Source organism: Natronoarchaeum philippinense, assembly GCF_900215575.1.
GTDB classification, from domain to species: Archaea; Halobacteriota; Halobacteria; order Halobacteriales; family Natronoarchaeaceae; genus Natronoarchaeum; species Natronoarchaeum philippinense.
This window is the reverse complement of the sequence record NZ_OBEJ01000008.1, coordinates 1-54992: the sequence shown is the minus strand read 5'-3', so window position 1 is coordinate 54992 and position 54992 is coordinate 1. Positions and strand designations below refer to the sequence as shown.

Here is a 54992-nt window from a genome sequence, read left to right as displayed (position 1 = left end):
CTCGACGACGTGGTTTGCCTCGCGGGCGACTTCGAGTTTCTCCTCGGTGACGGGTCCGATGATCCGCACCGCGAGACCGGGACCGGGGAACGGCATCCGCTCGGCGATGATCTCTTCGAGGTCGAGTTCGCGGGCGACCTCGCGGACCTCGTCCTTGTAGAGGTCGCGCATCGGCTCGACGATGCCGTCGAAGTCGATCCGCTCGGGCAGGCCGCCGACGTTGTGGTGGGATTTGATCGTCCCCTCCGACTCGATCCGGTCGGGGTAGATCGTCCCCTGCACGAGGTAGTCGGCGTCGACCTCCCGAGCGACCTCCTCGAACTCCCGGATGAACTGCTCGCCGATGATGTGGCGCTTCTCCTCGGGGTCGGTGACGCCCTCCAGTTCGTCGAGGAACCGGTCTTTGGCGTCGACGATCCGCAGGCTCTCCATGTAGTCGAACGTCTCGCGGATCTCGGCGGTCTCGCCCTTGCGCATCAGGCCGGTGTCGACGTACACCGCGGTCAGCTGGGTGCCGATGGCCTCGTAGGCCAGCGCGGCGGCCGTCGAGGAGTCGACGCCACCCGAAAGGCCGATGACTGCGTTGGCGTCCCCGACTTCCTCGGCGATCTCGTCGATCTTCTCGTCGATGAAGGAATCAACGTCGACCATCAGGCCTCCACCTCCTGGTGATCCTCGGCGGCGCCATCGACATCAGTCAGATCGAGCACCGCGTCGAGGAAGCCGACGAACGGCGGGCTCGCGCGGGTTGGCCGCGATCGGAACTCGGGGTGGAACTGCGTCCCGAAGAAGTAGGGGTGATCGTCGAGTTCGACGATCTCCATCCGGTTGTTGGACTTGCCAGAGAAGACGAGGCCGGCGTCTTCGAGTTCGTCGATGTACTCGGGGTTGACCTCGTAGCGGTGGCGATGGCGTTCCGTACAGGACGTGTCGTCGTATACGTCGTGAGCCAGCGTTCCGGGTTCGATGTCGGTCTCGTGAGCGCCCAGTCGCATCGTGCCGCCCATGTCCTCGACCTCGTACTGCTCGGGCAGGATGTCGATGACGGGGTGGGGCGTCGACTCGTCGATCTCGGCCGAATGAGCGCCCTCGAGACCGAGCACGTTCCGGGCGTACTCGACGACGGCCATCTGGAAGCCGAGACAGAGGCCGAGATAGGGCACGTCGTTCTCGCGGGCGTACCGGACGGCCTCGATCTTACCCTCAGTGCCACGCGAACCGAACCCGCCGGGGACGACGATACCGTCGACGTCGTCGAGTTGCTCGTCGTGGCCGCCGGCCAGTTCTTCGGAGTGGATCCACGTCGTCTCGACGTCGACGCCGGCTTCGAGCCCGGCGTGCTTGAGCGACTCGTGGATCGACATGTAGGCGTCTTCGAGGCCGTACTTGCCGACCAGCGCGATCTCGACTTCGCCGGTGCGGTCTTTAGTGACCAGCTCGCGCCAGTCGTTGTCGCGCTCGCTTTTCGGCAGCGCGTCGTCGGCGAGCTCGAGGCGTTCCATCACGTACTCGTCGAGGCCTTCCTCCTCGACGACCAGCGGGACGTGGTACACGTCCTCGACGTCGGGGTTCGAGAAGACGGCGTCGGTCGGTACGTCACAGAAGAGCGCGATCTTCTCTTTGACCTCGGGGTCGAGGCGGTCGTCACAGCGCCCGACGAGAATGTCGGGCTGGAGCCCGATCGAACGCAGCTCCTTCACGCTGTGCTGGGTGGGTTTCGTCTTCTGTTCGCCGTTTTTCGAGTAGGGGACGAGCGTGACGTGAGTAAAGAGAATGTCCTCTTCGTCCTCCTCGTGGGCGAACTGGCGGAGCGCTTCGAGGTAGGGCATCCCCTCGATGTCGCCGACGGTGCCCCCGACTTCGATGAGACACACGTCGGTGCCTTCGGCGGCCTCGCGGATGCGCCGCTTGATGTCGTTGGTGATGTGGGGGATGATCTGGACGGTCTTGCCCAGATAGTCGCCGGCGCGCTCTTTCTCGATGACGTGCTGGTAGGTCTTGCCCGTCGTGATGTTGTGGTCGAAGGTCATGTCCTCGTCGAGGAACCGCTCGTAGTTCCCCAAGTCGAGGTCGACCTCGCCGCCGTCTTTCAGGACGTACACTTCCCCGTGCTGGTAGGGGTTCATCGTCCCGGCGTCGACGTTCAGATACGGGTCGATCTTGACTGCGGTCACGTCGAACCCGGCGTTTTTCAGGAGTCGGCCGGTGCTGGCGGCCGTGATCCCCTTGCCGAGTCCTGACATTACGCCCCCGGTGACGAAAATGAACTTGTTCCCGAGGGTCGGGTCGTAATCGGTGTCCGATTCGGTCGGCATACCGACTTTCCGCGAGCGGCCGCCAAAACGATTTCGGAGAGTACGCGGCGCGTGAAAGGGTGACAATCGAACGTCGGGGGCGCCCGAACATTTACTACGGATAGCTATCTGTAGTCGTGTAGTAACGAACCAATGGTACGCGTCCGAGCGGCCGTCGAGGGGAGAACGGAGGACAAAACACGGGGGGAGGCGGTTCGATGACGCCTCGTCGCGGGGCCCCGGGCGATCAGCACGGCGAGGATCGGCCGCTCTCGGACGCACTAGCGTCGACCGTCGCCGCGATGCCGGGGACGGTGTACCGGCGGGACGCCGACGGCGACCAGCCGATCGCGGCAGCGACTGACGGCATCGAGTCGCTGACGGGCTACGGCGCCGACGCGCTCGATGGCGACGAGCGGGGGTGGCTCGATCTCGTTCACCCTGACGACCGGGCGGGGCTTCGCGCGACCATCGAGGACGCGACTCCGGGCGAAGAGGCCGAGGCGACCTACCGGATCCAATGTGAGGGCGGCGAGGAGCGCTGGGTAACCGATCGGCTGACGATCGCCGACGACGGGGCGACGATCGACGGAATCGTCCTCGACGCGACCGAGGGCATCGCCCACGACCGAGCCGACGCCGAGCTGCTGGCAGACATCCTCGAGGCGGTCCCCGTCCACATCTACGTCAAAGATACGGCGGGACGCCACCGGAAAGTCAGCGACTTTCTCGAGCGCTCGGACGAACTGATCGGCAAGCGCGACGCCGACCTCGAGTTCGTGGACGACGAGCACGGACGGCGGGCGACCGAGACCGATATGCAGGTGATCGAGACCGGCGAGCCGGTCATCGACGAAGAGGAGTATCTCCCGAAGATCGACCACTGGAATCTCACCTCGAAGGTGCCGATTCGAGACGCCGATGGCGAGGTGACGGGACTGATCGGCGTCACGCGACGGATTACCGAACGCAAGCGCGCTCAACAGGAGCTACACCGAAAGACCGAGCGGCTGGAGGAGTTTGCCGACATCGTGAGCCACGACATCCAGAACCCGCTCTCGGTCGCCATGGGGTACGCCGAACTCGCGCGCGACGCCGACGATCGCGAGGAGTATCTCATCGAGGTGGCCGACGCACTCGGACGCGCCGACGACATCGTCGACGACGTGCTCGCACTCTCCCGACGAGAGTTGGCGCTCGATCTCGAACCAGTCTCGATGTGCGGCGTCGCACAGAGCGCTTGGCGAAGCGTGGCGACGGGGACAGCGACACTGTCGCTACCGGACGAGGATCGCGAAATACTTGCCGACCGATCGCAGCTCTCGCGGCTGCTGGAGAACCTGTTCAAGAACGCCGTCGAGCACGGGACAGCGTCGAGCTCACAACCTCCTGCCCGAAAATCGGCACCGGCCCGCGACGACGGACCGTTGATCGCAGTCGAGTTGCTGCCGACGGGAGTCGCCGTCGTCGACGACGGCCCGGGCATCCCGGCCGAGAAACGCGAGCAGATCTTCGAGACCGCGTACACGACCAGCGAGTCGGGCGCCGGACTCGGGCTCGGCATCGTCGAGGAAGTGGTCGACGCTCACGGCTGGTCGATCTCGGTCGGCGGCGGCCAGCCCGGCGACGGCAGCGAGGAGTACGGGGGCGCCCGGTTCGAGATTACCGGCGTCGAAGAACCAAACACAGATACCACTGACCAAACCGCAACGGAGGAGCGAGAATGACCGACGCCCCCGTCGAGACGGTGCTCGACTCGGTCGTCGAGTCGACCGACGGCATCACCTACCGACGACAGCGGGCGGGCGAGCAGACGCTTCTCGATGCCAGCGACGAGGTCGAGGCGCTGACAGGCTGTGCGGCCGACACGCTGGCCGACCGGGGCTGGCTCGACGCGGTCGCTCCCGACGACAGGGCCGCGCTTCGGGACGCCGTCGCGGGGGCAGCGCCCGGCGAATGCGTCGAGGAGACCTACCGAATCCGCCGGACGGACGGCACGTCCCGGCGCGTCCGCGACCGAATGACCGTGAGCCGAGACGACTCGTCGGTGCTGGAGGGGTTCGTCGTCGACGTGACCGACCGGCGGATCGACGCCGAGGACGGGACGGCGTCGACGACCGCCGCGACGGACTCAGTGGCACAGGCCCAGCGCGACGCCGCACTGCTCGACGCTATCTTCGAACGTATCCCGGTCCACCTGTACGTCAAAGACGGCGACGCCGTCCACCAGCGGGTGAGCGAACATCTCGACCGGAGCGAGGCCTACGTCGGCAAGACGGATCTGGAGATCGACGAAGTGGCCGATAAACACGCCAGACAAGCCTACGAAGACGACCTGCAGGTGATACAAAACGGCGCGTCGGTGCTGGACAAAGAGGAGCACTTGCCGTTGCTGGAACAGTGGAATCTCACCTCGAAGGTACCACTCCGTGACGGCGGCGAGGTGACGGGACTGGTCGGCGTCACGCGGGAGATCACAGAGCGCAAACGCACCCAGCGAGAGTTGCGCCGAAAGACCGAACGGTTAGAGGAGTTTGCCGATGTCGTGACGCACGATATCCGAACGCCGCTGACGGCCGCACGCGATCACCTGCGCTCGCTGGAGCAAGCGGAGGACCCGGACGGCGCGGCCGTCGACGAGCATCTCTCGGCGATCACGGACGCGATCGAGAGAGCGAGCGACATCGTCGACGACGTACTCGCGCTCTCCAGATACGGGCGGGGTGAGATCGACCCCGAGTCGGTGTCGCTGGCCGCGCTCGCCGAGCAGGCGTGGGAAGTCGTCGGGACGCCCGAAGCCACGCTCGAACGGCCGGACGGCGACGCCGTCATCCGAGCTGACAGGGCACAGCTTCGACAGCTACTGGAGAGCCTGCTCTCGAACGCAGTGGAACACGGCGGCGACGGCACCGCAGTCGCGGTCGAGATACTCGATGGGCAAGCCGCGGGCAGCGATCGTCAGGCGAATTCGGCGGGCGGATTCGCAGTGGTCGACGACGGCCCCGGAATCCCGTGCGGGGAGCGCGAGCACGTCTTCGAGCCGGCCTACACCACACGCGAGGACGGCACCGGGTTCGGGCTGGCGATCGTCGAGGAGATCGCCGACGCTCACGGGTGGTCAGTCTCGGTCGGAGAGGGTGATGCTGGGGGGACACGCATCGAGGTGACCGGGATCGAGCACGCGGCCGAAGACCATCCCGACGCAGACGCCTGACTCAGGCGTCGAGCCGCGGCGCCAGAAACGCCGCGACGCGGCGGGCGATCTCGTCGTACCGGCCGACGAAGAAGTGATCGGCGGCCCGGCGGTCGACCGCGTGACCCAGTTCGGCCGCACGCGCAGCGACCGGCGCCCAGTCGACGGTGTCGTCGCGCTCGCCGGCGACGATCTGGACCGGACACTCGATGCGGTCGAGCGCCGCGACGGCGTCGAGATCGTCGCCGAGTGAAGCCGGCGGGGCGAGCGCCGAGAGCGCGTCGACGCCGTCGTGAGGCGGGGCGTCGGCAGGGGCGGAACTCGGGGCTGCGGCCGTCGCCAGCGCGATGGCGGCGCCGAAGCTGTAGCCGAACAGGCCGACGGCGTCGTAGCGGTCGGCGGCCCAGTCGACGGCGGCGCTGGCGTCGGTGCGCTCGCCGACGCCCTCGTCCCACGGGCCGTAGTCGAAGCGCAAGCAGTCGATGCCGCGCTCGACGAGGGCGTCCGAGACGGCTCGAAGCCGCGGATCGGCGCGGCTGCCGCCGTGTTGTGGATGGGGCGGACACGCGACCACGGCGGCGTCGCCGCCGGCCTCGTCGAGTCGACCCCGTGCGTCTCGCGTCCCGGGGAGGAGCACTGGTCGTGACATCGTGCAGATCGTGACAACGGCCAATATTGTCGGTGGTGTTTTTACTCGCCGGGTCTTCAACTGTTTGTATGGGAGTACTCTCGCGCGCCTCGTACGTCATCCGATCGAAGATCAACGCAGTTCTCAACAGGGCCGAAGACCCCTCTGAGACGCTCGATTACTCCTACGAGCAGTTGCGCGACGAGCTGCAGGACGTGAAAAAGGGGATCGCAGACCTGACGACCCAGAAAAAGCGTCTGGAGATGCAAAAGCGCCGGCTCGAAGAAAACGTCGAGAAACACAACGAGCAGGCCCGGCAGGCCGTCTCGCAGGATCGGGAGGATCTGGCCCGGCAGGCGCTGGAGAAAAAGAAGACGAAGATGACCCAGATCGAGGAGTTGGAGGGTCAGATCGCCGAACTCCAGCAGACCCAAGACCAGTTGGCGGAGCAAAAGGAGACGCTCCAGCAGCGCATCGAGGAGTTCCGGACGAAAAAGGAGACGATCAAGGCGCGCCACGAGGCCGCCGAGGCCAGCGCGCGCGTCTCCGAGGCCGTGACGGGCGCCGGCGACCAGTTCCAAGACGTCAATCGCGCAATCGAGCGCGCAGAGGAAAACACCGAGGAACTGGAGGCCCGCTCGGCCGCACTCGACGAACTGCAGGAGGAAGGCGTCCTCGAAGACCAGCTTTCGGATAAGAGCGACCTCGAACGCGAACTCGAAGACGTCACCACGCAGGGGCAGGTCGACGCCGAACTGGAGACGCTGAAAGCCGACATGGACAAGGAGTCCGAATCCAGCACCGATGGCGGTCCCGAGGTCGAGGACGCACCGACCGATCTAGAGGCCGAACTGTCCGAAAGCGAGGGCGGCGCCGACATCTCCGACGAGGAGATCGAATCCGAGCTGAGTGACCTCAAGGACCGCGACCAGAGCTCCTGAGTTCCACTAGCCCGAGCCCGGAAAGCCGCCGCTCCGTGCGATTTTTTGCCGTCCGACGAGAGGACCAGCTATGCGATTGCTCGCCGTCCACGCCGATCGCGTCGCCTACGAGGCCGTCCAGCCGGCCGGCCCCGGGAACGCCGAAAACCCGGCCGGCCTCGGGGACGCCGAGAGCCCGGCCACAGCGCCGACGGCGGGCGAACTGGGTGAGTGCGTCGTCGCCTTCGTCGGCGTCGAGCGGGAAGATCGGGCCGACATCGACGCCGCCGCGAAGGCGGCCGCCACGGAGATTGATGCTATTGCCGACAAACTGGGCACAGACGCCATCGCGGTGCTCCCGAAAGAGGGACTACTCGACGACCCCGCGCCGGCAGCGGTCGCCGCGGCGGCGCTGGCGGCCGTCGAAAGCGCGCTCGACGGCGACCGAGAGCTGCTTCGGGCGCCCGTCGGCTGGCGGCTTGCAATCGAGTGCAAGCGCAAGGGCCATCCCTTCGCCGAGCAATCTCGGCGCGTAGTGCCCCAGCGGGGAGATGGCCGGGGCCGCCACGGCGACGCCGAGACGGTCGACGCGCTCTCGACGCTCGGGCTGGCGACAGCCGATCCCGCGACCAACGAACGAGTCGTTCGCTGGCATCCCAGAGGACAGTTCCTCCGAACGGCGATCGAACGGCACGCCGCCAAAGTGCTCGCAGATGCCGGCGCCGCCACTGTGTCGACGCCCGACATCGGCGTCCACGCGGCCGCCGACCGGCGGGGTGACGTTTCGGCTGCTGATCGACAAGACGACGCCGCCGTGACCGATGCGATCGTCGGCCCGGCAGACGACGACCAACTGCTCCGGCCGGGCCTCCACGGCGGCGTCCTGTCGTCCCTCGCGGATGCCGACGGTGGGCCATCCGAGTTTTCCGAGACCGTCCGCTGGTCACCGGCGGTGGCTGCCAACGTCGGACCGGAGCCGTTCGGCCAACGAGTTCGCCCGGAGTACCACGGCCGGTTCCCGGACGAGGCGGGAGCGATCGAGTCGTTCCAGACGCTCGCGGGCGTCGCCGCAGACGCGACGGCTGCGCTCGATTCGACCGCTTCGGGGGAGCTACAGCTTACCGAGTCGTTCGAGCGCGAGCACCCCCAGTTCGCCGACCAACTCGACGCCGGTCTCGACGGCGAGGTGCGCGTCGAGACGGTTCCCGACGACGCCCGGTACTGGGCGGCGCGGCTGTCGTTCGTCGCCGCGCGCGAGGACGGCCGTGATCGGCAGTTCGGAAGCGTCGAACTCGACACCGCGACGCCGACGCGCTTTGGCATCGAAGCGGAGGTGAATGAGGAGCCACCGGTGCTGGTCCACGCCGCGCCGGTCGGTGACGTGGAGGGGACGATCGCCGCGCTCGCGGTCCGCGCGACGGCGTCCGAACGCGTCGGACTGCCGGTCTGGTTGGCACCGACACAGGTTCGGCTGGTGCCGATCGACGACCGCCACGTCGGCGTCTGCGAGGACGCCGCCGACGAGTTGCGATCGGCGGACGTGCGAGCTGACATCGACGCCCGGGAGGCGACCGTCGGCGAACGTCTCGACCGCGCGGATCGGGAGCGGGTGCCCTATGTCGCTGTCGCCGGGGACCGCGAAGCAGGTGGGGAGACGCTCCCGGTCAGGGTGCTCGAAACCGGGCGCGAGGAACGAGTGTCGGTCGGCGCGCTCGCCGAGCGAGTGCTGGCGGACAGCGGCGGCCGGCGGGCATCGGCACGCCCGGTGCCCGAACGCGTCGACCGGCGCTAGCAAGGGAGAAATTACGGACGACTCACCAGCGCTGGTGGACGTGCTCGCGGACGTGGGCGTCGTAGATGTCGCGGACCGCGCCGTGAGTTTCGTGCGACAGGGAGTCGAAGCCGGCGGCCGCGACGTTCTGAGCGACGTGTTCGGGATCGGTCGAGCCGGGGATCACAGTCGAGACGGCGTCGTGATCGAGAATCCAGCGGAGCGTGAACTGGGCCATCGTCATCTCCTCGGGCACGAGCGGGCGGAGTTTCTCGACGGCGTCGAGGCCGACATCGTAGGGGACGCCCGCGAACGTCTCGCCGACGTCGAAGGCGTCGCCGTCGCGGTTGTAGTTGCGGTGGTCGTCCTCGGCGAACTCGGTGTCACGGTCGAGTTTGCCCGTCAGCAGGCCCGAGGCGAGCGGGACGCGCACGATGACGCCGATGTCGCGGCGTTTGGCCTCCTCGAAGAACAGTTCCGCGGGGCGCTGGCGGAACGGGTTGAAGATGATCTGGATCGTCTCGACGCCCGGATACTCGATGGCCTTGAGCGCCTCCTCGACGCGCTCGACGCTGACGCCGTACTGGTCGATCTTGCCGGCGTCGGCGAGGTCGGCCAGCGCGTCGAACGTCTCGGGCTGGTAGTAGGCGTCGGTCGGCGGGCAGTGCAGTTGCAGCAGATCCAGCGTCTCGACGCCGAGGTTCTCGCGGCTCCGGTCGACGAACTGCTCGATGTGCTCGCGGTCGTAGTCCGCCGCGACGTGGGGATCGAGGCGGCGTCCGGCCTTCGTTGCGACCGTCGGCTCGGCGTCGTGCTCGGCCAGCACCTCGCGGATGAGCCGTTCGCTGCGGCCGTCGCCGTACACGTCGGCCGTGTCGACGAAGTCGACGCCCTCGTCGAGCGCCGCGCGGATCGCGGCGCGGCCTTCCTCCTCGGACACGTCGCCCCAGTCCGAGCCGACGTTCCACGTTCCGAGTCCGATCTCCGTCACGTTCCAGCCGGTGTCGCCGAGTCGTCGCCGTTGCATACGCGGGTTCGACGGGCGGGACCGCCGTTACGGTTTGGGTAGCGACAGCCGCGGCCGGGGCTGAGGGCTGGCTGATCCGCGGCAGCTCATCGCTCGCGGACGCCGGTGCCGGGACTGTCGAGAGCCGCGAGGTCGATCTCGCCGTCGGGCATCGGGACGCCGTCGAAGGGGTCATCGTCAAGGAGCAGCGAGCCGTCGAGATCGGCGTACGTCGCCAGCGGGGCGAGGTGGGCCATCGCAGCGATCGAGGGGTTGGCCTCGACCATACAGCCCAGCATGGCGTCGAGCCCGTTGGCCTCGGCGGCGTGGATCATCCGCCGTGCCTCGCGCAGGCTCGCGCACTTCGAGAGCTTGATGACGATCACGTCGGCGCGGTCGGCGACGGCGGGCACGTCCGGCAGTCGAATACAGCTCTCGTCGGCCGCGATCGGGAGCGGCGAGGCCTCGTAGACCCGGCGCAGGGCGTCGGGCTCGTCGGCCGGGACGGGCTGTTCGAGCAGTTCGACGCCGAAGTCCGCCAGAAACTCGGCCATCCGAACGGCCTCGGCGCGGGACCACGCCTCGTTGGCGTCGACCCGCAGGGCGGCGTCGGGCGCGGCCGAGCGGATCGTTCGGACGATCTCGCGGTCCCGGTCGGTTCCGAGTTTGACTTTCAGCGTCGAGAAGCCCCGATCGACCGCCTCGCGGGCGTGGTTGGCCATCGTCTCCACGTCGTCGAGGCCGACGGTGTAGGAGGTCTCGGGCGCCCGGTCGGGGTCGAGTCCCCACAGCCGGTACAACGGGAGCCCGGCGCGCTTGGCCGCGAGATCGTGGAGCGCGACGCTGACGGCGCCGCGGGCGGCGGGGTTCCGCTGGACGACCTCGGCGAGCCTGCGCTCGATCCGGGCGAGCGCGTGGGGATCGCCGACTTCCGCGACGGCGTCGAGCAGATCGGGGAGGACGGCCGCCACCGTCTCGGCGGTCTCGCCGTAGTGGCGGGCCGGCGCCGCGCCGCCGATCCCCTCGTTGCCCTCGCCGTCGCTGATCCTGACGAGCGGGTACTCGACGGTTTCGGTCGTCCCGCGGGCGATCGTGAATGGACGTTCCGTGTCGAGCGAGAGCGTCTCGAAGTCGGCGTCGAGCGTCACAGCAGGACCTCCAGTAAGTCGTCGACGCCCTGTCGGATCGGGTCGGCGGCGGGCGCGTCGATGGCGTCGGCAAACTCGTCGACGGCGTCGAGCGCCGCCGGCTCGTCGTACGCCGAGGTGTTGAGCGCGCCGGCGGCGACTTCGGTTTCGTGGACGGGCGCGGCGAGATTCTCGTACCGGTCGACGTAGGTCTCGATCGGCGGCAGGGGAAAGTCCTCGTAGCCGTGGATCGCCTCGCGGCCGGCCTCGTGACAGAGCACCAGTCTGTCGGCCATCGCGCCGTGGAGGATGCCACAGGTCACCGCCGAGTAGGCCGGGTGGACGATGCTACCCTGCCCCTCGACGAAGAGGTAGTCGTGGTCGTCGCCGGCTTCGAGGATCATTCGCTCGACGGCGCCGGCGGTGAAATCCGAGATCGTCCGGTCGATCGGGACGCCCCACCCCTCGATCATGATGCCGGTCTGGCCCGTCGGCACGACGGCGGCGTCGTGGCCGGCTTCGGCGGCGGCGCGGGCCAGTTCCATCGTCGTCGTCATCTTGCCGGTGTTGCAGTCGGTGCCGACGGTGAGGATCACTTCGGCGTCGACCTCGCCGGCCCGGCCCTCGCTGACCGTGAGATCCTCAGGCGGTTTGCGCACGTCCCGGAGTTCGCAGTCGTTCTCGTCGGCCAGTCGGGCGAACTCCTCGTCCTCGGCGAGGAAGTAGTGCAGGCCGGCGATTACGTCACAGCCGCGTTCGAGAGCGCCGACTACGTCGGGACGCCACGACGGTTCGAAGCCGCCGCCGATCGGGGCGACGCCGACGATCAGCGCGTCGATCGGCGCGTCGACGGCGTCGATATCCGAGACGATCGGTGCGTCCTGCACGTCTGGAACGTGCTCGTTGACCCGCGTCCCGGCGGTATCTCGATCCAGCACCGCGGCCACGTCGTGCTCGGCGTACCGGAGGATGCCGAGCGCGGTCTTGGCGTCGTCGGGGAATCGCTCGTGCGCCAGAAGTGCGACTCGCATGGCGTGGGGTACGTGGCCGGGGACAAAGTTGCTTGGTCCATAGGAGCGAGGCGAGCGCCCGCCGACGGTGGTCGGGGCACTCTGCCGCCGTGCCCCGCGACGGCATGGGGTTTATGCCACGGGCTGACAAACCATACGGGGCGAGACGATGTACGACGACATTCTGGTGCCGACCGACGGGAGCGACGGGACCGAACAGACGCTGGACCACGCCATCGAGATCGCCGACAATCACGACGCCCGGCTGCACGCGCTCTCGGTGATCGACCGACGGGTCTACCTCGCCGCCGAGGACGAGGAGCGCGACGACGTGATGGCCACGCTACGCGGGCAAGCCGAGGACGCCATCGAGCGCGTCGAGGAGCGACTGGACGACGCCGGCGTCGAGTTCACGACGGCGATCGCCGACGGGACGCCCCACAAGGAGATCCTGTCCTACGCCGAGGAGAACGATGCCGATCTGATCGCCATCGGCACCCACGGCCGGACCGGGCGGGACCGGTTAGAGAACCTCGGCAGCGTCACCGAGCGCGTCGTCGAGGACGCCGAACGGACGGTGCTGGTGGTCTCGATCGGGGAGTAGGAAGAAGACAGTGGGGAGGGCACAGCGGGGAGCGTGTCGGTCGACAGGGCGTCCTCGGTGGCGCTCAACTCGACAGGGCGTCCTCGTCGGCGCCCTCGGTGTCGGTGGTGCGTAGCGCGGACTGGAGTCCCATCTCGGCGACGTTGGCGCCGTACTCGGCGGTCCGCCGAACGCTGTCGAGCACCGTCGCCAGCAGGTGCGCCTCCTCGACATCGCCGTCGTAGAGGCGCCGGTCGATCCCCGAGGCGTCGTCGAGGACGGCGTCCCGGCGCGCGTCGGCGTCCTGCAGGCCCGACAGCGAGGGGTCGTCGAGTTGTTCGTCCAGCGCCGTCCGGACGATCTCGCGGGCGCGCTCGCCGAGGTCGGTCAGTTCGTCGCCCAGATCCGCCGGGGGCGCCTCCGACCGGCGCTCGGCGACGCCAGCGATCTTCTCGGCGTGGTCGGCGATGCGCTCTAGCTGGCGGGCGATACGGTAGTACGCGAAGGCGTCGAGCCGATCGACGTCGAACGCGACCGCGGCCCGGAAGTCGGCCAGCCCGCGGTGGAACTGGCGGCTCACCAGTCCGAACAGCCGATCCACGTCGTCGTCTTGGTCGATCACGCGCCGGGCGAGATCGGCGTCGCCCTCGACGACTGCGCGGACGGCGTCCTCGTGCATCGTCAGGGCGGTCAGGCGCATCTGGACGACCGTCTGGCGCAGCGACACCTCGGCGCCGTCGAGCAGGCTCCGGATCTCGATACGAGTCGGCGTCTGGGACTGGATCTCGACGCCGACGAGGCGGGTCACCGCAGCGCGGACGGCACGCCGACGCTCGGCGTCGAACTCGATCGGGCTGGTGAGAACGATCTCGTCGTAGCCCGCGACATAGGCCGTCAACACCGTATCGCCCAGCGCGTCGGGCGTACAGTCGCCCGCGTCGATCTCGACGGTACGGCCCTCCGCACCGGACTTTCGCGCGGCGACGATCCGGTCGTCGGCCGCGTAGATGTCCAGCGGTGTCCCGGTTTCGACGCCGTTGTCGGTCGCCCACTCCTTCGGCAAGGAGATAGTGTACGTCGAACCGCCGGTGAGCTGGACCTTTCGCTCGATCGGCTCGTTGGTTCCGTTCGTCGTCATGGCGTAGTAGCTGTCATCTGTCGGAGTTCAGTAGATCAGTTCGTCGTCGTTTTCGACTGCGTACAGCGTTCGTGCAGCGACGTTGACGGCGTGGTCGCCGACGCGTTCGAGATCACGGATCGTCAGCAAGAACGCCGAGACATCGCCGAGCAGATCGTCGGTGTCGCCGGCGTCGAACTCGCGTTCGAGGAGATCCCGGACGATGCGCTGGCTAGCGCGCTCACAGCGCGCGTCGACCTCGTCGTCTCGCTCCGCGATCGCCCGGCACGCCTCGACATCGTCGTCGGCGTAGGCTGCCATGGCGTCCTCGACCATCTCGACTGTCAGCGCGCCGACGCGCTGGAGATCAACGTCGGGGTACGTCTCGCGGTCGAGATCGAGCGCGTAGCCGGCGAGATTGGCGGCGAGGTCGGCGATCCGTTCGAGATCGGTGAGGATCTTGAACGACGCCGCGATAAAGCGCAGGTCGCCCGCGACGGGTTGTTGGAGCGCCAGCAGGTCGATGCAGTCGCGTTCGAGGTCGAGATATCGCCGGTTGATTTCGGCGTCGCCCTCGACGACCTCGCGGGCGAGATCGCCGTCGCCGCCGTCGAGCGCGGTCAGGGCCTGACGGAGTCGGTCGAGCACGAGCGCGCTCAGGTCACAGACGTTCTCCCGCAACGCGTCGAGTTGCTGACGGTACTCCTCGCGTGGCATCGTCAGGGAGACACCTCCGTCCCGAGATCGGCGGCGCCCGAGTGAAACCGTGACATCACCCGGAGGGAGACGGCAATGCAGTAAGTAGCCTGCTATGAGACGTATGCGAGGTGTTGTCCCGGTACGTGCAGCTCTATAGTAGTATAGAGATTCGTGCAAAAACGCGACGCGACAGCGACTACGTACCCGAACGTACCCATCAGTAGACGACATGCGTGCAAAATATAATATTGTAGACAGTTTTAAGCGGGATGGGCGACGACTAGCCGGCGTCGTGGAATCCGAACGCCACACCCAACCACTCGAAGCGGCCGAAGCGTCCGTCCGCCGCGAGCGGCGATGGCTCGTCGACGAACAGCAGGCGTTCGAGCAGTTCGCCAAGCGGGTGCGCAACCTCGACGCCGACCGCCCGCAGTCGGGCGTCGACCGAACCCTGACGCGCCGGGACGCCAGCGGTCTGCGAGTCGTCCGGGACGCCTACGAGGAGACGGTGATGAGCGTCCCCCACTACAGAGAGGAGTACGACCAGCCCTACGCCGCCAGCGTCGCCGGAGAGTTGAGCGAGGAACTCGCCGCGGCGCTCACGAACTGCGCGCAGTTCCATCCGCATCTCAAACAGAAACTGCTCGAAGCGACCCAACAGGCGATCGACAGCCGCGAACAACTGATCGGGATCGTCGACGCCGAGCGAGCAGCGATCGAAACGGTCAGCGACACCATCGACGATCTGAGCGCCGACATCGACGCGCTCGTCGGACAGCCATTGGACGAGCTGGAGTTCAACGCCCTTCGGCTCACCAGAGAGCGGCTTCGATCCGTTCGGGACCGCTGTGACGAGATCGCAGCGGACCGGCAGGCGACGCTGCAGGACCAGCGACGCTCGTTGCCGGCCGGGATCGACGACCTCGGGGAGTATCTCTACGCCGACTGCGAGACGACGTATCCGGTGCTCTCTGCGCTGGCCGAACTGCGGCGGCACGTCGATGGACTGCTCACCGGGACCGACCGTCGACTGGCCCGAGCGGCCTGAACGCGCCGGACTCTCGGGAACCCGACAACTGCCAAGAGTTACTTTTCGTGCAGCGGTAGCAGTTCACATGCACGACTCCAGAACCTACGCGTTCGAGAGCGACCGCCCCGACGTGGCCGAGAGCGCACGCGTGAGCCGCGAGGCGACGCTCGTGGGCGACGTGACCGTCGCGGCCGACGCCAGCATCTGGCCGGGCGTCGTCCTGCGCGGGGACGTGGGACCGGTTCGGATCGGCCGGCAGGCCCACGTCGGCGACACCGCCGTCCTCCACGCCTCGTCGGTCGGCGAGGACGTGATGGTCGGCCACGGCGCCGTCTGCAACGACGCCGTCGTCGACGACGGCGCGCTGATCGGGTTCAACGCGACGCTGAACTCCGAGGTCAGCGTCGGCACGGGGTCGATCGTCGCCTCGGGCACCGTCGTCCCGCAGGGGTACTCGATCCCGGCCGACTCGTTCGCTCGCGGCGTCCCGGCGCAGGTGACGCCGCTGTCGGAGACGACCATCGACGTCGATCGCATCCACGAGGAGTTCGCGTCGGGCGCGTACACCGATCTGGCCGGACGCCACGAGGAACTGTTCGCGGCCGACCCCGACGAGTAGCGACGTGCCGACGGCAGACGAGACCGGGGACGGACGGTTTTTTGCGGCGTCGGTCCCCACCTTCGGACGATGGACAACGCGAGCGACGCGGCGATCGCCGTCGTCGGCGGAGGCGTCTCGGGCACCGGCGTCGCAGCCACGCTGCGAGACACGGCCGTCGAGGTGACGCTGTTCGAGCGCGCCGGTCGGGTCGGCGGCCGTACCGCCACACGGACCCGAAACGGCGCCGTCTACGACTACGGCGCGAACTACGTCAAGAACGACGACGAGCGCGTCGCGGACTTGCTCACGAGCGAGGTCTCCGAAGGGCTCGTCGACATCGACGAACCGGTCTGGACGTTCGATGCCGACGGCGAGATTTCGGAAGGGCGTGACGCCGACGACGCCAAGTGGACATTTGAAAGCGGCATCGAGACGCTGGCCGGGCGTCTGGCCGACCGGAGCGACGCCGCCGTCGAGACTGGGGCGGAGGTCGTGGGGCTGGCGCGCGAAACCGACGAGTGGCACGTGGCGACCGCGGACGGCCGCGAGTTCGGCCCGTTCGACGGCGTCGTCTTGACGCCGCCGGCGCCCCAGACCGGCGACCTGCTCGCGGCGGCCGACTGGGATCACGAGCAAAGCGGCGCGCTCGTCGAGGCGCTCCGGGACGTTCCCTACCGGACGATCTGGTCGCTCGCGCTCTCCTATACCTTCGACCTCGACGTGCCGTACTACGCGCTGGTCAACACGGACGGCGACCACGAGATCGGCTGGCTCTCCAGAGAGGCGTGCAAGCCGGGCCACGTTCCCGACGGCGACCTGCTGATCGTCCAGATGGCGCCCGACTGGTCGGCCGAGCGCTACGACGCCGACGGCGAGGCCGTGATCGAGGAAGCCCTCCCGCTGGTGGCCGACCTGCTCGACGACCGACTCGCCGATCCCGAATGGGCGGATCACCAGCGCTGGGGGCTGGCGCTGCCCGACGACGGCGTCGATACGGACCTGCTGGACGCCGTCGCCGAGGACGGGCTGTGGTTCGCGGGCGACTGGGTCGCCGGCGAAGCCCGAGCCCACGCCGCGCTCGGCACGGGACTGGCAGCCGGCGACCGGATTCGGGAGCGGTTCGAGTAGCACGGTACGAGAGGGCGGACACCCATCCCGACTCTCCGGCCCACAATCCTCTTGCCGGCGTCACGCGTCTACACACCCGATGAGTCCCACGCGCACGGTCGAACTCGAAGGCCACATCATCGACTCGGGGACGATGGGTCGGTGTTTCAGCCTCGTGATGGATCTGGGCGGCTCCTTCGAGGTCGAGGAGTTCGAGATCGGCCGTCACAAGCACGAAGAGTCGTACTGCCGGTTGGCGGTGTCGGCCGACAGCGAGCCCGAGCTACGGGAGATCGTCCACGAACTCCACCAGATCGGCGCGACGCTGTCGGACCCCGCCGATGCGACGCTCGAACGCGCACCGGAGGACGGCGTCGTCCCGGTCGATTTCTACTCGACGACGAACCACCCGACGGCCGTTCGGTACGAGGGCGAATGGCTCGCCGTCGAGAACGTCGAGATGGACTGTGCGCTCGTCGTCGAGCCGGGCGACTCGGGAGACGACGCCGCGCCAAGAGCGTACACCAAGGTGCTCAACGCCGTCGAAGAGGGCGATCTGATCGTGACCGGCGACACGGGAATTCGAGTCGACCCGCCCGAGCGTCCCCGCGACGGCGAGAACACGTTCGGCTTCATGCAGGGCGGCGTCTCCAGCGAGCGCCCCTCCGAGTCGCTGATCGGCGAGATCGCCGACGCCATCGCCGAGACGAAAGCCGATGGGGGCAACGTGCTCGCGGTCTGTGGACCGGCGGTCGTCCACTCCGGCGGCGCCGGCCACCTCGCGGAACTCGTGCGCGAGGGGTACGTCGACGCCATTTCGGCGGGCAACGGCTTCGCCGTCCACGACATCGAGCGCGACCTCTATGGCACCTCGCTCGGGATGGACGTAGAAACCTTAGAACACCCGCGCAAGGGCCACAAGCACCACATCTACACGATCAGCGAGATCAGCCGACAGGGCGGCATCGAGCAGGCCGTCGAGAACGGCGCCATCCAGAGCGGCGTGATGTACGAGTGTGTCACCAACGACGTGCCCTACGTGCTGGCGGGGTCGATCCGGGACGACGGCCCGCTGCCGGACACCATCACCGACTCGATCGAGGCCCAGAACGCGATCCGCGAGCAGGCCCACGACGCCGATCTGGTCATCATGCTCGCGACGCTGCTTCACTCGGTCGCGGTGGGCAACTGCCTGCCCTCGACGACGAAGCTCGTCTGCGTCGACATCAACCCCTCGACGGTCACGCAGTTGATGGACCGGGGCAGCGCGCAGGCGATCGGGATGGTCTCGGACATCGGGACGTTCCTGCCGATGCTGGCCGACGAACTCGCCGACGCGGAGTAAGTCGGACTTACAGGTCTTCTTGAGGCACGATCACGACCGGCCGAGTTGCGGCGTCGAGCACCGCTCGCGTCGTCGATCCGACGGCGCTCTCGGTGCCGGGTGCGCCGCCGCGGGCGCCCAAGACGAGTTCCTCGGCGTCCCACTCGTCGGCGGCCGCCAGCAGTTCTTCGGCGGGCGACCCAGTGCGCTGGTCGATCTCGAGCCCGGCAACGGCGCCGAGCCGAACGGTTGCGACGTTCAGCGCTTCCCGACCGTCGCGTGCGTCCTCGTCGGCCGGCGACCGAACGTGGACCGCGAGTACCGCGTCGTCGGCGTCCAGACGACCCTGTAGGTAATCACAGGCCGCTGCGGTCGTGTGTACCGAATCGGTCGCCAGAAGGTAGCGCATACAGGCGGATGGTCTCGACAGATCCTAAACGCACGGGTCGCCGCGAGTATCGCCAGCCGCCGACTGGCAACTCCGGCGAACGCCCCTGGACTGGTGTCCGAAAACCGCTCGCCGGCCCGGATTATTGTATCCGACACACCAATTATTATACTTGAAGCCTCCCTAGATCGGTCACACACCATGTCCACCGGACGGGATCACCTGTCAGCCGCGCGCCGCCCGGGGCTGATATGGTAGACGACAGACAGATCGCACAGTCGAAAGCGATCCAGCGGCAGACGGGTCGCACGTTCCACGTTGCAACGCGGTTTCTCCCCGAGCGCGTTCGCTACCCAACGTACGTACTCTATGCGTTCTTCCGGGTCGCCGACGAGATCGTCGACGACGCCGACGGCGTTCCGCCCGAAGAGCAGGCCGCCGAACTCGAATCGCTCCGGGCGCAAGCGCTCGGCGAGAAAGAACCCGAAGGGCCTGTGCTTTCGGCGTTCCGCGAGCTAGCGGTCGAGCACGACATCTCCGAGTCCGAGATCGACACGTTCGTCGACGCGATGAAATCCGACATCGACACCGACCGCTACGAGACCTACGAGGACCTCGAAGCGTACATGCGCGGGTCGGCCTCGGCCGTGGGCGTGATGATGACCGAGGTGATGGATCCCGAGCGCCGCGAGACGGCCCTGCCCCACGCCGTCGCGCTCGGCGAGGCGTTCCAGATGACGAACTTCCTCCGGGACGTTCGGGAGGACGTCGTCGACCGTGATCGGGTCTACCTGCCCGAGTCGACCCTGCGCGAGCACGGCGTCGATCCCGACCAGATCCGGCGGCTGGAGTTCTCGCCGGGCGTCGGCGACGCCGTTCGCGCCGAACTTCGCCGGACCGAACGGCTCTACCGAGAGGGCGTCGCAGGCATCAAGTATCTGCCCGACGACTGCCAGTTCCCGGTGTTGCTGGCAGCCGTGTTGTACGCCGACCACCATCGGCTGATCCGGGGATGTGAGTACGACGTGGTCAACACCGAGCCGAGCCTCTCGACGGCCCGCAAACTCTGGCTCGCCGCCCGAACGCGCTGGCACTGGCAGTGGAACCGCGATCCCGAAGCGGTGTTTCGCCGCGCGAGTGCGGTGTCGTTTCCCGACCCGCCCCGATCGGGCCGCGGAGCGGTCGACACCGCCGTGACGCCGGACTAGTTGCGGACTCGTTTTCGATCAGTCGTCTGCGGGGCCGGAGACCTGACCACCCGTCAGGCCGGCAACGTCGAACCGATCGGCACGGACCAGCACCAAAAGCAGCGCGACCGCGAGCGCGACCGGGACGTAGTTGCCGAAATAGAGGTTCACCAGCCCCCAGAGGACGCCGAAGCTGATCAGATCGTCGAGGACGTACTCGCAGCGCTCCAGACGGCGCCCGAGTTTGTCGCGGTCGAGCGAGACCGTGAGCACGGCGACCGCGACGATGCCGGAGGCGACCCAGCCGACGTAGTTCTGCGCCGGGACGCCGTAGTACGCGCCGGGCGTCTCCCAGCCCCAGAAGCCGAGCGCGACGGCGCCGGGATCGAGGACGAGGTCCATCCCGACGACGACACACAGGACCGCGAGCAGGCGCGCCCACCAGTCGAGGCGGCCGTCCGCAAGCAAGGCCACGAGCAGGTAGCTGTTGAGCAGGATCGGGAAGTAAAACACGGGAAGGGCGAGCGGAACGTCGCCCAGCAGCATCGGCCCGAGGTCGATCAGGTACTCGAACTCGCCGTAGAGGACGCCGGTGTGGACGCCGAACAGTTCGACGCCGTAGGTAAAGCCCGCGAGCACTGCGAGACCGACCAGCGCGCGCCGATCGACCAGCGGCGCCAAGCCGCCGATCAGCGGCAGGCGCATCACCAGCACCGCGCCGAGCAACAACAGCGGGTTGAACGCGATTCGCTGGGGAATGGCCCCCTCGGCAGCGGCGATCAGCAGGGCGACGCCGACCAGCGGGAACGTGATGGCGATCGTCACCCGGTTGTCCCGGACGAGGGCGTCCAGCCGGCGCTCGATCTCCTGCCGATTCATCGGCAGCAGCACCCCTCGTTCATCGGGTGACACTCCGAACGGTGAACATATCAACGCGACGGTTCCAGCGGAGGTTCGGCTTCATATGGCCAGCCCTCCCGCGAGCACCCACAGCCCGCCCATCGTCAGCGCGGCGCCGACGACGGTGTTGATCGCGGGGAACCACCAGTACGCTCGATCGACGGCGATGCCGCCGAGCGGGACGCCGACGGCCAACAGCGGGTAGACCAAAAGCGCGACGCCGAGGCGGAGATCGACCGCGCCGAACGCGGCGGCCGCCAGCGCCCACGTGAGCGCACAGTAGGCGTAGGTCGCGCGTTCTCCGAGCCGCGTCGCCGTCGTCTCGATGCCCGCTTGGCGGTCGGGCTCGATATCCGGAATCGCCGAGAACGTGTGCATCCCCATCGCCCAGAGCCAGCCGCCGGCGATCGCAAGCGTCGGCGGCTGCGCGCCGGCCAGTGCGGCGTAGGCCGCCGCGCCGGGGAGGATGTACAGCCCGTTCGAGACCGAGTCCAGCAGCGGCGTCGTCTTGAACCGCAGCGGCGGCGCGCTGTACTGCGAACCAAGGATCACGAACCCGACGAGCCAGAACTGAGCGGGATCGGGCACCAGCGCGATCAGCGCGACCGCCGCCAGCGCACAGACTGCCACGGCGTAGACGACGAAGGGCTCGCCGCCGAAGCGCGCTTCGCGGGCGTCGGCCTCCTTTTTCGGATTTTCGGCGTCGATATCGGCGTCGTACACGTCGTTGATGCCGTACAGAAACACGTTCGCCGGCAGGAGAAAGTACGCAAAGAGCGCGAGAACGAGCGGCGACGCCAGATCCGAGAGTTCGCTGGCGCCGTAGACCGCCCCGACGAGCACCGGTCCGGCGAGATACAGCCAAAAGCGCGGCCGAGAGAGCACGAACAGGCGCCGAAGCTTCGCGCCGAGCGTGGCGTACTGGCCAGTGGCCGGGTCGTCGTCGGCATCGCCGTCGGACGCGTCTGCGACGCCACGGTCGCTCGCGCCGCCGTTCTCGTCGTCGGGAGTCGGGCTCATCTTGCTACTCGCCGTAGTCCTCGACGACCTTGGCAGCAGCGTGCTCGCCGCTGATCAGACACATCGGGACGCCGATGCCGGGGTTGGTGTAGGAACCGGCGAAGTACAGCCCGTCGACGGCGTCCGACCGGTGATTCGGCCGGAATAGCGCGGTCTGGGTCAGCGTGTGGGCCATCCCGAGGGCGGTGCCGTCGTAGCTGTTGTACCGGTCAGCGAAATCCGAGACGGTGAACTGCTCCTCGACGACGATCCGGTCCCGCAGGTCGGTGCCCGTGTTCTCGCGGATGTCGTCGAGGACGAGGTCTCGGTAGCGCTCGCGGGTGGCCTCGTCGTCGTCGAGGCCGGGCGCGATCGGGACGAGCGCAAAGAGGTTGCTGTGGCCCTCGGGAGCGACCGAGTCGTCGGTCTTCGAGGGGACACAGAGGTAGTAGGCCGGATCGTCGGGCCACTCCGGCTCCTCGAAAATCTCGTCGAAGTGCTGGTGCCAGTCGGTCGGCAGCACCAGCGTATGGTGGGCGAGTTCGGGCACGTCGCCCTCGACGCCGAGATACAGCAGGAACGCCGAGGGCGCGAACGTCTTGTCGTCCCAGTAGTCGGCGTCGTACTGCCGGTTTTGCGGGTGGAGCAGCTCCTGTTCGGTGTGGGCCATGTCGGCGTCGCTGACCACGAGATCGACCTCGTGGGCGCCCCGTTCGGTCTCGACACGGAAGGCGTTCTCCCGACCTTTGATCTCGGTGACGGGTTCGCCGGTTCGGTACTCGACGCCGAGTTCGTCGCCCAACTCGACGATGCCGTCGACGACCGCGCCCATCCCGCCGTCGGGGTACCAGACGCCGAGGTTGAAATCGACGTGGCTCATCAGGTTGTACAGCGCGGGCGTGTTCGTCGGCGAGCCGCCCAAGAAGACGAGCGTGTACTGGACGATCTGTTGGAGTTTGGGGTGCTTGAAGTAGTCCTCGACGTGGTCCTGCATCGAGCCGATCAGCGAGAGCCCGCGGGCGTTCTTGATTACGTTCCGGTCGAGCCAGTCGCGGGGCCGGCTCCGGTCGGTGTAGACGAAGTGTTCCATGCCGACCTCGTAGTTCTCGCGGGACTGGTCGAGATAGCGCCCCAGCGCGTCGCCAGCGCCGTCTTCGTAGGACTCGAACGTCTCCTTGTTGGCGTCGAGGTCGGGCAGCAGATCGACCTGATCGCCGTCTTTGAAGAAGATCCGGTAGTGGGGATCGAGTCGTTCGAGATCGTAGTACTCCTCGGGATGCCGGTCGAAGTTACCGAAGAAACGCTCGAAGGCGTCGGGCATCAGATACCACGAGGGGCCCATGTCGAACCGGAACCCGTCGCGTTCGAGCCGGCTGGCCCGGCCGCCGAGCTGGTCGTTCTTCTCGATCAACATCACGTCGGCGCCGGCGTCGGCGAGGTGACAGGCGCTCGATAGTCCGCCGAACCCGCCGCCGACGACGGCGACGGAGCGGCCCGACAGCGGTTGCATGAACGGACGGTAGGGCGGACGAAAGTTAAATGCAAGTAGTCCCGGCAGGGCAGGCGGTTCACCGACCGACAGGGTTCGGATTTACGAGTCATCACACCATAGGAACGGTATGGACGACGCCACGGCTGTCGTGACAGGAGCGACGCGGGGGATCGGGCGAGCGGTGGCCGAGGAGTTCGCGGCGGCGGGCGCACACGTCGTCTGCTGTGCGCGCGAGGCCGACGACGTAGACGCGCTCGTCGAGGATATCGAGGCCGAGGGCGGAACTGTGACGGGCGTCCGTGCGGACGTACGCGACGAGTACGACGTCGAGCGCCTGCTGGGAACGGCCGTGCGAGTTGGCGGGGAGATCGATATCGTCGTCGCCTGCGCCGGCGTCTACCACGGCACTCCCGGCGAGACGCCGATCGACGACGAGGCGTACGCGGCGTACGACGATCATCTCCGGACCAACGCCCGCGGGGTGTTTGCGACGCTGCGCGAAGCAGCGCCACACCTCGCTCCAGAGGCCCGAGTGCTGGTGCCGACAGGGCGGGTTGCACGCGACGGGACGCCCGGGATCGGCTCCTACGCGGTGTCGAAGGCCGCAGCGGAAGCGATCGCACGCGGGTTCGCGGCGGACCTAGAGCAGACGGTCGGCTGCGTCGATCCGGGGCAGGTATCGACCGGCCTCTCGGGCGACGACGGGCGCGATCCCCCGGCGGTCGCACCGATGTTCCGCTGGGCCGCCGTTGACGCGCCGGCCGAAGATATCGATGGAGCGGTCGTGGGACTGCGCGAGTGGAAAACGGCGACGCGTTGACGCCAAAAAAGCCCGTTGACGAGGCCTACATGTCGCTGCGGACGTGGACCTCGCTGTCGGTAACGTCCTCGATCATGTTCTCCTGAAGCGGGTACGTGTCCTCGTCGGTGTCGCCCCAGCCGAGTTTGGACTTCAGCGAGTCCGTCAGCCCCGGATCGGGGTCGATGTGGGCCGTGCCGGCGCGTACCTCTTTGACGATGCCGATCTGGTCGCCGCGGTCGTTTACGACCTGCTTTCCCTCGTCGTCGTCGGTGATGTGTGTTCGTGCCATAGGAACTCCGGGCGGTCTCCCGCCCTGTCGGGACAGACCACGAACCTGTGCATAAACCGCAGTCGTGCTCGCTTGAAAAGTCCCGACGGCCGAAACGACGGCGAGCATCGTGACCGAAGCGACGGCGTCCCGCTCGAATGCGTCGGCACGTGAGTGAATCCCCCTCGGCTACAGTTCGCGCTCGCTCGCGGGATCGTCCAGTTCCCAGAGCAGTTCCGGCAGAAAGGCGTCGAGGTTGTCGATTACCCGGCGCTCGCTGACGTCCAACCCCTCGCAGTGCTCGTGGGCCGAGTCGCGGATGCCGACGTGCATCTCACCGTCCTCGACCGAGACGGCGAGGGGAAACACCGAACAACGCGCCGGCTTCCAGTCGTGTTCAGCGTGGAGCGAACAGAGGCCGTCGTCGCGCAGGAAGTAACACGCCTGCCCGTCCTCGCCGACGTGTTCCTCGCGGTCTTTCTCTTCCTTGCGGACGAAGTCCTGCCCGCGGAACTGCGTCGTCGTCTCGTCTAACGGAGCGCGTTCCGCGAGTTCGTAAAAGTCCTCCTCGTAGAGCAACACGCCGTGCTGACAGCACCACGTGCAGTCCTCGACACACTCGAAGGTCAGATCGGGGTCGAAGTCGACGACGATCTCCCGGCCAGGGTAGACCTCGACGCGGGAGGACTCGCCCGCGCCGGCCTCGGCGTCAGATGACACGACCGTCCATAGCGGGCCGCGAGCAAAAAGGGACGCGCTCGCGTCCGCGGGGCGAGTTCGCGCAGCGATACCGTCACATGTTGCCAAACAGTTTGATTGCCATAGTATGCCGTACTAGGGCCCTAGAATCATTTTAAATATATCCCGGATAGGCTTATATGGGAAATCGCCGAATCTTCAGGTAGCCATGAACGGCACGCAACCCACGAACTGGACCGACCCCTCGACCTGCCCGTTTTGCGACGGCGAACTGACCGACCCCGGCGCCGGCTTCATCGACCACATCCACGACAGTCCCGACTGCGAGTCGGGCTTCGACCAGTGGCGCTCGAACGTCAGCGGCGACATGGGCGGTGAGTGGTCCGGATGAGCCTCGCAAAATCGGTCGGCGAGACGCGCTCCGACGCCCTCCCCGAGACGATCGAGTCGCCGACGGCGAAGTTGGTCTACCTCGCGCTTGCGACCGACGGCGCCGCGACCGTCGACGACCTCCGGAAGCGCCTCGATGTCGGGAAACTCGTCCTGTTCGAGACGCTCGGGACGCTCGAATCGAAGGGGCTCGTCGACGCCGACGGGCGCTACTACCTGACGACGTAACTGAACCGACGACGGGTCGCTGTCTGCCGATCTGCCGGCCGCTGCGGCCGGGCTGCCGTTCTTTTCGTTTGGTGCGATGGCTTTGAGTCAGCCGACACATAGAGGTGCGAACTGAACGGAGGGGTGCTATAAAAAGGGCGTATCTCACACCAAGATTTAGATTCTTCCTCTCAAAGGGGCTGATATGGAAAATGAGCTGTCTATTCGGCAGTATCGCTCCGCTGATCACAAGCACGTACTACAACTTCATGTTGAGCCAATGGATGACGTAGATGCGTTTGTGGAAGGCGACGACAAATTAGATGCTGATCTTGAAGATATCGAATTAGCTTATCTCGATAGAGGTGGTGACTTTCTGGTTGGAGAAATCAACGGGCAAATCGCCGCGATGGGGGCGTACAAACCACCGAGCGAATATTTCACACAGTTCCTTGGTGATTTACCCGAGAAAACAGCTGAGATAACCCGAATGCGTGTTGCTTCCGAAAGCCAAGGACAAGGTTTTGGTGAGAAAATTTACGATGAACTTGAACATCGAGCACGGGACGACGGTTTTGAGACATTGATCTTGGATACGACGCATAGACAGAAAGCGGCTCAAGGGCTCTACGAAAAGAAGGATTTCCGTGAAATTAAAAGACAAGACGTAGAGTTTGACGACGACCGATTTACTATGATATTTTATAAGAAAGTCCTATGAATATCGATAGCTGCTCCGTTAACTACTTGCCCTGTACTACTCGCTGAAAGCGTCACGTCGCTCCTTCCCCAGAAATTCAATAGAACCTATCAGTACGTGATGGTCTCGAGCTCGTCAACAGCGCCAAAGTCGCCGTCGCGGGTGACCAGCGCCGCGCCGTGGTGCCGGCAGACGCCGGCGATCATCGCGTCGGCCGCATTGATCGGCGCGCCGGCTTCGAGCAACTCGGCGTGGATCTCGGCCGCCTCTCGCGTCGCGTCGGCATCGAGCGGAAGGGGCTCAGCCCATCCGAGGGCATCTGCAACCGCCCCGACGGAGTCGGTATCGGACCACGCGGCGTCCCGGTACAGTTCGAACAGAACGACGGTCGGGACGTAGTAAACCGGCTCCGACTGCGTTTCCAGAAATTCCCGAGCGGCGTCGACGCCGCGAAGGTAATCGATCAGAAACGACGAATCCAGTGCAATCATGCTCATAACCGCTCTTCACGCCGTTCGCGTCGCTCTTCGAAGCCGTCCGCGAGGTCGTCACGAGTACGGCCGGCGGCTTCTGCGAACCCGTCGTCGTCAGCGAGCAGACCGAACCCCCGCATCACGTCCTGCTCGGCCTCGGTCAACCGGAGGACGGTATCCGTGAAGCTCTCATCCTCGCGTTTGTGTGCCTTCAACCGCTCGTACGCCTCCTCTGTGATGGTCAGCGTTTTCGTCGGCATACGTGTACACGTAAACGTACACACTCGCTGTGCATAATCTCCTCGGCGATTGCCGCGGCGGTGCAACAGGCGCTGCCGGTCCCGTTTGGCACCAATATCGGCACGGCCGTCGGGACGATCGTCGCGTTCCTCACGTGCACGTGCTGGTTCTACGGTCGCTAACGGAATCGACGGGCAAACAGCAGCGCGCAGTCGGACGCCGCGGCCACGTCGGCGTCCTGACGCAAAAACGTGGGCTGCGAAATTATCCGGTGTTTTTCATGCCGGCCGCGATGCCCTTGACCGTCAGGCGCAGCGTCTGCTCTTCCAGATCCGTCCGGTGGGTCTGGCTAAGCAGGTGCGTCTGGAGCAGGTTCAGCGGGTCGACGTAGGGGTTGCGCCGGTCGAGGCTCTCGCGCAGCCAGTCGCGGTCGATCGCGTGGTCCCGACCAGTGATCTCGACGACGTGGTCGATGGCGCGCTCGTACTCGTCGGTGACGCGGGGGAAGAACTGCTCGCGCAGATCCTCGGTGGCGAGGTCGGCGTACTCGGCGGCGATCTCCATGTCGGTGCGCCCGAGCGCCATCGCGGCGTTGTCGAGTTTCGTCTGGAAGAACGGCCACTCCTCGTACATCGACTGGAGCGTCTCGACGTCGCCGCCGTCGTCGAGGTAGGCCTCGATACCGGTCGCAAGCGCGTACCAGCCCGGCAGGATACACCGGGACTGGGTCCACGAGAACACCCACGGGATCGCGCGCAGGTCCTCGACGTTGCGCTCGCCAGAGCGGGAGGCCGGGCGCGAGCCCATGTTGAGGTTCTCGATGACGGTGATCGGCGTCGCCTCCTCGAAGTACTGAACGAACCCCTCGGTTTCGAGCAGATCGCGGTACTCCTCGCGAGCGGCGTCGGCCATCTGATCCATGACGTCGAACCACTCCTCGGGCACGTCCTCGGTGGGCTGTTCCATCGAGTTCTTGCGCGCCCGGAGCTGGGCGTTGAGCATCTGCTCGACGTTGCGCTCGGCGATGCGCTGGTTGCCGTACTTCTCGGCGATGGCTTCGCCCTGTTCGGTGAACTTGACCTGCCCGGTGACCGTTGAGTTGGGCAAGGAGAGCAAGGCGTCGTTCATCGGGCCGCCGCCACGCGAGATCGAGCCGCCGCGGCCGTGGAACAGCCGCATCGTCACGTCGAAGTCGTCGCAGATCTCGGCGAGACGCCGCTGATTCTTGTACAGCGACCAGTTGGCGGCGAGGAAGCCGTTCTCCTTGTTGGAGTCGGAGTAGCCCAGCATGATCTCCTGGGTGTTGTTCCGAGCTTCCAAGGCCATCTCGTAGGCCTCGTTCTCGTAGAGCGTGCCCATGATCCGGCGGGCGCCCGAGAGCGCGCGCTCGGTTTCCAGCAGCGGGACGATGTCGAGCCCGCAGTGGCCGGGGAGTTCGACGACATCGGCCTGATCCGCGAGGAACAGCACCTCCATGACGTGGCTGGGTTCGTCGGTCATCGAGACGGCGTACGTGTCGATCGCCTCGATGCCGTACTCCTCCTGCCAGTCGGCCAGTCGATCGAACCGTTCGAGGACGCGCGCGGCGTCGTCCGAAAGCTCCTCCTGATCGCCGAGGTCGATCACGCGCTCGTCCTGTAGGATGGCGTCCGTGAGGGTCTCGACGCGCTCGTCTTCGTCCATCGCCTCGTAGTCGATGCCCTCGCGGTCGAGCGCCTCGGAGACGGCCGCCGTGTGCATCTTCTGGTGGTCGCGCAGGTCGAGGCTGGCGAGGTTGAACCCGAACGTGTTGAGCTGGCGGGCCAGCGGATCGACGTGGGCTTCGGCGACCGAGTCGGCGCCGTTGGCGCGCAGGCTCTCGGCGAGCACGTCGAGGTCGTCGGCCATCTCGTCGGCGTCCTCGTAGCCGCCGGGACGAACGTCGCCGACGCGGCGAAGCCGCTCGCGCATCAGCTTGAGCTTCTGGCGGTAGGGCTCGTCGGGGTAGCGCTCCTCGATCTCCTCGGCGACGCCGGGCAGGCGCTCGATGTCGGCCGCGATCGACTTCTCGAAGCGCTCGCCGACTTCGATCCGGTGGCCGTCTTGGCTCAGGACACCAGAGAGGCGCTTGAGTTGGCCGCGATATCGATCGAGGACGACCTCGCGCTGGCGTTCGAGCGTGTTCTCGGTGACCTCCGGCGTCACGAAGGGGTTGCCGTCGCGGTCGCTGCCGGCCCACGATCGGAACTCGAACAGCTTGGGAACGTCGAGGTCCTCGTCGAACTCGTCGTCGAGCGCGTCTTCGAGTTCGTCGTACACCTCGCCGACGATGTCGAACAGCGTGTTTTCGAGGTACCACTGGACGTTCCGGGCCTCGTCTTCGGGCTCGGGACGGCGGTTGCGAACCTGGGGCGTCTGCCAGAGGCTCGTGACCTCGGCGTCGATGTCGCGCTCGACCTGACCCTGTTCCTTACTGGTGAGGCGTCGCTCGTCCAGCGTTTCGAGGTGGTTGGCGACCGAACGCAGTTTCGCCTTGACCGTCTTGCGCCGCGCCTCGGTCGGGTGGGCGGTAAAGGTCGGCTCGATGAGCACGTCGTCGAGGACCTGCTGGGCCTCGTCGGCGTCCATCTCGGACAGCTCCTCGGACGCGGTCTCGAGGCTGTCTTCGAGCGTGCCCTCTTGGGAACCCGTCCGAATCGAGCGAACCCGCTCGCGCTCTTCGGCGAGGTTGATCAGCTCGAAGTAGGTCGTGAACGCGCGGGCGACGATGCTCTCCCGATCGGGCGTGAGCCCGTTGAGTTCGTCGTGGAGCGGCTGTCGGGAGTCGAGTTCGTCGTCCCGATAGTCGATCGCCGACGTGCGCAGCGTCTCGACCGTCTCGAAGGCCGACCGTGAGGTCTGGTCTTCGAGTACGTCGCCGAGCAACGCGCCGAGTTCGCGCACGTCCTGTCTGACGTCCCTGTCGTGTAATCGCATATCTCCCGCATGTAACCCCTCGGGCTAAAACGCTCCGGAACGTATTACCGAAAGCGCCGGATATAGCGGTCGATCGTGGAAGATTCGCTTGCAGTCGCCAGCGCGTCCGCTCCCAGCGCCTGCTTGCACCGGACTCGACGCTCGCAACACCGTTCAGAAGTCGTCGGCAATCGTCACTCGATGACCATCGGTGATCGTCACCGTTCGGCCCTCGTACTCGAAGTCGACCCGCACGTCGGCGTCTGACTCCTGTAACAGGCTGGTGAGGGCGTCCGGATCGACGGCGAAGTACAGGGGCGTGAGATCGGAAATCTCCACCCCGCCGGTGCTGGCGACGCCGTCGAGGAGGCGGCGCGTGATGGCGACATCGATGGGGGGTTGCTCGGAACGAGCCATTAGACGCTCTCGTACACAGTGAACCGTAAAGCCGGGACACCGTTCAACGATCACCCGAGCGACCCGTTCGCTGACGGAGTGCTCTGTACGAGCCTACCGAAAATAACGATCGACGCGGGGCCGGACCACCGACCGCAAATAGCGGCTTACGTTCGCTTCTTCAGGGCCTGCTCGGCGCGATCGAGCAGATTCTCGGCCTTCTCGATGGCCCGAGCTTTCTTGCCTGTCGCGTCACGCCTCGCCGACTCCAGTTCGTGACGAAGGTCGTCGGTGGCGCTCTCGACGGCGTCGGTTGCCCAACTGTCGTCGCCACTCTTGGAACTGGTTTCGGTGGACATTGCACCCGCAGGTTTTCGGCGCAAAAATGAAAAAAGTGGTGGCGACTTCCGACCGTGCCGGCGAGCACAGTCGGCTCAGTCGAGCACAGCCCGCTCAGTTGTACTCCCGCCAGCGGTGCCCACACTCTTTGCATTTGAAGAAGCGCGTGGGCGGTTCGTCGGCCGAGCCGGTCTGTTTGATCGTGTACCAAGCGACGCCGTGGCCACACTCGTCGCAGTGAACGTCGTCGCTGGTCGGCTTGCCCTCGAACTCGGCGCCCTCTTCGGTTTCGATGAGTTCGTCGCCGCTCTGGGCCTCCGTCGAGACGAACGACTCGGCAAGATCGTCGTCGCGCTCGGTGGTGGCGCCACAGTCGTCGTTCGTACAGACCATCTCGCCGTCGACTGACTTCATCATCGAACCGCAGGCGTCGCAAAACTGCATGTGTTCGGCTACGGGACTGACGATGAAAAACGGCCCGTTCCGATGGTGTCGGGATGCCGCAGTGTGCTTGCCGAGTCCGCACTCGCTACAGATCGCCGAGTCGCTCTTCTTCGGCGACTTTCGGACAGTTGCGCACCCGGAAGTTGTCGGTGTCGACCAGTTCGAGGATTTCGGTGCCGTCGTGCTCGCAACCGACGGCGGGCGGTTCGGCGAAGAACTCGCACTGCTGGCAGAAACTCGCCTTCTCGATGACCTGCTCGTCGTCGGCGTCGGCAGTCACGTCGACATCGATGCCACCGGACTCGACGTGGTCCCAGACCGCATCGACATCGAGATCAGCGACATCCTCGCTGGTGAACAGGTCGTCGAGATCGTCTGGGTCGGCGTCACCGCGACGCCGATCGACCTCCGCCGCGAGATCGCCGAGCGGTCCCTCGCGGCTCGGGTCCGAAGCTGTCTCACCCGGCAGCGGCGGGAGATCGGTGTCCGCGTCGTCGGAGGCAGGGACCGAGGAGACATCGTCAGTGGCCCCACCGTCGGCGTCAGTCGTCTCGGTGTCGGCGTCGTCATCGTCGCGGACGCTCGCGGCGAGGTCGGCGAGCGGCTCGTCCGGGAGGTCGTCCTCGGACTCCTCGCTCATGGTTCACCGCCGTCAGTTCGCTCTGTTTCCTGACGTGCATCGCTGGACGATAGCTCGTCCCCGTCACTGGCTCTCTCGCCGCCGTCGGTCGTCGCCCATTCGATGCCGTCGGGCACGTCTCGGTCCTCCTCGACGATCGAATCGAGGTCGACGTTCAGATCGTCGCTCTGATCGTCGCTACCGGCCAGCGCGGGCGGATCGCCCGTTTCGAGCACGTTCGGTTTGAGGAAACGCGAGCCGGGACGAACGTCGGTGAAGCGAGTAGCGCAGTGGGGACACTCCGGCGCGGTCAGCATCGCCACGTCGACGGAGGCCTCGCAGGCGTCACACTCGGCGGTTCGGACGCCGTACTGGGCGGCCGCGTGCTTGAGTTCGCGGACGCGCTCCCGACGCACGCGGTCGGCCGCGATGCGTTCGAACTCCGATCGGAGTTCGATCACCGCGCGAGCCAGCGTGTCGGTCCGCTCGCGGAGCGCGCCGGTTTCGTCGGTCAGGTACTCCAGAATGTCCTCGTAATTATCGAAGCCGGTGGCGAGTTTGTCCTCGGCGGCAGCGACGGCGTCGTCCAGTTCGGCCAGTCGATCCGCGGCCTCGGCGGTGCGCTGTTCGAGGTCGTCGACGCGGTCGGCGACCTCGGGGTGGTCGTGGTCGCGGTCGGCCTTCTGGTCCGTCTCGCGCTTGAGTTGGATGACTCGCTTGCGTACGTCGTCCAGAAGATCGCGAAATTCGGCATCGAGTTGGTCGACGCGCTCGTCGACGGCGTCGTCGCGGGGTGCCAGTTCGTCGGGATCGGGGCCCTCGCCGTTTGCCAGTTCGTAGTGGGCAGCGAGGAGTCGCCGTGCGACATCGTCGGGGGTTTCGCCGTTGCTGGTCCTGTCGCCGAGCCAGTCGCGTACGTCGGCGGGAAGCGCAACCGAGACCTCTTCGGACCCCGACTTGTCGCTCGCCATTCATCGCGTATTGGAGCACGACCATCTTAAGGGTTAGGTGCAGGACCACGCCTGCCGGTAGGAACAGCCTACCAACGCGTCCGATAACAGTCGGATCAGTGACATCCGCAGTCAGCGTATCTTGCGCACGTCGCTGATGTCGAAGCCGGCGTCGTTGATCTCGGTCTCGAAGCGGATGATGTTCTCGGCCTCCAATCGCGAGAGGACGCCGCGGAACTGCTTGACGACCATCGTCCGGTCGCGCTCGCTGCCGCCGCTTGCCCACTCGAACAGCATGGCGCCGTCGGTCGCCGCCATCAGTTGGCCGAGTTGCGTATCGGTGAGCGTGTCGACGGTGACCAAAAGCAATATCAGCCCTCCCCAGCGGTTCGAGGCCCGCTTGAGCCCCTTGAGCAGCATCGGCACGTCATCCCACTGAAGCTGGTCGTCGAGGCTGAGCAGGTCGGTGATCGAGTCGATGACGACGAGGCTGTCCTCGGCGTGGTCGTTGAGGTAATCCCCGAGCGCGTCGAGTACGTCCTTGCGGTCGTGGTCGGCGCCGAGCGAGGTGATGCTCTGGGTCATCGAGGAGTACCACTCGGTCGGCACCTGACTCAGCTGGAAGTACTCCGAGGAGAGATCGACGAAGTCGATCGGATCGGTAGCGGCGTCGACGAGATCGGTCTCCATCGCGTAGCGCATCTCCTCGGTCAGTTCGGGTTCGCTGGCCGTAAAGGAGAGATAGCGAACGCCAGCAGGTAGTCGGGTTCGGTCGTGGAGGCCGCCGTAGTAGAGATCGAACTGCTCCTCGTCGGCGTGTGCGAGTCCGTTCATCACCGCGCTGGTGTAGATGAACTCCCGAGCGCCGGCGCCGACCTCGCCGGCCACCAGCACGACGCTCCCCGGCGGTGCGCCACCGCCGATCATCGAGTCCAGCCGAGAGATGCCGAACGGAACGCGAGCCATACCCCGACGTTGGACCGGGGTAGGTTAGACCTTGTGGGTGTGGCGCTCGGACCGCGCCGAATCAGTCGGTCGTCGACGCCGGAATCGGGGACGGCGACTCCCCGTCATCGGGGTCGGCGTTCGTCGTCTCGGCGCCGGTCGCTTCGGACGCGCCGGCGTCGCCGAGGTCTGGGCCGTCGTTTCGCGTCAGAGTTCTATCGTCGTCCCGGGGCGGAGTTCGGTCATCGTCGAAGTCGCCGCCGTCGACCGACGCGCGCGTCTCGAACCGCTCGAGCGCGTCACGCAGGCTATCGGCGCGGTCGGCGAGTCCGGAGGCGTTGTCCGCGACTTCGACCATCGTCGAGGTCTGCTCTTCGGCGGCGGCCGCGACCGTCTCGGCCTCGGCGGTCGTCGCCTCGCTGACCGTCGCTGCCTCGTCGGCCATCGAGACGACCTCCTCGGTGGTGGCGGCCTGCTGGCTCGTCGCCGCGCGGATCTCTTGGACGCCCTGGTTGGTCGCCGCGGCGTGCTCGTCGATCCCCTCGAACGCGTCGGCGGCGTCGCGGACGGTCGCCGCGCTGTCGCGGATGTCGTCGGCTGCGGCCCGCACTTCCGACGCCGTCCGGGTGGTCTGGTCGCGGATCGACTCGATCCGCTCCTCGATGTCGGTGGCGGCCGCCTTGGTCTCGTCGGCGAGCGACCGCACCTCGTCGGCGACGACGCCGAAACCCTCGCGGTCGCCGTCACCCGTGCGAGCGGCCTCGATGCTGGCGTTGAGCGCGACCAGATTCGTCTGCTCGGCCAGCTCGGTGATCAGTTCGACGACGTCCTCGATCTCCTCCATCTCGGACTGGAGATCGTCGATAGCTTCGACGGCGTCCCGCGAGGAGTGCTCGACGGCGTCCATCTCCGCGATGGCGTCCTCGGCGGCGTCGCGCCCCTCACGGCCGGTCTCGGCGGTCTGCTCGGCGATGTCTGCGACTTCCTCCGCCGAGGTTGCGACCTGCTGAACCGACGCCGCGAGCGTCTGCATCTCCGCGGAGACGGTCTCGTACTGGGCGTGCTGGCGCTCGGCGCCCTCGGAGATCTCCTGAATCGAGTCGGTGACCCGTTCAGAGGCGTCCCGCACGTCGGCGGCGCCCGCAGTCACCTGCTCGCTGCGGACCGCGACGTCCTCGGCGAACCGGGCGACGCCGGCGACGGTCGCCTCTAACTGGTCGAGCATGTCGTTGAACTCCCGACCGACCGTCGCCATCGCCTCGCTCTCGTCGTCGGGGTCGATCCGGCGGGTGAGGTCGCCGTCGGCACACGCCGACATGACGGCGCCGTACTCGTCGGCGGTCGTTTCGAGATTCCGGGCGAACTGTTCGGACTCGGCACGCTGGCGGTCGGCCGCCTCGCGCGCACTCTCTGCTGCGCGTATCTGTTCGCGTAATGAGTCACGCATGCTTCCGAAGGCGTCGTACAGCCGGCCGAACTCGTCGGTGCGCTCCGTTTCGAGGTCGACATCGAGGTCGCCGGCTTCGAGGGCGGCCGCCCGGTCCGAAAGGTCCCGAACCGAGCGCACCGTGTTGCGCCCGATCGTGAGCGCGATCGCCAGCGCGCCGCCGGTGGCGACCAGCACCATCGCAAGGATGCCCCGCGAGATGTCCGACTGCAGGGCGTAGGCCGCCGCCGTCGGCACGCTGGCGGTGGTCGTCCAGTCGGCTTCGGTCAGGCCAGCGTACCCGACCGCCTGCTGGGCGCCGTCGTCGCCGATTGCGGTGAAAAAGCCGCCGCCGTCCGGCCGGTCGCCCGCGTCGACGCCGGCCGACTGGAGCAGCCGCGACTCGTCGAGCGCAAGTACAACTGTTCCCGAGTCGTTGACGACGACCGTCTCGCCGTCGCTGCGCCGCTGGAGCGTCGCCTCCGAGAGCGTCGCGGCGTCGATGACCGACACCACGGCGCGGTGCTCGTCGGTCTCGACGTTGCTGACGAACAGGAAGACGGCCGATCCGTCCGGTCCCGCGCGGAACAGTTCCGAACGGGAGACGGTCGCCGTCGTGACCGTCGTGCTCGGGTCGTTGAGCGCCCGCACCCGCTCGTGACTGGCCGAACGAAGCGAGCCGCCCGTGGCGATTAGGCCGTGGCCGTACACGTCGAGCACCGCGCCGGAGGTGACGTTCACGTGGTAGGCACCCCTGACGCTGTCGTGCTGGTCGACGGTAGTCGCAAGCCGGGCCTGAATCTCGTCGCCGTCGTCGATCCGCAGCGAGTGCGAGCTGGCGAGTTTCGACTGCTGGAACCGGGTATCCTCCAGCCACTGGTCGATCCGGTCGGCCTCGCTGGTCGCGGCTGTCTCTAGCTCCTGCTGGGTGTCTTGGCGCAGGGTGTCGCCGGTGTGAGCGTAGACGACGCCGCCGACGGCGCTCACGAGCAAGATGACGGCGACCAGCGCGGCGCCGACCTTCAGCGGGTAGCTGTTCCGTACCGAATCGGGGAGGAGCCCCCGGAGCCGAGATAGCATCGAGTCGACGACGGTAGCATACTTACCTTATGCTTTATAATTTTGCAACGTTGATAGTAATAGCGCGACCGAGCGGTACGTAGAGTGCTGTACGGCGTCGGGTCGGCGCCGTCGGTATCAACGCTCGGTAACTGCACCCTCGTTGCGAACGCCCGCAGCGAGCACCCGCCCGTCGACGCTCGCGGCGTCGAGCGCGTCCCGGGCCGCGGCTTTCGCCTGTCCGACCGAGTCGCGGTCGGTCAGCCCGTAGACGATCGGTCCCCACGAGGACTGGCCGACGCCGGAGACGACAGGGTGTTCGCCCAGTTCCTCGACGATCCGGCCGACCGGCGGGCGGAACACGCCGCCCTGCGCGTCGGTGTACCACGCGCCGTTGAGCCGCCCGATCTCGGCGACCGCGGCGCCGAACGCCTCGCGTCGACCGGCCGCGGCAGCGGGCAGGAGCCGACGGGTGAGGACGGCGCTGATCTCGTCGGCCAGCGCGGGATCGGCGTCCTCGACGACCGAGCGCATGCTTGAGTCCTCGTCGTCGCCGCTCCGCCCGGGATCGGCGTCCGGCAGCACGAGCACGAACCGCCAGTCGTCGGGCAGGTCGTGGCGCGCGGTGACCGGGGGTACCGTCCACTCGCCGTCGGCCGGCCGGTCGGTGGTGAACTGGCTGGTGGGATGGCCGCCGTCGACGACGAAGCCGCCGCGCTCGAAGCCGGCGACGCCGACGCCGCTGCGCCCGCCCCGACCGAGTTTCGGCGCCGCCGCGCGCACGTCGACCGGCCGGTCGTGCGCCGCGGCGACGGCGGCGTACACCGCGAGCGCGAACTGCGTGCCGCTGCCGAGGCCGACGTGTCTGGGAAACCGTTCGCGGACCGTGACGGCGACGCCGGGCACGCCGAGTAGATCGACGGCTCTGCGGGCGTGCTCGCTGGCGACGGCGGTCGCGTCGGGGCCGTCGGCGTCGTCGCGGACGGAAACCTCCTCGGCGCGCTCGGCGGTCACGACGAAGGCCGGCCGGTCGAGCGCGACGCCGATGCCGCCGTAGAGTCGCTGGTGGGCCAGCGAGAGGTTCTGGAAGCCGAAGTGGAGCCGAGCGGTCGCCTCGACTCGCGCGTCAGTCATGGCGAGGCGTTGGCAGTCGCGCGAAAAGGGGGTTTCGACGGTGGCAACGTCCGTCGGCGATGACGCTGGCCGGCGGCGCCGTGACGCGTCGGCGGTGACGGCGCCCGTCGGCGTCGGGCAGAACAGGGGAAAACACGTTCGTGTGAAGTGACTTAAGGTGACGGAGGAAAACCTACAGCACATGAGCCAGCAGGAAGAGCCACACCACGCCGACAAAGACCCCGACCTCCGGAGCACCGAGGTCACCCAAGGGGTCGAGAAAGCGCCCCACCGGGCGATGTTCCGGGCGATGGGCTACGACGACGAGGACTTGGCCGCGCCGATGGTCGGCGTGGCGAACCCAGCGGCGGACATCACGCCGTGTAACGTCCACCTAGACGATGTCGCAGACAGCGCCTACGAGGCAGTCGATGCCGCCGACGGAATGCCGATCGAGTTCGGCACGATCACGATCTCCGACGCCATCTCGATGGGGACCGAGGGGATGAAGGCGTCGCTGACCTCCCGGGAGGTCATCGCCGACTCGGTCGAGCTCGTTTCCTTCGGCGAGCGCATGGACGGGCTCGTGACGATCGGCGGCTGCGACAAGAACATGCCCGGCATGATGATGGCGATGATCCGCACCGACCTGCCCTCCGTGTTCCTCTACGGCGGGTCGATCATGCCCGGCGAACACGAGGGCCGTGAGATCACCGTCCAGAACGTGTTCGAGGGCGTCGGCGCCGTCGCGCAGGGCGAGATGAGCGAGGACGAACTCGACGAGATGGAACGGCACGCCTGCCCCGGCGCCGGCTCCTGCGGCGGGATGTTCACCGCCAACACGATGGCGTCGGTCGCCGAGGCGCTCGGGCTGGCGCCGCTTGGCGCCGCCGGCCCGCCCGCCGAACACGAGGATCGCTACGAGGTCGCCGAGCGCGCCGGCGAGCTCGCCGTCGACGCGATCGAGAACGACCGCAAGCCCAGCGACATCCTCACGAAGAAGTCCTTCGAGAACGCGATCGCGCTGCAGGTCGCCGTCGGCGGGTCGACCAACGCCGTGCTCCACCTGCTGGCGATGGCCGCCGAGGCCGGGGTCGACCTCTCGATCGAGGAGTTCGACGAGATCAGCCAGCGCACGCCCAAGATCGCCGACCTCCAGCCCGGCGGCACGCGCGTGATGAACGATCTTTACGAGATCGGCGGCGTCCCCGTCGTCCTCCGACGCCTGCTCGACGCCGGGCTGCTCCACGGCGACCAGCTCACGATCACCGGCCGGACGATCGCCGAAGAGCTCGAACACCTCGAATCGCAGGGCGAACTGCCCGACGACGAGGAGATCGAGGCCGACTTCCTCTACACAGTCGACGAGCCCAAAAACGAGGAAGGCGCCATCCGCATCCTGACTGGCAACCTCGCACCGGGCGGCTCCGTGCTCAAGGTCACGGGCGACGACGACCTCCACCACGAGGGCCCTGTCCGCGTGTTCGAGGGCGAGGAAGACGCCATGAAGTACGTCCAAGAGGGCAACGTCGAATCGGGCGACGTCATCGCAATCCGGAACGAAGGCCCACGGGGCGGCCCCGGCATGCGCGAGATGCTCGGCGTCACCGCCGCAGTCGCCGGACAGGACCACGCCGAGGACGTGGCGCTGATCACCGACGGCCGCTTCTCGGGCGCGACCCGTGGATTCTCGATCGGCCACGTCGCCCCCGAGGCCTACACGGGCGGTCCGATCGGCGCGCTCGAAGACGGCGACGTCATCACCGTCGACATCGCCGACCGCACCCTCGAAGTCGACCTCACCGACGAGGAGATCGAGCGCCGCCTCGAAGAACGCGACGAGCCCGAGCCAAACTACACCAGCGGCGTGATGGCGAAGTACGGCCAGTCGTTCGGCTCGGCCGAAAACGGCGCGGTGACCAACCCCGGCGCGAAAGAGGACTGAGCGCGGGCGTCCGGCGGCATCGCCGCCGGTTCACCGCGAGCGACCACGGGAGCGAGCGGATTTTTGGCCCAGATTTTTGCGTCGAGTGGTGCGCGAGCGAAGTGAGCGAGCGCACCCGAGGCGGAAAAAGGTGGGACTGAACCCCGGCGCGAAAGAGGACTGAGCGCCGGCATTCGGCGGCGTCACTACCAAATCACACGATTCCTGAAAATTCGGTAGTCGCGTCGCCGTCCTGCAGGTCCTGCCAGCCACACCAATCGTTGTCGACGCCTGAGCACCGCACCTGCCGCTCGCCACCGCACTTGCGGACTTCGACGTGGGCGTCGAAGAGATGTTTGAGTCGGGCAGCGTCCCGTTCGGAAGTCACGTTCGTGTGGATCGGAAACAGGCCGATGCCGGGGCTGTCGTCGACCCGCAGAGAGACGTGGTGGGCGTAGCGAGCGACCGTTTCCGAGTCAGCGGAGAGAAGCGGCGTCGTGAGGGTGTCGTACAGCAGATGCACGGCGTCGCCATCGAGGTGATCGTGACAGCGGTCGATACCGGCACCAGTGCCGTTGAAATCGACGGGCGACGACGCGCTCCAGATGCCGTCCTCGGGCGTCGCCTGCCGGTGGCCCGACGGGGTAGCGTCGACGACGCCGACGCGAGAGCGGGCCGGGCTGTCTCCGGAGTTGGTGAACTGACGGACGAGTCGGTCGCCCGCGTCCTCAGTCGTGACGATGACCGCGGCGTCGTCGACGCCGACGGACGACCGAAGTAGCTGATAGGGAAGTCGGCCGAGCGTCTCACGCCCCGCGCCAGAGACCAGCACGCTCCCGTTGTCGGGGAGCGCTGCGAGTACGTCGCCGACGGTTCTGGTCTGTGGTGTACTCACGGGCCGAACACAAGCGAAGTAGCAGTTCGTAACGACTTAATTCTATTGGCAATTCATGACGTTTCGATTTATTCAGACAGGCGTATTTGCCGAACAACACCGAGAATAAAAGAAATATATTCGATATTATCGAGTCAAAATAAAACGGCGTGTGATCGACTATAGAGCGCGACCCCGGGACGCATCTGGGCTCTGTATCCATGTACAGCAGAAAAACGGGAGACACGTGGGGGAACAACCCCCCGAACACCGAGAGCGCGGCAGTTGGCGCCAGCATGAGACTCCGACTGCCGGCCCGGCGGTGGCGCGGGCGCAGCATCGCGTGACCCCGGTCGTGGCACCGCGCCACAGGAAAGCGGTCGGGAGAGGGACACTTTGTTATAGGGAGCTATGCGAGTTGACCCGTCAGTAAGCCCGAGTGTACCGGCGCGTGAACGGTCGGAGCGTCGAGAGATCGACGTTGATGTGACACCACGGTAGGGGCGGCAGCGGCGCGGAGAACGGACGCCTTAAACGCCACAGGCCCGTACCACGCGTTCATGAGCGAGACGCGCGCGTTCTGCCCCCGGTGCGGCGACGCCATCGACACGCCGCGATCGGTCCGCGAGGAGCGCCGCGGCGACCCCGCCCTGTGCGACGAGTGTTACTTCGAGGAGTTCGAGTTGATCGACGCGCCCGACCGCGTGCAGGTGCGGGTCTGTGCGACCTGCGGCGCGGTCCATCGGGGTAATCGCTGGGTCGACGTTGGCGCCGAGGACTACACCGAGGTCGCGATCGAAGAGGTCAGCGAGTCGCTGTCGGTCCACTTCGACGCCGAAGAGGTCGCTTGGAGCGTCGAACCCGAGCAGGTCGACCAGACGACCATCCGGATGCACTGTTTCTTTACGGGAGTGGTCAACGGCACGCCCGTCGAGGAGCAGGTGACGGTTCCGGTGAAGATCACCCGCCAGACCTGCGATCGCTGCGGTCGGATCTCCGGGGACTACTACGCCAGCATCCTCCAGTTGCGCGCCCGCGACCGGACGCCGACCGACGAGGAGGTCGAGCGCACCAGAGAGATCGCAAACGAAGTCGTCGAGGAGATGGAAGCGACCGGCGACCGCAACGCCTTCGTCACCGACGCGACCGAGGTCGACGCCGGACTGAATATCAAGCTCTCGACCAACAAGATCGGGATGAAAGTCGCCCGCAAGGTCGTCGAGGAGTTCGGCGGGAGCTACTCCGACTCCGAAACGCTCGTCTCCGAAGACGAGGACGGCAACGGCGTCTACCGGGTCACCTTCGCCGTCCGGCTGCCGCCCTACCGTCCGGGCGAAGTGATCGACCCCGAGGACGACGACGGGCCCGTGCTGGTCACCAGCGCCCGCGGAAATCTCAAGGGCACCCGCCTGACGACCGGCGAGCGCTATGAGGCGTCCTACGAGGAGGGCGACGCACCCGAGGCCAAACGGCTGGGCACGATCGACGACGCCGAGGAGACGACCCTCGTGACTGTCGAGGACGACCGCGCCGTGCAGGTGCTCGATCCCGAGACCTACCGCGCAAAGACGATCGCCCGACCGGACTACCTCGACGCCGACGCCGAGACCGTCCCCGTACTCAAGAGCCGGGCGGGCTTGCACGTGCTCCCCGAAGACGATCGGGCCGACCGCGACGGGAACGACGATGCCTGACGCCGACGGCCGGGCGCTCGCGGCGGTCGTCGAGAAGCCCCGCGCCGAGGTCGCCACCGAGCAGTTGCGCGCCGAGGGCGTCTACGACGACGCTCGAAAGGTCGTCGAGTACGGCGCCGAGACGGTCGCGCTCCCGGTGACGGCGGCGCCCGCCGAGACCGACGTGCGCGAGGTCGTCGTCCAGACGGACCCGGAGCGCCGGGGGACGACACTGCCCGATTTGCTTGCCGAACGAGGCTGGAGCGACGCCGAAATCGAGCGCGCACCGGGGTCGTGGGCCGTGATCGGGAGCGTCGTGCTCGTCACGCTGGAGGACTGTCCGCGCGAAGCAGAGCTCGGCGACGCCCTGCTCGAACTGCACGGCGAAGCCGACACCGTGCTGGCTCACGAGGGCGTCTCCGGCGAGCGCCGCGAGCCCGACAGCCGGGTGATCGCCGGCGATCCGACCACGGAGACGATCCACACCGAACACGGCACGCGCTACGCACTCGACCTCCGAGAGGTGATGTTCTCGCCGGGGAACAAGGCCGAGCGCGCGCGGATGGCCGACGTGATCGCGGGCGAGGTAGGGCCGGCCGTCGAGACCGGTGGGAGTGCCGGGACGGATGCCGAGACGCCCGAGCGCGTCTTCGACATGTTCGCCGGAATCGGCTACTTCACGCTCCCGATGGCGCGGGCCGGCGCCGACGTTGTTGCCGCGGAGATCAACCCCGCGTCGTACCGCTACCTGATCGAGAACGCCGTCCTCAACGACGTACAGGACCGGGTCGAAGCCTACCGCGCGGACTGCCGGGACGTGGAGGTCGACGCCGTCGACCGGGTCGTGATGGGCTACTACGAGGCCCACGAGTACCTCGATACGGCCGTCTCGGCGGTGGCGTCCGGCGGCGTCGTCCACGTCCACGAGGCGACGCCGGAGGTCGAACTGTGGGACCGCCCCGTCGGTCGGATCGAAGACGCCGCCGACCGGGCGGGCCGCGGCGTCGAGATCGAAGGCCGGCGGAAAATCAAGAGCCACAGCGAGGGCGTCTGGCACGTCGTCGTCGACGCGCGGATCGTCTGAGCGCTGGCTGGACGCGTACATTGACGGCCCCGGCACCCGTCGTGACGTGCATGGCCGCCGACCACAGACTCGGCTTCCGCAACGGTGAGGGCCATCCACCCACCGACTTGCCCGTCGAGGGCGACCTCCCCGAGTGGCTCTCGGGCGTTTTGCTTCGGAACGGCCCCGGCCGGTTTTCGGTCGGCGATCAGACCGTGAACCACTGGTTCGACGGGTTCGCGCTGCTCCGGCGGTTTGCGATCCGCGACGGCGGCGTCGAGTACGCCAGCCGGTTCCTCCGGAGCGACGCCTACGAGCGAGCGCGGTCGGAGGGTGCACTCCGACACGACGAGTTCGGCACCCGGCCCGACGACGGTCTCAGGGGTAGACTGCGACGACTCATCTCCGGAGAGCTAACGGACAACGCCTCGATCACCGTGACCCACCGCGGCGGCGAGTTCGTCGCCGTCACCGAGCCGCCGCGGGCGTGGGCGTTCGACCCCGACAGCCTGCGCACGCTCGAACCCCGGCGCTTCGACGACGGCGTCGACGCCACCGGCTCGACCGCTCACCGCCACTACGACCCGCGGCGGGGCGAGACGTGGGGGCTGGCCACCCGCCACGGCAGGAACGGCGGCTACGTCCTCCACCGACGGCCGGACGGGAGTTCCCGGCGCGAGCCGGTTGCGACGATCGAAGTCGATCAGCCCGCCTACATCCACAGTTTCGCGCTGACCGACCGGTACGCCGTCGTCACCGAACCGCCCTTCGTCACGTCGCCGCGCCGATTGCTGACCGCCGACACGTTTCTCGACGCCCACGAGTGGCGGCCGGAGCAGGGCACCCGATTTTTCGTCTGCGAGCGCGCGATCGGCGCGGTCGCCGGACCCTACCGCGCCGACCCGTGTTTCGTCTTCCACCACGCCAACGCCTTCGAGGCGGACGGCGAGCTGGTCGTCGATCTGGTCGCGTTCGACGACGCGAGCGCCGTCACCGACTTCGAACTGTCGAATCTCCGCTCTGCCGAGCCCGACCTGCCCGCGGGCGAACTGCGGCGCTACCGGCTCCCGGTGGGACCGACCGATTCGGACGAGATGCCGAGCGTGCCATCCCCGGAAGCGGCCCGGGCGACGGCGTCCGAGACGCCGGTCGAACCGACGCCGACGACGCTGCACGAGGGGCCGGTGGCGTTCCCCGCGATCGATTACGTCGAGCGAAACGGACGATCTTACCGGTACGTCTACGCCGCCGGAAACCGCCACGATCCGCCGGAGACGTTCCTGAATCGGTTAATCAAAGTCGATGTCGGGACCGGCGACGCGCGGACGTGGTCGGAGGCAGGCGTCCATCCCGGCGAGCCGGTGTTCGTGCCAGCCCCGCCGGGACGCCGCGACGGCGAGGACGACGGCGTCGTCCTCTCGGTCGTCCTCGACACCGACGAGGAGCGTTCGGCGCTGGTCGTCTTGGACGCCGTTGACCTCTCAGTACGCGCCCGAGCACCGCTTCCCCACGCGCTTCCCATCGGGTTCCACGGGCAGTTCTACCGGGACGGGAGCCGGCCGATCCAGTCGATGGCCTGACTGGTGGTGGCCAGAAGCGGTGTTCGCGCCGCCGAGTCGGGGGCGGCGTCTGCCACCTGCGAGCACCGAACGGAGCACACCAATTATGGTGGTCGGGGCGCAACGGTCGCGTATGGACAGAAGCCAGATCATCGCGCTGTTCTTCGTGTTCCTGATGGTCTCGTCGCTCGTGGCGATGACCGCCGCAGCGCTGTAATCGGACCGACGGCATCGAACCGATCGAAAACGGGCTACAGCCGATCGAGCACGCGTCCGAGGAGTCCCTCGGAGTCGCCCGTCCACGTCTTTTTGTGAACCTCGCCGGGGAATTTCATGTACTCGGCGTCGTCGACGGCCGCCGTCTCGTGGGTTGCGACCAGCGACAGCAAGTTGCCGACCGCCTCGGCTTCGATCTTGCCTGCGCCCGTGCAGCCGGTTTCCTCGTCGGTAGCGAGCCAGAGCGGTTCCTCGATGCCGTAGACGGGCGGCTCGTAGTGCTCGACTCGCGCGCGCTCGCGGACCGCAGCCGGGGTCGCGTCCATACTGTAAGTGGTGACGCGTGCGAACAAAAGTCTCGCCCGTGCGTACCACACACATGGTGTCAACCGATAGAAAGGTATATTTACGCGAATGTACTTCTATTGAACATGCCCACTAGCGAAACTATGGTGACCACCGCATCGGTCGCTATCGCAGTCGGGCTCTGGTACGCCGCCCAGAGTTACGTCAGCCCCCTCCTCCAGATCGCCGTGCTGGCGACGGTCGGTGTCGTCTTCCCCGCGATCTACCGACAGCTGGTCGTGTCGATGGCGGAGTGGCCCGAGCCGTCGAACAGAGTCCCGGCCCCCGAACCAACCTCCAACCAGACGACCGATTCCGCGACGGATCCGACGTTCGCGGACTAAGTCCGTCCCGCAGTTTTTCCAGCCGACACGTCCCGACTAGTCGTCGGTCTCCCAGACATCCGTGATCGGGGACTTTTGCGAGGAGTTCGACGAGCGCCCGCTGCGCGATGCCGACGTGGAGCTACTGCCCGACGACGGCGTCGAGCCGCTGTTGCCGGTCGGCTCCGATCGCTCCGACGAGCCGCCGGCGGCGCTGCGGCGCCGATTCGGCGCCGATCCAACCTCGCCGAGCGCACCGTCCGGATCGAACGCCGGCAGGTCCGGCTCGGACATCCGGACGATCTGCTCGTCGAACCAGTCGGGCACGTCGTGGCTCGCCCGGTCGAACAGATCCAGCAGGCTCGAATCCGCAAGATACGTCGCGCCGTGGTCCTCGGGCGCGCGGACGACCCGCCCGCAGGCCTGAATCACCGTCCGCAGGGCTGTGCGATAGTACCAGCCCCACTGGCCGTCCTCCAATCGATGGGCGACCCGTGAGTCGCCGGTGTTGGGGTACGGCGCCTTGCAGATCACTTGCCAGCGCGCGAGGTCGCCTTCCAGATCGAGGGCCTCCTCCATCTTCACCGAGAGAAACACGTCGGGGCGGTCGCTGTCTTTCCACGCCTCCAGCGCGGCGTCGCGGTCCTCGCGGTCGTGGGTGCGAACGCGCTGGGCGACGCCGAAGTCGCCGAGGCGCTCCTTCAGCCGGGACTGAATGTCATACGAGTGGCAGTGGATCAGCCCCTTCTCGTCGTCGTGTTTTCGCATGATTCGGACGATCGTACGGGCCACCTTCGGGATCGTCTGGTCGCGGTGCTCGTAGGTCATCTTGCCCTGCGCGACATCGTACAGCGGGCGATGTTCGACGGGGAACGTGTGGCCCACGTCCACCAGCGCGACATCGTCGGGGTCGAGCCCGACCTGCCGGCAGAACGCGTCCTTGCTGAGAATCGTCGCCGACAGCAGCGCGAACTTGTTCGCGCGATCCCAGACGGTGTGTTGCAGGTAGCGCTCGGGATCCATCGGCTTGATCGTGACCGGTCCTCCTTCGCCTTGCTCACTGCCCCCCTCCCGGTCGTTCTGGTCGACGAGCCACATCGTCGAGCTCTGGGGGTCGCGGTAGTCCTCGACGAACCACTTGAGTTCGGAGATGAGTTCCTGCAGTCGGTCGCGTTCGGCGGCCTCGGCGGGTTCGAGGTCGCCCTTCTGGAGCAGGTCGTCCTTGCGCTTCGTGCAGGTGTCGATCAGCGCGTCTGCGTAGTCGACGGCCTGATCGGGGCCGTCGAGGTCGGGCACGCGGAGGTCCTCCCACATCGGCACCGTTCGCGGACCGAGGTGGGTCGTCGCGTACATCTCGGCCCACTCGGCGAGCCCGTGGGCCTCGTCGATCACGCAAACGTCGCGCTTTCGGAACACGTCCGAGCCGGCGGTCTGCATGAAGTAGGCCAGCGTCATCGCGGCGATCCGGCGATTCGAGGCGATCGCCCGGTCGGAGAAGTACGGACAGCGGTGCTTGACCGAACAGTCGTAGCCGCGCTCGCGGGCGCAGGGGGCCTGATCGACCGACGTGTCGGTCTCGTCGGGGAGGATGCAGTTGTAGTTGCTCTTGCCCCGGATGATGCTGAGATCCTCCAGCAGATCGTCGCCGGCAACGTCGTCCAGTTGGGAGACCTGCGGCGTCGTGTAGTAGGCGCTGGTGGCCTCGCTCGGCGCGGCGCCGTCGCCACGGCGCGCACAGCCCGCGATGGCGCGGGCCAGCAGGGACTTGCCGCTGCCGGTCGGCGCGCGCACCAGCACCACGTCGTTGCCGGCCTCGAACGCGTCGCGGATATCGTCGAGGGCTTGCTGTTGGTTGCCGCGGTAGGAGGGCGCGGGAAACTCATCGAGGATGCGGCTGGCGTCCACTATCATGTGGGCCGCGGCGTACGATGGTAAAGACTGCGACTCCGGTGCTCGGTAGTTGCGGGTTGGTAGTTTTGTGTCGAGAGTGCTCTGAACGCTCACGCTGTGCTCTCTCGAACAGTAGCTGCGACCGCGAACTCCACGAAAGCCCCCGCCACGCTCCACCGGTTGCGACTCGCTGTGCTCCTCGCTCCCTGCGGTCGCTGCGGTGCTTACTTCGTCTCACCGGATCGAGCGCGGCGGCCCCTTTCAGTCCCGCCCGAACAGCAACCTCGTCCTCCCCAACCGACTCGCTCGCTATCGCTCGCTCGTCCCTCGCACGACGCTGTCTCGTCACGAGGACTCGACAGCGCGCGCCACCGGAACCGACGGCCGGACGAGCCGATGGCTTGGAGGCTGTGTCGTCGTGTGCTGTAGAAACGGGGTCAGATCTGTCGCGCTCACTCGGTGTCGCTCTCGTCGCCGGCCTCGACAGGCCGATCCAGCGCCGCAACGTCCTCGGCAGACGGGTAGTCGGGTAGCTCCTCGACGCAGTCGAAACAGAGGAAGTGCTCGGTGTCGTCGTCGAGTTCCAGCGTCATCCCGCCGGTCGTACCGGGCGAGAGCGTCCAGAAGTCGCCGATCCCGCCGCCGATCCGCACCTCGGCGCCACAGCCGTCGCAGGGGTCGGTGCTCATGGAGCGGGGTAGGGGCGCCGTCCGGAAAGCGTTCACGACCGAACCGGGAGGGGCGTTTTTGCGCGCTCCGATCGAATTGGACGTATGGAGGTCGACTGTGAGGGCTGTGCGGGCTGTTGTGTCGACTGGCGATCGCTGGCCGAGTCTCCGAGCGATCACGAGCGACGCGGCCCGCGCCGACCGCTCGACGACACGTACAACCTCGTTCCCCTCCGGCGAGGGGAGGTGCGGGCGTTTCTCGACGCGGGCTACGGCGACGCGCTGACGCCGCGGCTCTGGCTGGACGACGGCGGCGTCGAGATCGACGGCCGCGAACTGGCCGGCGTCGGCGGCAAGCCCGTGTTTTTCGTCGGGTTGCGCAAGGTTCCGAAGCCGGTCGCGCCGTTCGACGCCGACTCTCAGTGGCTCCCGGCGTGTGTCTTTCTCGATCCCGAGACGCTGCAGTGCCGGATCCACGACGACGACCTCTACCCCGAGCAGTGTTCGAGCTACCCCGGCCACAATCTGGCGCTCGACCAAGAAACTGAATGCGAGCGCGTCGAAGCGGCGTTCGGCGGCGAGCGGCTGCTCGACGACGAGCCCGAGGACGCCGACGGACTCTTGCTCGGCCCGCAGGCAATCGGCGAGAAGTTGTTCGTCCACCCCGAGCCCGACCGTCTGGACGGCGTCGTCGATCGGCTCGCAACCGGCGAACCGACCGCGAAAGACCGTGCGGAGTTCGTCGGCGTCGCGGCGGCGTCCAGCCCCGGCGCGACCGGCATCGACGAGCGGCGCTACAAAGCGGCCCGCGAGCGCGCGCTCGACGCCGACTCGTGGGTCAGTGCAGCGGTCACGGAGTGGACCGAGCGCAGCGACGCCGAAGCGCAGGTGGCCGACGGCGCCGATCCACAGCGAACCGTCCGCGGCGAGTCGACGACGCCCGAGCCGTCGGTCGCCGAGCGCGTCGAGGGAGATCGTGGAGCACCCGAAACGCCCGGCTGGGACTGACCGCGACGAACGGCCAGAAGGACAGACCGCAACAAACGGCCAGTTGAGACAGACCACAACCGCCAGACGCGCACGCCAGCACGTCCGAGACACCCCTGTAGGGTGGTAACTAAGTCGATCTGGTCCTTGGGAGGAATCATGCGCGTGTTGCTCACCGGTGCGACGGGGTTCGTCGGGAGCCATCTCGGGCCGGCACTCGTCGAGGCGGGCCATCAGGTCACGGCGCTGGTCAGGGATGCTTCGGGGTACGATCCACCCGACGGCGTCACTGTCGCCGAAGGCGATTTACTCGAGCCCGGGAGCTTCGAGGACGCGCTGGACGGCGTCGAGGCGGCGTACTACCTCGTCCACTCGATGGGGGCGAGCGGCGACTTCGCCGAGCGCGATCGGCGCGCTGCACGGAACTTCACCGAAGCGGCCAGCGAGGCCGGCGTCGAGCGCGTCGTCTACCTCGGCGGGCTGGGGGCCGAGCACGCGGACGGCGAGGAACTATCGGGCCATCTCCAGTCGCGCCAAGAGGTGGCCGAGATTCTCGACAGCGGCTCGTTCGATCTGACGACGCTCCGGGCCGCGATCATCGTCGGGCCGGGCAGTACGAGCTTCGAGATTATCGACCAGTTGACCGGAAAACTTCCGGTGATGGTGACGCCCCGATGGGTGCGAACGCCGTGCCAGCCGATCGCGGTCGACGACGTGGTGGCGTATCTCACCGGCGTTCTGGACGCGCCGGCGACCGCCGGCGGGCGCTTCGAGATCGGCGGCCCGGAGGTGCTCAGCTATCAGGAGATGCTCGTCGAGACGGCCGAAGTCGCTGGTCGGCGCCTGTTCGTCCTCCCGGTGCCGGTGTTGACGCCGCGGCTGTCGGCGTACTGGGTCGACCTCGTGACCGACGTGCCACGAAGCGTCGCCCACCCGCTGATCGACGGGCTGAAGACGCCCGTCGTCGTCGAGGACGACAGTATCCGGGACTACGTCGACGTTGATCTGACACCGTTTTCGACCGCCGTGGAGCGCGCCATCGAACACGAGCACATCGACGCCGCGCCCGCGCGAGCGGGGGAGGACGAGTGATGGGCGTCGACTACGGCGACGCGTGGACCTACGAGAGCATCGTCGGAGCGATCCCGGGTGTCCACCTCTCGAATGCCGGTGCAGTAGCGCTACAGTTGGTGCTGTTCGAGGTGGCCGTCCTCGTACTTGCGGCCGTCTACGGCCTCTGGGACACAGCCCTCGTGGGCACCGTCGCGGTCGCGGTCGCCGGCGCCGGCTCGGCGGTGATGTTACACGTCAGCGAGCGCGTGCGAGCGTTGGGCGGGCCCGACCCCTACCGGCAACTGCTGTTCGGGTCGCGGTTCGAGGTCGTACTCGGCCTGCTCGCGTTTCTCGTGTTCGTCACGCACCTGTTCGTCTACGATCCCAGACAGGCCGGCGAGCCGCTGGTGGAGGCGCTGTTCGGCGTCGATCCGCCGCTTCCGGCCGTCTATCTGGCCCTGCTGATCGGGTGGGACGTGTGCTACCGTATCGGGACCGGCTGGTGGGCGAGCGTAGTCGCGGTCTGGCGGTCCTACCGCTACCGAGGCGAGTTCACGTCCACACAGGCCCGCGCGTACAGCCGTCTGGACGCTTGGAACGTCGTGTTTGCCGTCGTGCAGCTATCGCTCGTCCCGTTCGTCCGCGACCGGCCGCTGCTGGTGGTCGCACTCGTGGGACACGTGCTGGCGGTCGGGCTGGCGACCGGGCTGTCGGTGCTGCTGTTACGGTCGAAAGGAGAGACGGTCACTCGGACTTGATCTGCTCGAACGCGTCGAGCAGTTCCTCGGCGGAATCGCCGGAGTCGTACTCGACGGTGCCGCGGTACTCCGATCGAGCACCGTCGAAGTCGGCGTCGACCTCGCTGGTCTTCTGTTCGCGGCGCTCGTGTTCGTCTTCGTCATAGGCACCCATTGACATGGTAACTACAACCATTGTACGCCGCTGGCACATATCAATGTAACGGTTGTTCACACAGCAGGCGGTCCGAAACGCGTCCCTATGGGACACGCGAACGGAACCGAGGGCGGCCCGGCGCGAGACGCTGGGAAAACAGGTATACGGATACAAATCCTACGGGCGGTGTGGCCAGTCCCCTGCGTTTCCGCAAATCGACCGAGCGCTGGACGCCAGAGCGCGTCCGGGGCGAACTTTTGGCGCCGCTGGATGCCAATCTCGGGGCCGACACCGTCGAACCCCGTATCGATCCCGGCGGCAGTTGGTCGGTCCGGCGGTTCGATGTCGACAACGGCGACATCGCGCTGTTCGTCTGGCGCGACGACGAGGCCTACTGGCTCGGCAACACCGAGACGCCGAAGGCGCTCTGGCGCACCGACAAGTTCGGCTGGACCGAAGTACCCTATCACGTCGCCCGGTTCAGCCAGCGCGAGCTGCTGGCGGAGCTGTACGACGCCGAGCCGTGGCTCGACCCGTACGACCACCTCGCGTGGTTTTTCCTCCCCGTATTCATGTCGAAAGACGGTCGGACGACGACCAGGACGTTCTTTCGGGATCACGCTGCCGGCTTTCCCGACGCCGACCGTGAGGCGGCACTGACGTTCTACGAGGACTTTCTCTCGACCGGCGTGTTCGACGACGAGCGCGAAACGATGGCCGGAAAGCTCGGCACGAGCGAGATGTTCGACCGCGTTCGCATGACCGCCGCGATGGGCGAGTTCAACGCCGCAAAACTCCTGTCCGACGCGGGGTACGGCGTCACGCCAGAGATCGCCGTCGGCACGGGACACTCGCTCGATTTCCGTGCGACGCCCACCGGGGCCCGCGCCGCCGACGGCGGAATCGACAGCGACGACGGTGAGTCGAGCGCGATCGTCGAGGTGACGCGCCCACAACCCCCGACGCGACGGACTGCAAGCACGCCGTCGGCTGCCGTGCGCGAGACAGCAGACAGTAAGGCCAGTGGCCAGCTCAGCGAACACGGCGACGCCGTGCTGTTCGTCGACTGTTCGAGCTTCCGGGACGACGAGTGGCTGGCCGTCCGGGGCGAGCGACCCGCGCTTCCACATCGACCTGCGGTCGTGTTCCGAGCGAGGCCGTCCGGACGGATCGAAGGATACGCGAGCGGGAACGTTCCTCTCGATCTCGGCGGCGGCATCGAACTGGTCTGAGCGGGCCGGAGCGGTCGCTGTGGGATCTTCGACGAGCAAAAAGAACCCAAAGAGCAGTTGGTCCCGTCAGAACGAGACCTGATCCGGACCGTGCGGACTGCCAAGCGGCGTCGGATCGCGATCGCTGTACCCCTTTCGGCCGATGGCTCGATCGCTGACCGCCGAGTAGATGGCAAACTCGGCGTCTTCCTTGTGCTCGTAGGTCTCGCCGTCCAGTCGCGCCAGAATCTCACCGACCGTTTCGGTACCGTCGGCGAGTTCGATCTGTTGATCGCCGTACCGCTCGACCAGTTCGTCGGTCGTGATCGGATACTCCGTCTCGGTGAGCAGTTCGTGGGTGCGTCGCATCATCACCAGATAGTGGATGATAGATAATTATAAACATTGTCCATATACAACCTCCGAGGCGTCCTAGGACCTTTGCCAGACTAAGGGGCGTAATATGATGCGCGGTATCACGAAACGATGTCAACGGTCGGGCGCTCAAACGGAGTACAGATCCGGAATCGGCTCCATTCCACGAGCCCGGTCCAGCGCTGCCTCGGCGTCATCGGCGGCGTCGCGCGCAGCAGCCATCTCTCCCTCGCCGTACCGCCGCGCTGCGCCGATGTACCAGCGGGCCGACTGGCGGTAGTGGCTGGCTTTCTGCTTGGCCCGGTCGCCAGCCCGCGAGATGTTGTCGGACTCGGCGAAGCGCCGAGCCGTATCGAACCCGGTTTCGGCTTCCTCGAAGTAGTACTCGGCCTCGCCGAACGCCTCGGCCGCGACGTGCCACTCCTCGTCTGCGAGGGCTGTGAGCGCGCTCTCGTGCTCCGACTGTCCGTACTTGAAGTGATCGTGAGCCTCCTGATACCGCTCGATCGCGCTCCGATCGTCCTGAATTGAGTCGACGGCTTCGCGGACCGCAGCGAGATCGGGCAGCTGCGCTGTCTCCTCAGCAGTCCAAGCGTACCGAACCGTGCCGCGGTCGTCGACGACGAACACCGATCGCTGGGCGAGTCGGCTGTGACCGCGAATCTCGTCCCCGAGGACGCCGTAGCGCCGTGCGACGCGACCGTCGTTGTCACTGCAGAGCGGAAACTCGAGTCCGTTCTGACGCGCGAACTCCCGGTGGCTGAACGCGCTATCGGTCGAAACGCCGAGAATCGTGACATCACGCTGGAGATTGAACAGATCGATATCGCGCAGCGAACACAGCTCGTCAGTACACGAAGGGCTGAAGTCAGCAGGGTAGAACGCAAGTACGGTGATGCGACTGTCTGCGTACTCGCTGAACGTCAGCGTCTGAATGTCACCGTCGACCGCAGCCGGCAGTGTGAAATCGGGCGCCGCCGTTCCCTCTGCAATCATACCAACTACCGTGCGACCGAAGCGGTATAGTTCCGACGGCACGCCCCCAACGCTCGCGCTCGTGACAACAACCGAAGGCTACTCCTCGAACCCGTCTTCCCAGCGGAACCGGCCGTTCCGCTGTACCACCTCGCCGTCGACGACCAGTCGAGACTCGTCGCTGACATCAGTGATCAAGTCCACGTGGACGGCACTGTCGTTGCCAGACTCATCCGCTGGCAGGTTCGCGTCGTAAGCCCTCCCTAGCGCGAGATGGACAGTATCTCCCATCTTTTCGTCGAAGAGGATGTTGTCGGTGAACCGGTCGATGCCGCGGTTCATACCGATGCCGAGCTCGCCGAGGCGTCGGGCGCCGTCGTCGGTGTCGACGATCTCCTCGATGACGGATGCGTTCTGGTCGGCCGAGACATCGACGACCTCGCCGTCCTCGAAGGTCAGCGAGACGTTATTGACGCGCTCGCCCCTGATCGTCATCGGCACGTCGAAGCAAACCTCGCCCTCGGTGTCGTAGGGGGCAGTAAACACCTCTCCGCTGGGTAGATTGTGGGAGTCGTAGGCGACCGACGCGGCGCTGTTGACCGCCGTGCGACCCTCGATCGACATCGTCAGATCGGTGTCCGCCGAAACGAGTCGGACCTCGCTACCTTCGTCGAGAATCTCTTTGAGCCGCTCCATCTCCGCAGCGAGCGCTTCCCAGTCCCGGAGGGTCGCATCGTAGACGAAGTCCTGATACTCCTCGTAGGCCATGCCGGCCTGCTGGGCCAGCGACCGAGTCGGATGTACCGTCTTCACCCAGTCCGTGCTGAGACGCGCCTCACGAATCGCCTCGGTCGCTTGGGCGTACGCGGTGCGGCGCTCGGCGTCGACATCGGCCAGCGCGCTCGTGTTGCGGCCGCCACCGAGTGCGAGGTAGACATCCGCGTTCTCGACGAGTGCGAGTTCGTGTGCCGGATTCGCATCGAAATTGCCGTCGTGACCTCTGAGGTACGCGCGCTGGAGTTCGTCGGCGGCGTACGTCGCGACGAGATTCGCGCCGCGTTCGCCGACGAGCTCTGCCGTGGCTACGGCGAGGTCGTGCGTTCCCTCACCCACTGCAAGGACGACATCGTCACTGGCCTCGATCTGTGCGCTCCAGTCGACGAGCACCTCAGCGTGCTCACGGATTCGTCGGTCCATACTACTGGACAGCGGCGTCACGACAAAAAGGCGTCCACCCCAAGTACGCGAGCGATCGTCGATCACCTTTACCACGGCGTCGCCACTGGCCATACTGCAACGCTGCGGACCGCGGACTGTCGGTGAAGAAACTGTAGAAGAGCCAAGGGCCGGATTTGAACCGGCGGTGGGCGGCTCTGCAGGCCGCTGCGTTCGGCCGGACTCTGCCACCTTGGCGCAGTTATTGATAACCCCGTCACCTGCTTAAGCGCTACGTTTCGGCGCTTTGCTGTTGGCACTCACAAGCAGTGCGCGTTCGAAATGAACCGACCCCCACGAGCGCGCTGCTCGTGAGGGTCGAGAGTATGAATGGGAGGCGGCGAGGCGGTGTTTCCAGAGGCTCGCG

General features: G+C 66.9%; 56 protein-coding genes and 1 tRNA gene (1 of these 57 running past the window's edge). 23 read left to right on the top strand and 34 right to left on the bottom strand.

The annotated features are described in order from the left end of the window. Nucleotides 1–651, bottom strand: partial view of a glutamine-hydrolyzing GMP synthase gene (guaA, locus tag CRO01_RS15775; protein ID WP_097010135.1) — the 5' portion only. 267 nt of this gene lie to the left of the window's left edge; the window shows 651 of its 918 coding nt (coding positions 1–651); it begins with the start codon at nucleotides 649–651; its stop codon lies off the left edge, out of view. After that, nucleotides 651–2315 carry a glutamine hydrolyzing CTP synthase gene (pyrG, locus tag CRO01_RS15770; RefSeq protein WP_097010134.1) on the bottom strand — a complete coding sequence of 555 codons (1665 nt, stop codon included), beginning with the start codon at nucleotides 2313–2315 and terminating at the stop codon, nucleotides 651–653. The genes guaA and pyrG overlap by 1 nt, the downstream gene beginning before the upstream one ends. Before the next feature lie 197 nt (nucleotides 2316–2512). Here pyrG and CRO01_RS15765 point away from each other — a divergent pair, with 197 nt between their 5' ends. Then, nucleotides 2513–4021: an ATP-binding protein gene (locus CRO01_RS15765; protein ID WP_097010133.1), complete on the top strand. Its 1509-nt coding sequence runs from the start codon at nucleotides 2513–2515 to the stop codon at nucleotides 4019–4021. After that, nucleotides 4018–5508, top strand: a complete 1491-nt coding sequence (locus CRO01_RS15760; RefSeq protein WP_097010132.1) for a PAS domain-containing sensor histidine kinase — start codon at nucleotides 4018–4020, stop codon at nucleotides 5506–5508. Before CRO01_RS15765 ends, CRO01_RS15760 begins: the two co-directional genes overlap by 4 nt. Nucleotide 5509: 1 nt before the next feature. Here the strand turns inward: CRO01_RS15760 and CRO01_RS15755 are convergent, their stop codons facing one another. After that, complete coding sequence (locus tag CRO01_RS15755; protein WP_097010131.1) at nucleotides 5510–6136, bottom strand: alpha/beta hydrolase; 627 nt, start codon at nucleotides 6134–6136, stop codon at nucleotides 5510–5512. A 68-nt stretch (nucleotides 6137–6204) separates the two neighbouring features. Between CRO01_RS15755 and CRO01_RS15750 the strand changes: the two genes are divergently transcribed. Together CRO01_RS15750 and CRO01_RS15745 are read left to right on the top strand one after the other, a co-directional pair. Continuing rightward, nucleotides 6205–7056, top strand: a complete 852-nt coding sequence (locus CRO01_RS15750) for a PspA/IM30 family protein (RefSeq protein WP_097010130.1) — start codon at nucleotides 6205–6207, stop codon at nucleotides 7054–7056. Between the two features lie 70 nt (nucleotides 7057–7126). Next, complete coding sequence (locus tag CRO01_RS15745) at nucleotides 7127–8827, top strand: threonyl-tRNA synthetase editing domain-containing protein (RefSeq protein WP_097010129.1); 1701 nt, start codon at nucleotides 7127–7129, stop codon at nucleotides 8825–8827. Nucleotides 8828–8849: 22 nt separating this feature from the next. Here CRO01_RS15745 and CRO01_RS15740 read toward each other — a convergent pair whose 3' ends face one another. The 3 genes from CRO01_RS15740 to CRO01_RS15730 form a co-directional block, all read right to left on the bottom strand. Continuing rightward, nucleotides 8850–9833, bottom strand: a complete 984-nt coding sequence (locus CRO01_RS15740) for an aldo/keto reductase (RefSeq protein ID WP_097010128.1) — start codon at nucleotides 9831–9833, stop codon at nucleotides 8850–8852. Nucleotides 9834–9919: 86 nt separating this feature from the next. Continuing rightward, nucleotides 9920–10960 carry a dipeptide epimerase gene (locus tag CRO01_RS15735; RefSeq protein ID WP_097010127.1) on the bottom strand — a complete coding sequence of 347 codons (1041 nt, stop codon included), beginning with the start codon at nucleotides 10958–10960 and terminating at the stop codon, nucleotides 9920–9922. After that, entirely contained in the window at nucleotides 10957–11970 is a 1014-nt protein-coding gene (locus CRO01_RS15730) for a DUF1611 domain-containing protein (protein WP_097010126.1), read from the bottom strand. The genes CRO01_RS15735 and CRO01_RS15730 overlap by 4 nt, the downstream gene beginning before the upstream one ends. A 148-nt stretch (nucleotides 11971–12118) precedes the next feature. Between CRO01_RS15730 and CRO01_RS15725 the strand changes: the two genes are divergently transcribed. Further along, complete coding sequence (locus CRO01_RS15725) at nucleotides 12119–12553, top strand: universal stress protein (protein WP_097010125.1); 435 nt, start codon at nucleotides 12119–12121, stop codon at nucleotides 12551–12553. Between the two features lie 64 nt (nucleotides 12554–12617). On the opposite strand, the gene CRO01_RS15720 is transcribed toward CRO01_RS15725, so the two are convergent. Together CRO01_RS15720 and phoU are read right to left on the bottom strand one after the other, a co-directional pair. Continuing rightward, nucleotides 12618–13670, bottom strand: a complete 1053-nt coding sequence (locus tag CRO01_RS15720) for a phosphate uptake regulator PhoU (protein WP_097010124.1) — start codon at nucleotides 13668–13670, stop codon at nucleotides 12618–12620. 27 nt (nucleotides 13671–13697) lie between these two features. After that, nucleotides 13698–14366, bottom strand: coding sequence for a phosphate signaling complex protein PhoU (phoU, locus tag CRO01_RS15715; protein ID WP_097010123.1), 669 nt, complete (start codon nucleotides 14364–14366; stop codon nucleotides 13698–13700). A gap of 274 nt (nucleotides 14367–14640) precedes the next feature. Here phoU and CRO01_RS15710 point away from each other — a divergent pair, with 274 nt between their 5' ends. The 4 genes from CRO01_RS15710 to CRO01_RS15695 all read left to right on the top strand — a co-directional run bounded on the left by CRO01_RS15710 (nucleotide 14641) and on the right by CRO01_RS15695 (nucleotide 18431). Beyond that, nucleotides 14641–15396 carry a DUF7260 family protein gene (locus CRO01_RS15710; protein ID WP_097010122.1) on the top strand — a complete coding sequence of 252 codons (756 nt, stop codon included), beginning with the start codon at nucleotides 14641–14643 and terminating at the stop codon, nucleotides 15394–15396. 67 nt (nucleotides 15397–15463) lie between these two features. Then, the gene (locus CRO01_RS15705) at nucleotides 15464–15997 is read left to right on the top strand and encodes a gamma carbonic anhydrase family protein (RefSeq protein WP_097010121.1); all 534 of its coding nucleotides are present in this window, start codon (nucleotides 15464–15466) and stop codon (nucleotides 15995–15997) included. 69 nt (nucleotides 15998–16066) lie between these two features. Beyond that, nucleotides 16067–17107: an NAD(P)/FAD-dependent oxidoreductase gene (locus tag CRO01_RS15700; protein ID WP_097010120.1), complete on the top strand. Its 1041-nt coding sequence runs from the start codon at nucleotides 16067–16069 to the stop codon at nucleotides 17105–17107. A 79-nt stretch (nucleotides 17108–17186) separates the two neighbouring features. Further along, on the top strand, nucleotides 17187–18431 hold the full coding sequence (locus tag CRO01_RS15695) for an ornithine cyclodeaminase (RefSeq protein WP_097010119.1): 1245 nt from the start codon (nucleotides 17187–17189) through the stop codon (nucleotides 18429–18431). Between the two features lie 7 nt (nucleotides 18432–18438). Here CRO01_RS15695 and CRO01_RS15690 read toward each other — a convergent pair whose 3' ends face one another. Then, complete coding sequence (locus CRO01_RS15690) at nucleotides 18439–18819, bottom strand: universal stress protein (protein WP_097010118.1); 381 nt, start codon at nucleotides 18817–18819, stop codon at nucleotides 18439–18441. 230 nt (nucleotides 18820–19049) lie between these two features. Between CRO01_RS15690 and CRO01_RS15685 the strand changes: the two genes are divergently transcribed. Beyond that, nucleotides 19050–20006 carry a phytoene/squalene synthase family protein gene (locus tag CRO01_RS15685; protein ID WP_097010117.1) on the top strand — a complete coding sequence of 319 codons (957 nt, stop codon included), beginning with the start codon at nucleotides 19050–19052 and terminating at the stop codon, nucleotides 20004–20006. Between the two features lie 18 nt (nucleotides 20007–20024). Here the strand turns inward: CRO01_RS15685 and cruF are convergent, their stop codons facing one another. The 3 genes from cruF to CRO01_RS15670 all read right to left on the bottom strand — a co-directional run bounded on the left by cruF (nucleotide 20025) and on the right by CRO01_RS15670 (nucleotide 23394). Next, nucleotides 20025–20864, bottom strand: coding sequence for a bisanhydrobacterioruberin hydratase (cruF, locus tag CRO01_RS15680; RefSeq protein ID WP_097010137.1), 840 nt, complete (start codon nucleotides 20862–20864; stop codon nucleotides 20025–20027). A gap of 81 nt (nucleotides 20865–20945) precedes the next feature. Further along, on the bottom strand, nucleotides 20946–21905 hold the full coding sequence (locus tag CRO01_RS15675; RefSeq protein ID WP_097010116.1) for a prenyltransferase: 960 nt from the start codon (nucleotides 21903–21905) through the stop codon (nucleotides 20946–20948). 4 nt (nucleotides 21906–21909) lie between these two features. Continuing rightward, nucleotides 21910–23394: a phytoene desaturase family protein gene (locus tag CRO01_RS15670; RefSeq protein WP_097010115.1), complete on the bottom strand. Its 1485-nt coding sequence runs from the start codon at nucleotides 23392–23394 to the stop codon at nucleotides 21910–21912. A 109-nt stretch (nucleotides 23395–23503) separates the two neighbouring features. Here CRO01_RS15670 and CRO01_RS15665 point away from each other — a divergent pair, with 109 nt between their 5' ends. Next, on the top strand, nucleotides 23504–24196 hold the full coding sequence (locus tag CRO01_RS15665; protein ID WP_097010114.1) for an SDR family NAD(P)-dependent oxidoreductase: 693 nt from the start codon (nucleotides 23504–23506) through the stop codon (nucleotides 24194–24196). A gap of 25 nt (nucleotides 24197–24221) precedes the next feature. Here the strand turns inward: CRO01_RS15665 and CRO01_RS15660 are convergent, their stop codons facing one another. Together CRO01_RS15660 and CRO01_RS15655 are read right to left on the bottom strand one after the other, a co-directional pair. After that, complete coding sequence (locus CRO01_RS15660) at nucleotides 24222–24467, bottom strand: hypothetical protein (protein ID WP_097010113.1); 246 nt, start codon at nucleotides 24465–24467, stop codon at nucleotides 24222–24224. A 168-nt stretch (nucleotides 24468–24635) separates the two neighbouring features. Continuing rightward, nucleotides 24636–25166: a hypothetical protein gene (locus tag CRO01_RS15655; protein WP_097010112.1), complete on the bottom strand. Its 531-nt coding sequence runs from the start codon at nucleotides 25164–25166 to the stop codon at nucleotides 24636–24638. Nucleotides 25167–25353: 187 nt separating this feature from the next. On the opposite strand from CRO01_RS15655, the gene CRO01_RS15650 reads away from it, so the two are divergent. From CRO01_RS15650 to CRO01_RS15640, 3 genes are all read left to right on the top strand, one after another. Next, nucleotides 25354–25536 (top strand): DUF7501 family protein, encoded by a 183-nt coding sequence (locus tag CRO01_RS15650; protein WP_097010111.1) that lies wholly within the window; start codon nucleotides 25354–25356, stop codon nucleotides 25534–25536. After that, a complete protein-coding gene (locus CRO01_RS15645; RefSeq protein WP_097010110.1) occupies nucleotides 25533–25763 on the top strand; it encodes a helix-turn-helix domain-containing protein in 231 nt (76 codons plus the stop codon). Before CRO01_RS15650 ends, CRO01_RS15645 begins: the two co-directional genes overlap by 4 nt. Nucleotides 25764–25947: 184 nt before the next feature. Further along, on the top strand, nucleotides 25948–26463 hold the full coding sequence (locus CRO01_RS15640) for a GNAT family N-acetyltransferase (protein ID WP_097010109.1): 516 nt from the start codon (nucleotides 25948–25950) through the stop codon (nucleotides 26461–26463). An 89-nt stretch (nucleotides 26464–26552) separates the two neighbouring features. Here the strand turns inward: CRO01_RS15640 and CRO01_RS15635 are convergent, their stop codons facing one another. The 11 genes from CRO01_RS15635 to CRO01_RS15585 form a co-directional block, all read right to left on the bottom strand. Beyond that, nucleotides 26553–26933, bottom strand: a complete 381-nt coding sequence (locus tag CRO01_RS15635) for a type II toxin-antitoxin system VapC family toxin (protein ID WP_097010108.1) — start codon at nucleotides 26931–26933, stop codon at nucleotides 26553–26555. 2 nt (nucleotides 26934–26935) lie between these two features. Continuing rightward, the gene (locus CRO01_RS15630; RefSeq protein WP_097010107.1) at nucleotides 26936–27175 is read right to left on the bottom strand and encodes an antitoxin VapB family protein; all 240 of its coding nucleotides are present in this window, start codon (nucleotides 27173–27175) and stop codon (nucleotides 26936–26938) included. Nucleotides 27176–27419: 244 nt separating this feature from the next. After that, nucleotides 27420–30110 carry a phosphoenolpyruvate carboxylase gene (gene ppc, locus CRO01_RS15625; protein ID WP_097010106.1) on the bottom strand — a complete coding sequence of 897 codons (2691 nt, stop codon included), beginning with the start codon at nucleotides 30108–30110 and terminating at the stop codon, nucleotides 27420–27422. A 153-nt stretch (nucleotides 30111–30263) separates the two neighbouring features. Continuing rightward, on the bottom strand, nucleotides 30264–30506 hold the full coding sequence (locus tag CRO01_RS15620) for a HalOD1 output domain-containing protein (RefSeq protein WP_097010105.1): 243 nt from the start codon (nucleotides 30504–30506) through the stop codon (nucleotides 30264–30266). Nucleotides 30507–30652: 146 nt separating this feature from the next. After that, complete coding sequence (locus CRO01_RS15615; protein ID WP_097010104.1) at nucleotides 30653–30844, bottom strand: hypothetical protein; 192 nt, start codon at nucleotides 30842–30844, stop codon at nucleotides 30653–30655. Nucleotides 30845–30938: 94 nt separating this feature from the next. Next, nucleotides 30939–31268: a transcription factor S gene (locus CRO01_RS15610; RefSeq protein WP_097010103.1), complete on the bottom strand. Its 330-nt coding sequence runs from the start codon at nucleotides 31266–31268 to the stop codon at nucleotides 30939–30941. A gap of 85 nt (nucleotides 31269–31353) precedes the next feature. Then, nucleotides 31354–31908: a hypothetical protein gene (locus tag CRO01_RS15605; protein WP_097010102.1), complete on the bottom strand. Its 555-nt coding sequence runs from the start codon at nucleotides 31906–31908 to the stop codon at nucleotides 31354–31356. Then, nucleotides 31905–32858, bottom strand: coding sequence for a hypothetical protein (locus CRO01_RS15600; RefSeq protein ID WP_097010101.1), 954 nt, complete (start codon nucleotides 32856–32858; stop codon nucleotides 31905–31907). The genes CRO01_RS15605 and CRO01_RS15600 overlap by 4 nt, the downstream gene beginning before the upstream one ends. A gap of 111 nt (nucleotides 32859–32969) precedes the next feature. Beyond that, a complete protein-coding gene (locus tag CRO01_RS15595) occupies nucleotides 32970–33803 on the bottom strand; it encodes an RAD55 family ATPase (RefSeq protein WP_097010100.1) in 834 nt (277 codons plus the stop codon). 61 nt (nucleotides 33804–33864) lie between these two features. Beyond that, the gene (locus CRO01_RS15590) at nucleotides 33865–36288 is read right to left on the bottom strand and encodes a methyl-accepting chemotaxis protein (protein ID WP_097010099.1); all 2424 of its coding nucleotides are present in this window, start codon (nucleotides 36286–36288) and stop codon (nucleotides 33865–33867) included. Nucleotides 36289–36405: 117 nt separating this feature from the next. Further along, nucleotides 36406–37401, bottom strand: a complete 996-nt coding sequence (locus CRO01_RS15585) for a beta-ribofuranosylaminobenzene 5'-phosphate synthase family protein (protein WP_097010098.1) — start codon at nucleotides 37399–37401, stop codon at nucleotides 36406–36408. Between the two features lie 181 nt (nucleotides 37402–37582). Between CRO01_RS15585 and ilvD the strand changes: the two genes are divergently transcribed. Continuing rightward, nucleotides 37583–39325 carry a dihydroxy-acid dehydratase gene (gene ilvD / locus CRO01_RS15580; RefSeq protein WP_097010097.1) on the top strand — a complete coding sequence of 581 codons (1743 nt, stop codon included), beginning with the start codon at nucleotides 37583–37585 and terminating at the stop codon, nucleotides 39323–39325. A 193-nt stretch (nucleotides 39326–39518) separates the two neighbouring features. On the opposite strand, the gene CRO01_RS15575 is transcribed toward ilvD, so the two are convergent. Continuing rightward, nucleotides 39519–40199 (bottom strand): DUF7504 family protein, encoded by a 681-nt coding sequence (locus tag CRO01_RS15575; protein WP_097010096.1) that lies wholly within the window; start codon nucleotides 40197–40199, stop codon nucleotides 39519–39521. Between the two features lie 539 nt (nucleotides 40200–40738). Between CRO01_RS15575 and CRO01_RS15570 the strand changes: the two genes are divergently transcribed. From CRO01_RS15570 to CRO01_RS15560, 3 genes are read left to right on the top strand one after another with little or no spacing between them, the layout of a single operon-like run. Next, nucleotides 40739–41872 (top strand): 60S ribosomal export protein NMD3, encoded by a 1134-nt coding sequence (locus tag CRO01_RS15570; RefSeq protein WP_097010095.1) that lies wholly within the window; start codon nucleotides 40739–40741, stop codon nucleotides 41870–41872. Next, the gene (locus tag CRO01_RS15565; protein ID WP_097010094.1) at nucleotides 41865–42935 is read left to right on the top strand and encodes a class I SAM-dependent methyltransferase; all 1071 of its coding nucleotides are present in this window, start codon (nucleotides 41865–41867) and stop codon (nucleotides 42933–42935) included. Before CRO01_RS15570 ends, CRO01_RS15565 begins: the two co-directional genes overlap by 8 nt. A gap of 50 nt (nucleotides 42936–42985) precedes the next feature. After that, a complete protein-coding gene (locus tag CRO01_RS15560) occupies nucleotides 42986–44494 on the top strand; it encodes a carotenoid oxygenase family protein (protein WP_097010093.1) in 1509 nt (502 codons plus the stop codon). A gap of 230 nt (nucleotides 44495–44724) precedes the next feature. Here CRO01_RS15560 and CRO01_RS15555 read toward each other — a convergent pair whose 3' ends face one another. Then, a complete protein-coding gene (locus CRO01_RS15555) occupies nucleotides 44725–45015 on the bottom strand; it encodes a hypothetical protein (protein WP_097010092.1) in 291 nt (96 codons plus the stop codon). A 105-nt stretch (nucleotides 45016–45120) separates the two neighbouring features. Between CRO01_RS15555 and CRO01_RS15550 the strand changes: the two genes are divergently transcribed. After that, nucleotides 45121–45378 (top strand): hypothetical protein, encoded by a 258-nt coding sequence (locus tag CRO01_RS15550; RefSeq protein ID WP_143824975.1) that lies wholly within the window; start codon nucleotides 45121–45123, stop codon nucleotides 45376–45378. A gap of 36 nt (nucleotides 45379–45414) precedes the next feature. Here the strand turns inward: CRO01_RS15550 and CRO01_RS15545 are convergent, their stop codons facing one another. Both CRO01_RS15545 and CRO01_RS15540 read right to left on the bottom strand, forming a co-directional pair. Next, on the bottom strand, nucleotides 45415–47268 hold the full coding sequence (locus CRO01_RS15545; RefSeq protein WP_375097351.1) for a helicase C-terminal domain-containing protein: 1854 nt from the start codon (nucleotides 47266–47268) through the stop codon (nucleotides 45415–45417). A gap of 431 nt (nucleotides 47269–47699) precedes the next feature. Continuing rightward, on the bottom strand, nucleotides 47700–47936 hold the full coding sequence (locus tag CRO01_RS15540; protein WP_097010089.1) for a DUF7561 family protein: 237 nt from the start codon (nucleotides 47934–47936) through the stop codon (nucleotides 47700–47702). A gap of 84 nt (nucleotides 47937–48020) precedes the next feature. Here CRO01_RS15540 and CRO01_RS15535 point away from each other — a divergent pair, with 84 nt between their 5' ends. The 3 genes from CRO01_RS15535 (at nucleotide 48021) to CRO01_RS15525 (ending at nucleotide 50713) form a co-directional block, all read left to right on the top strand. Continuing rightward, the gene (locus tag CRO01_RS15535; protein ID WP_097010088.1) at nucleotides 48021–48923 is read left to right on the top strand and encodes a YkgJ family cysteine cluster protein; all 903 of its coding nucleotides are present in this window, start codon (nucleotides 48021–48023) and stop codon (nucleotides 48921–48923) included. 138 nt (nucleotides 48924–49061) lie between these two features. Continuing rightward, complete coding sequence (locus CRO01_RS15530; RefSeq protein ID WP_097010087.1) at nucleotides 49062–49994, top strand: NAD(P)H-binding protein; 933 nt, start codon at nucleotides 49062–49064, stop codon at nucleotides 49992–49994. After that, complete coding sequence (locus tag CRO01_RS15525) at nucleotides 49994–50713, top strand: DUF7530 family protein (protein ID WP_097010086.1); 720 nt, start codon at nucleotides 49994–49996, stop codon at nucleotides 50711–50713. The genes CRO01_RS15530 and CRO01_RS15525 overlap by 1 nt, the downstream gene beginning before the upstream one ends. On the opposite strand, the gene CRO01_RS16395 is transcribed toward CRO01_RS15525, so the two are convergent. Beyond that, complete coding sequence (locus tag CRO01_RS16395; protein WP_245838563.1) at nucleotides 50700–50873, bottom strand: DUF5786 family protein; 174 nt, start codon at nucleotides 50871–50873, stop codon at nucleotides 50700–50702. The genes CRO01_RS15525 and CRO01_RS16395 overlap by 14 nt on opposite strands. Before the next feature lie 164 nt (nucleotides 50874–51037). Here CRO01_RS16395 and CRO01_RS15520 point away from each other — a divergent pair, with 164 nt between their 5' ends. Then, complete coding sequence (locus tag CRO01_RS15520) at nucleotides 51038–52081, top strand: DUF5784 family protein (protein WP_097010085.1); 1044 nt, start codon at nucleotides 51038–51040, stop codon at nucleotides 52079–52081. 66 nt (nucleotides 52082–52147) lie between these two features. On the opposite strand, the gene CRO01_RS15515 is transcribed toward CRO01_RS15520, so the two are convergent. The 4 genes from CRO01_RS15515 to CRO01_RS15500 form a co-directional block, all read right to left on the bottom strand. Next, complete coding sequence (locus CRO01_RS15515; RefSeq protein ID WP_245838562.1) at nucleotides 52148–52432, bottom strand: DUF5789 family protein; 285 nt, start codon at nucleotides 52430–52432, stop codon at nucleotides 52148–52150. A gap of 132 nt (nucleotides 52433–52564) precedes the next feature. Next, nucleotides 52565–53431: a redoxin domain-containing protein gene (locus CRO01_RS15510; RefSeq protein ID WP_097010083.1), complete on the bottom strand. Its 867-nt coding sequence runs from the start codon at nucleotides 53429–53431 to the stop codon at nucleotides 52565–52567. 78 nt (nucleotides 53432–53509) lie between these two features. Then, on the bottom strand, nucleotides 53510–54607 hold the full coding sequence (locus CRO01_RS15505) for an aminopeptidase (protein ID WP_097010082.1): 1098 nt from the start codon (nucleotides 54605–54607) through the stop codon (nucleotides 53510–53512). Between the two features lie 140 nt (nucleotides 54608–54747). Next, nucleotides 54748–54823: transfer RNA gene (locus CRO01_RS15500), tRNA-Cys, on the bottom strand. Nucleotides 54824–54992 lie beyond the last annotated feature (169 nt).

Bases quoted from the DNA above. Each gene is read 5' to 3' on its own strand.
- CRO01_RS15660 (WP_097010113.1), bottom strand. From the start codon at position 24,467: ATGGCACGAACACACATCACCGACGACGACGAGGGAAAGCAGGTCGTA.
- CRO01_RS15595 (WP_097010100.1), bottom strand. From the start codon at position 33,803: ATGGCTCGCGTTCCGTTCGGCATCTCTCGGCTGGACTCGATGATCGGC.
- CRO01_RS15560 (WP_097010093.1), top strand. From the start codon at position 42,986: ATGGCCGCCGACCACAGACTCGGCTTCCGCAACGGTGAGGGCCATCCA.
- CRO01_RS16395 (WP_245838563.1), bottom strand. From the start codon at position 50,873: ATGTCAATGGGTGCCTATGACGAAGACGAACACGAGCGCCGCGAACAG.
- CRO01_RS15745 (WP_097010129.1), top strand. From the start codon at position 7,127: ATGCGATTGCTCGCCGTCCACGCCGATCGCGTCGCCTACGAGGCCGTC.
- ppc (WP_097010106.1), bottom strand. From the start codon at position 30,110: ATGCGATTACACGACAGGGACGTCAGACAGGACGTGCGCGAACTCGGC.
- CRO01_RS15645 (WP_097010110.1), top strand. From the start codon at position 25,533: ATGAGCCTCGCAAAATCGGTCGGCGAGACGCGCTCCGACGCCCTCCCC.
- CRO01_RS15630 (WP_097010107.1), bottom strand. From the start codon at position 27,175: ATGCCGACGAAAACGCTGACCATCACAGAGGAGGCGTACGAGCGGTTG.
- CRO01_RS15650 (WP_097010111.1), top strand. From the start codon at position 25,354: ATGAACGGCACGCAACCCACGAACTGGACCGACCCCTCGACCTGCCCG.
- CRO01_RS15760 (WP_097010132.1), top strand. From the start codon at position 4,018: ATGACCGACGCCCCCGTCGAGACGGTGCTCGACTCGGTCGTCGAGTCG.
- CRO01_RS15590 (WP_097010099.1), bottom strand. From the start codon at position 36,288: ATGCTATCTCGGCTCCGGGGGCTCCTCCCCGATTCGGTACGGAACAGC.
- CRO01_RS15525 (WP_097010086.1), top strand. From the start codon at position 49,994: ATGGGCGTCGACTACGGCGACGCGTGGACCTACGAGAGCATCGTCGGA.
- CRO01_RS15755 (WP_097010131.1), bottom strand. From the start codon at position 6,136: ATGTCACGACCAGTGCTCCTCCCCGGGACGCGAGACGCACGGGGTCGA.
- CRO01_RS15765 (WP_097010133.1), top strand. From the start codon at position 2,513: ATGACGCCTCGTCGCGGGGCCCCGGGCGATCAGCACGGCGAGGATCGG.
- CRO01_RS15600 (WP_097010101.1), bottom strand. From the start codon at position 32,858: ATGGCGAGCGACAAGTCGGGGTCCGAAGAGGTCTCGGTTGCGCTTCCC.
- CRO01_RS15615 (WP_097010104.1), bottom strand. From the start codon at position 30,844: ATGTCCACCGAAACCAGTTCCAAGAGTGGCGACGACAGTTGGGCAACC.
- CRO01_RS15505 (WP_097010082.1), bottom strand. From the start codon at position 54,607: ATGGACCGACGAATCCGTGAGCACGCTGAGGTGCTCGTCGACTGGAGC.
- CRO01_RS15510 (WP_097010083.1), bottom strand. From the start codon at position 53,431: ATGATTGCAGAGGGAACGGCGGCGCCCGATTTCACACTGCCGGCTGCG.
- ilvD (WP_097010097.1), top strand. From the start codon at position 37,583: ATGAGCCAGCAGGAAGAGCCACACCACGCCGACAAAGACCCCGACCTC.
- CRO01_RS15635 (WP_097010108.1), bottom strand. From the start codon at position 26,933: ATGATTGCACTGGATTCGTCGTTTCTGATCGATTACCTTCGCGGCGTC.
- CRO01_RS15740 (WP_097010128.1), bottom strand. From the start codon at position 9,833: ATGCAACGGCGACGACTCGGCGACACCGGCTGGAACGTGACGGAGATC.
- CRO01_RS15730 (WP_097010126.1), bottom strand. From the start codon at position 11,970: ATGCGAGTCGCACTTCTGGCGCACGAGCGATTCCCCGACGACGCCAAG.
- CRO01_RS15705 (WP_097010121.1), top strand. From the start codon at position 15,464: ATGCACGACTCCAGAACCTACGCGTTCGAGAGCGACCGCCCCGACGTG.
- CRO01_RS15610 (WP_097010103.1), bottom strand. From the start codon at position 31,268: ATGCAGTTTTGCGACGCCTGCGGTTCGATGATGAAGTCAGTCGACGGC.
- CRO01_RS15605 (WP_097010102.1), bottom strand. From the start codon at position 31,908: ATGAGCGAGGAGTCCGAGGACGACCTCCCGGACGAGCCGCTCGCCGAC.
- CRO01_RS15545 (WP_375097351.1), bottom strand. From the start codon at position 47,268: ATGATAGTGGACGCCAGCCGCATCCTCGATGAGTTTCCCGCGCCCTCC.
- CRO01_RS15750 (WP_097010130.1), top strand. From the start codon at position 6,205: ATGGGAGTACTCTCGCGCGCCTCGTACGTCATCCGATCGAAGATCAAC.
- CRO01_RS15700 (WP_097010120.1), top strand. From the start codon at position 16,067: ATGGACAACGCGAGCGACGCGGCGATCGCCGTCGTCGGCGGAGGCGTC.
- CRO01_RS15685 (WP_097010117.1), top strand. From the start codon at position 19,050: ATGGTAGACGACAGACAGATCGCACAGTCGAAAGCGATCCAGCGGCAG.
- CRO01_RS15565 (WP_097010094.1), top strand. From the start codon at position 41,865: ATGCCTGACGCCGACGGCCGGGCGCTCGCGGCGGTCGTCGAGAAGCCC.
- CRO01_RS15540 (WP_097010089.1), bottom strand. From the start codon at position 47,936: ATGAGCACCGACCCCTGCGACGGCTGTGGCGCCGAGGTGCGGATCGGC.
- CRO01_RS15570 (WP_097010095.1), top strand. From the start codon at position 40,739: ATGAGCGAGACGCGCGCGTTCTGCCCCCGGTGCGGCGACGCCATCGAC.
- phoU (WP_097010123.1), bottom strand. From the start codon at position 14,366: ATGCCACGCGAGGAGTACCGTCAGCAACTCGACGCGTTGCGGGAGAAC.
- CRO01_RS15670 (WP_097010115.1), bottom strand. From the start codon at position 23,394: ATGCAACCGCTGTCGGGCCGCTCCGTCGCCGTCGTCGGCGGCGGGTTC.
- CRO01_RS15535 (WP_097010088.1), top strand. From the start codon at position 48,021: ATGGAGGTCGACTGTGAGGGCTGTGCGGGCTGTTGTGTCGACTGGCGA.
- cruF (WP_097010137.1), bottom strand. From the start codon at position 20,864: ATGAATCGGCAGGAGATCGAGCGCCGGCTGGACGCCCTCGTCCGGGAC.
- CRO01_RS15675 (WP_097010116.1), bottom strand. From the start codon at position 21,905: ATGAGCCCGACTCCCGACGACGAGAACGGCGGCGCGAGCGACCGTGGC.
- CRO01_RS15665 (WP_097010114.1), top strand. From the start codon at position 23,504: ATGGACGACGCCACGGCTGTCGTGACAGGAGCGACGCGGGGGATCGGG.
- CRO01_RS15620 (WP_097010105.1), bottom strand. From the start codon at position 30,506: ATGGCTCGTTCCGAGCAACCCCCCATCGATGTCGCCATCACGCGCCGC.
- CRO01_RS15530 (WP_097010087.1), top strand. From the start codon at position 49,062: ATGCGCGTGTTGCTCACCGGTGCGACGGGGTTCGTCGGGAGCCATCTC.
- CRO01_RS15725 (WP_097010125.1), top strand. From the start codon at position 12,119: ATGTACGACGACATTCTGGTGCCGACCGACGGGAGCGACGGGACCGAA.
- CRO01_RS15640 (WP_097010109.1), top strand. From the start codon at position 25,948: ATGGAAAATGAGCTGTCTATTCGGCAGTATCGCTCCGCTGATCACAAG.
- CRO01_RS15555 (WP_097010092.1), bottom strand. From the start codon at position 45,015: ATGGACGCGACCCCGGCTGCGGTCCGCGAGCGCGCGCGAGTCGAGCAC.
- CRO01_RS15690 (WP_097010118.1), bottom strand. From the start codon at position 18,819: ATGCGCTACCTTCTGGCGACCGATTCGGTACACACGACCGCAGCGGCC.
- CRO01_RS15550 (WP_143824975.1), top strand. From the start codon at position 45,121: ATGCCCACTAGCGAAACTATGGTGACCACCGCATCGGTCGCTATCGCA.
- CRO01_RS15720 (WP_097010124.1), bottom strand. From the start codon at position 13,670: ATGACGACGAACGGAACCAACGAGCCGATCGAGCGAAAGGTCCAGCTC.
- CRO01_RS15585 (WP_097010098.1), bottom strand. From the start codon at position 37,401: ATGACTGACGCGCGAGTCGAGGCGACCGCTCGGCTCCACTTCGGCTTC.
- CRO01_RS15515 (WP_245838562.1), bottom strand. From the start codon at position 52,432: ATGATGCGACGCACCCACGAACTGCTCACCGAGACGGAGTATCCGATC.
- pyrG (WP_097010134.1), bottom strand. From the start codon at position 2,315: ATGCCGACCGAATCGGACACCGATTACGACCCGACCCTCGGGAACAAG.
- CRO01_RS15695 (WP_097010119.1), top strand. From the start codon at position 17,187: ATGAGTCCCACGCGCACGGTCGAACTCGAAGGCCACATCATCGACTCG.